Raw genomic sequence first — 53965 nt, forward strand, 5'->3', positions numbered from 1 at the left:
GGCCGCCCTGGCGGCCGGTCAGCTCGGCCATCACGCCCTTGGGGTCGAGGCCCATGACCAGCATGTGGCCATGGTCGCGGTAGCCGGTGATCTGGGCGTCCTCGCCCTTCTTCGACGCCATGGTGACGCCGGTGACCACGGCTTCCTGGCCGATATAGAGGTGGCAGAAGCCGCCGATCAGGCCCATGCCGTACATCTGGCCCGCCTTCTCCTCGAAGCGGCGGATCAGCAGCATTTCGCGGTACGCGGCGAGTTCCTGTTCCTTGCTGAGTTCGGGGACATTGGACTTGGCCGTTTTGGCCACCGCTTTACGCGCCATGGGCGAGAGCTCCGGAATATGGATAAGCCGCATCGATGTCGCACGGCACAGGAGCCGCGAACCGGCGGAGCTTAGCGCAATAATGTGACGGAGGCGAATCCGCGCGGCGTGTGAAGAAACGGAGCTATCAGTCTATACCGTCTTCGATAATTCCGCTTAACTGATCTGTGGTTGATGCAGTGTCTGAACTGGAAAGTGGTTTACCGTTGGCCGGATTGACCATCACCACGATGTCATCGGCCTGCGCCATCGAGAGTAGCGCCCGGGCCCGCTCCGAGACCAGGTCCGGATCCATCCGCGTGGTCTGGAACAGCTCGATCCGGTGGCGGAACGAGTCGATCTCGGCTTGCAGCGCTCCGGACTTGGCGCCGAGCTCATCGATCTCGGCCTCGAGCACATCCTGGCTCTCGATGCCGAACTGCCCGGTAACGACACTGTAGCCGAGATAGCCCTGGAAGGCGATGAGTCCCAGACCGAGGACGACATGGCGCCAGAAGGCTGGACGTTTCAAACGGGTGGGCATGGACGAGCTTCGCCTGGTTCTCTTGCAGGGCCTTTATAGTTCACCGCGGCTTAACGGGTGGTTGCGGGAGGCGGGCTTTAGGTGAAGGGGGGGCCGGCTAATCGAGGCTTCGAGCGCGTGGCACACCCCTCCCCAACCCTCCCCGTCAAGGGGAGGGTGCCGGCTGGTGGGTGTAACTCGATCGTGCCCCAAGCTCGATCGGCACCTCCCCCTGGACGGGGGAGGTTGGGAGGGGGTGCGCCGAGCCACGATGGCCCTGGATAGCCTCAGTCCAAAGCGACGCTTTCAATGCCAGTGGAAGGCCTACCAAGCCTCCACAACAATCTCCGGCCACACCGACCTTGCCCGCTCCGCCTTCTTCTCGTGCGTGGCGCGGTTGTTCATCCGCCGGTTCGGCACGAGACGGAAGCTGAACAGGTCGTCGAGGCCGAAGGGGACGTAAAGCTCGATCTCCCCTCTGCCATCGAGCCGCGCGCCGACGGCATGGGTGAGCGAGGCGAAGCGGTCGATGGAATCGCGCGACGAGCTCAGCGCCGGATAGGGCTCGCCGAAGCGCTCGGGGTACCACAGGTGCACCCGCGCCTGGTTGCGCAGTTGCACCGGCAGCGGCAGGCCGGCGAAGGCCTGGTCGGCGCGCTTGATGGCGCGGTCCTCGGCCTCGTAGCTCAGGTCCGAGGCGTCGAAATAGAACAGGTCGATGTCGTTGATACCGGTCAACGGCGGCCGCCCGGTCAGGTGGTTCCAGACCGTGTTGTAGATGGCGCCGGAGACCAGCCAGCTGTCGGGCAGGTGCAACGCCGGCAGCCGCTCGAGCACATCGACCAGCAGCGGCGTGGCGCGGATGATGTCGCGCAGAGCTTCGGCCTGGGTGGCGGCGGGCAAGCCCGCATATCGGAGGTGGTCGGTCATCAGGCGACGGTAGCCGATTCAGCTACCGCCGCGTGTCAGGGTTTTGGAGCGGGATTGCGTTTCGTTGAATCGCAATCCTGCTCCAAGTGCTTGTTTGTCGCGAGATCGAACCGGAAAAGTCTGCAACTTTTCCTGATCTCGCTCCAGGTCACGCCTTCAAAATGCTGCGGCCGGCATACTTGGCCGAGGTGCCGAGCTGCTCTTCGATGCGGATCAGCTGGTTGTACTTGGCCAGCCGGTCGGAGCGGCTGAGCGAGCCGGTCTTGATCTGCCCGCAGTTGCAGGCGACCGCGAGATCCGAGATCGTCGAATCCTCGGTTTCGCCCGAGCGGTGCGACATTACCGAGGTGTAGGCGGCGCGATGGGCGGTATCGACGGCGTCGAGCGTCTCGGAGAGCGAGCCGATCTGGTTCACCTTGACGAGGATCGAGTTGGCGACACCCATCTTGATGCCGGAGCGCAGGCGCTCGGTGTTGGTGACGAACAGGTCGTCGCCCACCAGTTGCACCTTCTTGCCGAGCAGGTCAGTGAGCGTCTTCCAGCCCTCCCAGTCGTCCTCGGCCATGCCGTCTTCGATGGAAATGATCGGAAACTTGTCGACGAGGCCGGCGAGGAATTTGGCGTTGTCTTCCGACGACAGCGTCTTGCCTTCGCCTTCCATGGCGTACTTGCCGGCTTTGAAGTACTCGGTCGAGGCGCAGTCGAGGCCGAGATAGACGTCCTTGCCGGCGGTGTAGCCGGCCTTTTCGATCGACTTGACGATGTACTCGAGCGCCGCTTCGGCGGACTTGAGGTTGGGCGCGAAACCGCCTTCGTCGCCGACATTGGTGTTGTGGCCGTCGGCCGCGAGACCCTTTTTCAGGGTGTGGAAGATCTCCGAGCCGATCTGCACCGCATGGGCGATGCTCTCGGCGCCGACCGGCAGGATCATGAATTCCTGCATGTCGATCGGGTTGTCGGCATGGGCGCCGCCATTGATGATGTTCATCATCGGCACCGGCAGGACATGGGCATTGGGGCCGCCGATATAGCGGTAGAGCGGCAGTTCGCTCGATTCGGCCGCCGCCTTGGCCACGGCGAGCGAGACGCCGAGGATGGCGTTGGCGCCGAGCCGCGACTTGTTCGGGGTGCCATCGAGTTCGATCAGGGCCCGATCGACCCCGATCTGGTCGAGCGCGTCGAGGCCCTGGATCTCGGCGAAGATCTCGGTATTGACGAAATCGACCGCCTTGGTGACGCCCTTGCCGAGGAACGGCTTGCCACCGTCACGAAGCTCCACCGCCTCATGCGCGCCGGTCGAGGCGCCCGAGGGCACCATGGCCCGGCCAAAACTGCCGTCATCGAGCACCACATCCACCTCGACGGTCGGATTGCCGCGGCTGTCGAAGACCTGCCGGCCGGTGATGTCGATGATGGTAGACATGTGCGTGACCCCTTGTCCGTGCAATCGATTGCTCGGCCCTTGTTAGAGAAGGGCAATGACACAGTGAAGGGGGACCGGGAGAAAATTTCGCGTCCCCTACCCTCAGCGCTCGGCCGCCCGACGGGTGGCGACGAAGGCTGGCCCGTTCGGCAGGCGGCCGGTAGTCGGGCTCGCTGCATCGAGAACGCGCCAGAACGGGGTGATCGCCTCGACCGGCACGCCGGCTGCGTAGGCCTCGAGGGCGGCTTCGGCGACGGTGCGGAGGTGGTAGCCGGTGTAGATCGGACAGGTCACCTCGGCATGGTGGCGCTCCGCCAGCTCGCGGCGCATCGCTTTGGTGTCGACGCTGTGGCCCGGCGGGATGGCCGACATGAAGTCGGCGATCATCCGCGCCGTGGGCACCAGCATGATCTGGCCGGCGCACATGCCGGCGATGCTGATCGGGGCCGGCTTCACCACCGGCTCGGCTAGAGCGTTGAGCTTTTCGGTCCAGGTCTTTCCCATCTTTCACACCAGCGGCAGGTAGAGGATGGTCAGCAGCTCGGACGGCGCGGTGTCGCGCGGGCTGTTGAGATATTCCTCCAGGACCGGCGCGTCGGCAATGTCGCGGCCGGACTGCGGCAGCCAGGTGCCGAACAGCCAATTGTACTCGGCGCGCATATCGGCATAGGGCCCCTGGTGGCGGAGCACGGCATAGTCGCCGGCGCGCGTCGTGGTGACCGGCAGACCCGCCGGCGGAGAGCTGAGCGTCGCAGCCGCCGACGAGCGGAGCTCGTCTACCGGCACGGCGCTCGGATCATCGCCATAGACGCCGAACATGCGGGTGCTCTGGTCGATCAGGCCGGCGGCGCCCAGGCGACCGAACAGCACATCGAACGCCATGCCGATATTCATGTAGTCGCCGAGATGCGGCTCGGTGGCGATGGTTATCGCCGGCAGGTGGCGGATCTCGACGGCGTAGTGTGGGGTCGGGGCGCCGTTCTGCGCCGGGTTGAATGCGGTGTGGCTGCCCTCGCGGCGATAGCGGGCCGGCGGCATGCCGTAGGCCTCGGCGAAGATGCGGGTGAAGGACTGCAGGTTGTCGTAGCCGGAACGCCTGGCGATGGCCTCAACCGACGCGTCGGAATTGGCCAGCTCATTGGCGGCCCGCATCAGGCGGAGGCGGCGGACCGCTGCTGCCGCGGTCTCGCCGCGCATCGCCGAATAAACGCGATGCCAGTGCCAGGGCGACATCGCCGCGACATCGGCAAGACGCTCGAGGTCGAGCGGCTCGTCGAGATGCTCGTAGATATAGGCGGTGACGCGGTTGATGCGGTCTTCGTAGCTGTGGGTCATTGGCTTACCTCGTGGTGAGCGATGGTGTGCCATGAGCCGATTTCACTAGTCTTGCGGACCTTGGACCTTGCCGTTGGCGACGAGCCAGCTGACCGCCTCCTGCACCGCTTCCAGCGAGGAATGGTGTGGGGCGAAGCCGAGCAGGCGCTTTGCCTTCTCCATCGAATGACTGGGGCTGCGGACGATATGCTCCCAGGTGGCGTTGGCGTCGTCGGGGTCCTGCCCAGCCTTCCACTGCTCGAACGGCAGGTAGCTGAGCTTCGGTTCATGGCCGAACCAGCGGTACATTGCTTCGGCGTAGCCGCGCAGGTTGATCGCCTGCGGCGAAACGGCGTTGAAGGCCTCGCCGATGGCCGTGGAGCGGTTGGCGATGATCGCCATGATCAGCCGCGCCAGGTCGTCGGCGTGGACGTGATGCACGGTCTCGAGCCCGAAGTTCGGCAGGACCAGTTCCTCGCCGCGGGCGATCTGCGAGAACACCTCGGCGTTGAAGTGGCCGGCCGGGTTCAGCGGCGCCCAGCCGGGACCGACAATATGGCCGGGACGGAAGACGGTGGCGGGAAAGCCGTGGCGGCGCGCCTCGTCGAGCAGGTAGCTTTCGATCGCCGCCTTCTGCGTGCCGTACTCGCCGAAGGGGTTGCGCGGCTGGTCTTCGGTGGCGGGCACGGCAGTGTTGTGGCCATAGATCCAGATGGTACCGCAGTGGATGAAATGCTGCACCTTGCCGCGCAGCGCCTCGACCAGTTGCTGGGCGCGCGGCAGCACGAAGCAGATCATGTCGATGACGATGTCGGCCTCAAGCGCCGCAATCGCAGTGCCGAAACTGCCTTCGTGCTCGGCGGCCTCGCGATCGATGAGGACCGTCTCCACCCTGCCCCACGCAGCATTGGGCGTGTACGGCTTGCGGTGGCCGCGCGTGACGTTGATGACGTGATGACCGGCTTCGACCAAGCGAGGCACGAGGTAAGTGCCGACATGGCCGCTGCCTCCGATGATGACGACCTTGGCCATGACGCTCTCCTCCAATGAACGAAAGGCGGTGCATGTGCACCGCCCTTCCCACATTGTAGCCGCAGCCAAGCCGCGGAGGAAAGTCGCTTACTTCAGCAGTTCGGCATTGGCGTCGATGGCCGCGACGGCGCAGGCCTCATCGATGGCGCCCGAGGGTGCACCGCCCACGCCGATAGCGCCGATGGTCTCGTCGCCCGACTTCACCGGCACGCCGCCGGCGAGCACCAGGAAGCCCTCGAGCGTGGTCAGCTCGGCCGCCGATGGGTTCTTGGCGATGTTCTCGACCATCACGGCCGTCGGGGTACGGGTCGAGGCCGAGGTGTAGGCCTTGCGGGTAGCGGAATCGAGGGTGTGCGGACCGGCGGCGTCGGCGCGGAGCAGCGCGCGGAGGTTGCCGGCGCGATCAACCACGGCGACCGAGACGTTGTACTTGTCGGCGGCGCAGGCCTCGACCGCCGACTGAGCGAGCCTGGTCGCAACATCGAGCGGCATGTTCTTTTCGCTGAGGGTCGCGGCATTGGCGACGCCGGTGAGCGCGAGGACGGCGGCGAGGGCGAGGGAGAGCTTGGGCATGGGATACTCCGGAAGGTGGGTGGCGCATGGCGCCGTTGACCCCGGAAATCTGACCGCTCCCGGCCTCGATCACTATCGGTGAGCCGCCCGAGGCAGGTCGGTAGCGCTACCGACGGGCGGCCGCCGCAACGATGCGGACGAACTCGGCGACCGAACTGGTGCCGAGCTTTTCAGCGATGTGGGCGCGGTGGGTATCGATGGTGCGCGGCGAGATGGCCAGCGTCTCGGCGATTTCTTTCGTCGCCCAGCCGCGGCTCACCATGTCGAGCACCTCGCGCTCGCGGTCGGTGAGCGTTGCCAGCAGCTGCCGCGCCTCGTCGTCCTCCTGCTGCGTATCCAGCCGCGCGAGTGCTGCCTGCACCGCTTCGACCAGCACCTGTTCGTCGATCGGTTTGGTCAGGAAGTCGACGGCGCCGGCTTTGAAGGCGCGTCGGCAGGCGTGGATGTCGCCGTGTCCGGTGATGACGATGAATGGCCAGTCGATGCCGCGCTCGCTGAGCCGCTCCTGCAGTTGCAGACCCGAGACAGCCGGCATCCTGAGGTCGACCAAGAGGCACCCCGGCTGCAGCGCTGCGGATGCGGCGAGGAAGCTCGTTGGGTCGGCGTAGGTGCTGACGGCATAGCCGTAGGTCCCGAGCAGCAACGACAGCGCGTCGCGCACGGCCTCATCGTCATCGACGAGATAGATCGGGGTCTTGATCATCTCGGTGCGCCCCCGCGATGGCGCGGCAGCGTCACGGTGAAGCTCGCGCCGCCCTCCGGATTGTTGGCAGCCTCGACGCTGCCGCCGAAGCGCTCGACCAGCGTTTCGCAGAGCGGCAGGCCAAGGCCCATGCCAGTGGGCTTGGTCGAGTAGAACGGCTCGAACAGGTGCGGCAGGACGTCGGCCGGTACCCCCGGTCCGTTGTCACTAACCCGGACTCGGACCTGCTCGGCATCCGCCGTGACCGTGACCACGACCCGGTTCCCCTGCCCGGAGGCCTCGATGGCGTCTGCGGCGTTGCGAACGAGGTTGTGCAGCACCTGCTCGAGCTCAATGGGGTCGGCGAGGACCATCGCCAGCTCGCTCGATGGGATGACCTCGAGCGTTACGGCCCGCTCCCGGAGGTCGGCGGCGAGCAGGCTGGCGACTTCGGCGGCGACGCGGTTGAGGTCGCTCGGCTGCGGCGTCGTGGGCGACTTGCTGACATAGGCGCGCAACCGCCCGAGAATATCGGCAGCGCGGCGGGCCTGGCGCACATTGGCCTCGAGCACGCCAGCGAGGGCGGCGCTGTCCGGAGGGCTGTGCTCGGCCAGACGCAGGCCGGCCTGGCTCTGGCTCAACAGTGCCGTCAGCGGCTGGGTCAGCTCGTGGGCGATGCCCGAGGCCAGCTCGCCCATCGAATTGACCCGGGCCGCATGTTCGAGCCGCAACTGGTGCTCCTGCGCCTGCTGGCGCTCCCGCGCCTCTGCCGTCGCCCGGCGCTGCTGCAGCAGCAGATAGGCGGCAGCAACGAGCACAAGCGTGCTCAGGGCGAACACCAGCAGCGGGCCAAGCGCCAGCACCTCTGCCACGGTGATCCGCTGCTGCAATCGAAGCGAGAGCGGCTGCGACACACTGGGGACCAGCCACGAGCCGGCGAGCGTCACCTCGCCCAAGCCGGCGGCCGACGACCGATCATCGACCAGGACTATGTCCCCCTTCGCGAGCTGCAGTGACAGCCCGGGCGGCAGATCCGGGTCATCCAGCAGCCGGGAGGCATCGATGCTCAGCGCGATGAGGAAACGCCCCGCCTCGTCCGAGGTGCGCTTCAGCAGCTGGTAGCCGCCGGCACCTGAAGGGTCGGCAATCATCGTGGAGGTGCCGCGTGGCAGCGACGGCGCGGCGCGCTCGAACTGCTGAAGCTGGCTCATAGCAGGCGGTTCGCCACTGACCGCCAGCGCTACGAGGCTGCTGTCCAATAGCGCGATCGAGGTGATGCGTGGATAGAACCGGATGATGCTGTCGGCAAGCTGGCTGAACAGCTCCAACGGTGGCGGGTCGCTGGCGATCGCGAGGGTCGCAAGGCTGGTCAGGTGCGCGTCGTGCTGCGCCGTCGCCTGACCGATGGTGCGCTGCAGCTCAGCGCCGCGCGCGTCGAGCTGCCGCTGCGCGTCGGTGATGCTGAGCCATGCCGAAATGACCACGAAGGCCACGAGGCCAAGCAGCCAGGCGGCTGCGAGGGCACTCAGGGTCTTCCGGTCGGCGGCGCGCGAAACGTCATTCATGCTGCGATCTATAGCCGCGAGACGCACGGCAGGCGATCCGCAGCATCACCGATCTGACGTCTCGCCTCGCCGGGCGGGATGCAGTATAAGCCGCGTCCCCCACGCGGGGCTTACTGAACATTGGGGGGTGAAAATGGACGTGCTGCCACTCTCGGCGCTTGGCGAACGCATCATGATCTGCGGCCCGTCGAACTCCGGCAAGTCGACGCTCGCTGTCGCGCTGGCGAACAAGATCGGGGCCGAGCCGTTCCATGTCGACCTGTTCCGGCATTTGCCCAACACCAACTGGGTACAGCGGCCTGACGAGGAGTTTCACGCGCTGCACGATGCGGCGATCCTCGGGGAGCGCTGGGTGATGGACGGCAATTATTCGAGCCTGATGCCACAACGCTTCGCCCGCGCCACCGGGCTCATCCTGCTCTACGACAACCACTGGGCGAACTTTCGCCGCTACCTGTGGCGCACCTTGTTCCAGAAGCAGCGCGTCGGGGCGCTGGCCGGCAACAGGGACAGCCTCAAGTGGGAGATGATTCGCTGGATTCTCGTCGTCCAGCCGACCCGCCGCGAGCGCGATCGGACCCGCCTGAGGGCTGTCGGACTGCCACTGGTCGAGATCGACTCGATGCGTCAGCTCAAACGGCTCTACACCGAGTGGGGCCTTGCGCGCTAAGGCGGCACCTTGCGATCGCCTCCCTTGCTCGGCTGTCGCGTCGCTAGTCTTGTCGATGCTGCTGCTCGATGCGGCTAAACAGCTATTTCTCCGCGGCAGCGCTCGTCCAGGCACTATCCTTCTGTATCGCTTACGGCTATTGTTCTTGCGAGTGACATCACTAGTTCACTCGGTTGCGTTTCTTATCTGATTTTCATTGCAGGCTGAGCTGATTCCCGAAGCATCGGCAGGGTCGCAAACACGGTGGTGCACCGTGCGGTCGGCGTTTTTGCCGATTGAGCACGGGTTGTTGCGGGGGCGACAGTCTGACTATGGTCACGGGGCTCAAGGCCGCGCAGATGATCTGCGCGCTGTTTCAGGTTTGCCGTAGAAATGCGGGCGCCAGGGAGTGGCTCGGGCGACTGGTCGCGATCCTCGGCGCCTTGTCCCTGCCCTCGCCGGCACGCGCATCAGTCAACCAGATCGGCTGGCGCGCTGAGCCGCGCTCGAAACAGTCTCTCCTCGCCGCTCGAGCGGAGGAGCTCCCCGCTCCTGGTTTGCCGTCGAACACCGTCCGGCGCAGGACGCCCATCGCGGTGCTCGCACTGTCGGCGGTTCTGACGCTTCTCGCACCGATCGCCGCTCAGGCGGCGGCGCCGGCAGTCACGGCTGTCTCGCCGAGTTCCGGCCCGGCGAGCGGCGGCACTCCCGTGGTCATCACCGGGACCGGCTTTTCGGCGGCGAATTCGACCGGCGCGGTCAAGTTCGGCGTGAGCACCGCCACGTATACCATCGACAGCGACACGCAGATTACGGCGACGGCGCCGGCGGGCTCGGGTATGGTGGACGTCACGGTTGTCACCCCGGACGGCACCAGCGCCATTTCCGCGTCCGACCGCTACACCTATATCCCGGCGCCGGCAGTCACGGCGGTCTCGCCGGACTCCGGCCCGGTTGCCGGAGGTAGCACGCTCACCCTTACGGGTACCGCCTTCACAGGCGCGACGGCGGTCTCATTCGGCGGGACCCCGGCGGCTGGCTTCAACGTCGACAGCGCGACGCGGATCACCGCGACCTCCCCCGCCGGTTTGGGCACGGTCAATGTCCGCGTCACCACTGCAAGCGGCACCAGCGCAGCGGCGGGCGCCAACCAGTTCACCTACATCGCGGCGCCGACGATCGACACAGCTTCGCCCGACAGAGGCCCCACGGCGGGAGGCACCGCGGTGACGCTGACCGGCACCAACCTGACCAGCGCGACGTTGACGGTAGACGGCGTGTCCGTAACGCCGACCAGCATCACCGCAACCACCGTGGCCTTCACAACGCCTGTGCATGCGGCCGGCTCGGTTGCTGTCGTGGTGACCACCGCGGGCGGCTCGGCATCGACCAGCTTCACCTATATCGCGCCGCCGGTCACGGCATCCCATACCGCCTCTTCGGTTGCCTATGACGTTGTGGGGATAACGTTCAGCGTCGCCGGCCGCGCAACCAACAGCCCGACCAACTATGCAGTGGGCTCGGCGACCACGGCCCAAGGTGGATCGGTCTCGGTCGATGCCGCCGGCCTCGTGACCTACAGCGCGCCCACCGGTTTCCGCGGCAATGACAGCTTCACGTTCACCGCGAGCAATGTGGGCGGAACGTCCGCTCCCGCGACTGTTACGGTGCCGGTGAGCAATCCGACGCTCTCGTCGACACTGGCGGGCAACGGTACGCGCGGCGCCACGCTCTCTGGGGTGCAGATCAGCAGCAGCGGCGGCAAGGCGCCCTATAGCTGCTCGACCACGCCGGCCTCCGGAGCGCTGCCGGCAGGCACTCAGCTTAACAGCGATTGCAGCATCAGCGGCACCCCGATGGCGAGCGGCAGTTTTACCTTCACCGTCCATGTGACGGACTCCTCGACGGGCACCGGGCCCTTCACCCAAGCCAGCGACCCACTCGAGCTCAGCATCGCGGCACCAACCATCAACCTATCGCCGGGCGCCGGTGCGCTGCCAAATGGCGCTGTCGGCACCAGCTATTCGCAAGCCTTCTCGGCAAGCGGCGGCACCGCGGACTACACCTTTGGGCGAACCAGTGGCGTTCTGCCACCGGGGCTTTCTCTGAACGGCGACATCGTTTCGGGCACGCCCACGGCAATGGGCACCTTCAACTTCAATGTCACCGCGACCGACAGCTCGACGGTGGGGAGCGGCGGGCCCTATTCCCGCACTCGGACCTACAGCATCACCGTCGCCATGGGCACGCAGACGATCAGTTTCGACGCTCTGTCAGACATCTCGCTCTCGTCGTCTCCGCCGTTGCTCTCGGCCACCGCCAGTTCCAACCTGCCGGTCAGCTTCGCTTCCACCACGCCGACCATCTGCACGGTTTCAGGCACGACCCTGACGCTGGTCGACCGCGGCCTCTGCTCGATCACTGCCAGTCAGGCGGGCGATGACGACTGGGAGGCCGCTACCGACGTCGTGCAGAGCTTCACAGTGACGCCGGCCACTCTGGCGCTGACGGCGGATGCCGCGACCGGTCTCCAGGTGGGCGAACCCTACAGCCAGACGAACACAGTCTCGGGCGGCCTTGCGCCCTTCACCTACGCGCTACAGGCCGGTGCATTCGTGCCAGGCACCACCCTCGACTCGGCGACAGGCACTGTCTCGGGCACACCGACCGTCGCGGGTACGTTCAGCTACATCGTGCAGGTTACCGACGGCCAGGCGCCGCCAATCACCGCGGCGACTCCCGTCACCACTGTCACCATTGCCAAGGGTAACCAGACCATCAGCTTCACCTCGACCGCGCCGACCGACGCGACGGCGGCTGGGACGCCCTACACGATCACCGCGGTTTCCAGCGGCTTCCTTACGGTGTCCTATTCACTCGACGCCTCCAGCACGGGCTGCGACCTTGCCGGGAGCACGGTCACCTTTACCGGCGCAGGCACCTGTGTGATCAACGGCAACCAGGCTGGCGACACAAACTGGAACGCGGCGGCGCAGATCCAGCAGAGCTTCGCCGTCGGCCTGGCCACGCCGACGCTCACTGTCTCTGCTGACGACAGTGCACCGATCCTCGGAACGTCGGTGACCTTCACCGCGACGCTTGATGGCGGCGCGTCGCCGGGCGGCACCGTCACCTTCAAGGACGGCTCGACCACGCTCGGCACCGACACGATCTCGGGCACGACGGCGACCTATTCGACGGCGGCCCTTACAGTCGGCTCGCACTCGATCACCGCCGAGTATGCCGGCGATACCAACAATGAGCCCGCGTCCTCCCCGGCCTATAGCCTCACCGTCCAGCAGGCTGTGACCTTTACCTTCTCGCCCCCCGCCGGCGCATTGGCAGACGCCATGCCCAGCGAGGACTATAGCCAGCTGATTTCCGCTGCAGGCGGAACAGGGACGACGACCTACAGTGTTGTCTCCGGCGCTTTGCCCGGGGGCATGACGCTCCTGCCGGGTGGCGAACTCACCGGCCCGCTCGACGCGGATGCCGAGGTGAAGGGCTACAGTTTCACCATCGAGGTCCGTGATGGCAACGGCGCGACCGGAACGGCAAGCTACACGCTCGAGGTGAAGGAACGTGCTGTCAGCGTCACCGACAAGAGCGTCGACGTGCCGGCGGGCTCGTCGCCCGTCAACGTCAACCTGGAAGCCGGCGCAACCGGCGGCCCGTTCACTTCGGCGGACCTGACCTTCGTGGAGCCACCCAACGCCGGCACGGCGAGCATCATTCTCGGCGAATTCGCCGCGATCGATCCCATGCCTTTCAGCTGGTATCTGAAGTTCGTCCCGAACCCCGCTTACTCCGGCTCCGTGAAGGTCGGCTTCAAGCTGACCAGTGCGCTCGGCGTTTCCAACACCGGAACCGTGACCTACGCGCTTGCCTATGATGCTCAAGAGGTGGCAGAGCAAATCGATGACCTGGTGCATGGCTTCATCGGCTCACGCCAGAGCCTGATCTCCTCGACGATCAAGGTGCCCGGCCTGATAGACCGGCGACGGATGGAAACCGCCACCGACCCGGTCAGCGCCTACATGGCACCGTCGGAAACCGGCCTGACCGGTAGCTTCGCCACCAGCCTGACGCAGCTGGCTGGAGCCAATGAAGGCGGCGACTATGCCGCGCCCTTCAACATCTGGGTCGACGGCACGTTCGCGCTGCATAACCGCGCAGAGAACGATGGCCGCTGGGGCAGCTTCGCCATGATCAACTTCGGCGCCGACTACCTCCTGTCGGAGAAGGCACTGCTCGGTCTCTCCTTCCACTACGACAACATGTCGGACCCGACCGACGAGGACGCGGAGCTGAGCGGCAATGGCTGGCTGGCCGGCCCCTATGCCTCGTTCGAGATCGCCAAGGGTCTGTTCTGGGATGCGAGCCTGCTCTATGGCGGCTCGTTCAATGAAATCGGCACGACCTTCTGGGATGGCAACTTCGAGACGCAGCGCTGGATGTTCGACACCTCGCTCACCGGACAGCTGCAACTCGATGAGGATACCGTGCTCATCCCGAAGTTCAGGGCCGTCTACTTCTCGGAAACGGTCGACGACTACGCCGTGAAGAATGCCGACGGCGACATGATCTACCTCGAGGGCTTCAACGAGGAACAGTTCCGGGTCAGCCTCGGGGCGGAAATCGCCCGGTCGTTCGCGCTGGGGGGCGACATGGTGCTTACCTCGAAGGTCGGAGTGACCGGCGGCTTCTCCGGCCTGGACGGTTCCGGCGCCTTCGGCTCGGTCTCGGCGGGCCTGTCGCTACAAACGCAGGAGGCCTGGCGGATCGAAGGCGGCATCCGGTTCAACGTCGACGGTAGCGGTCAGAACTCCGTCGGCGCAAAGGCCGGCATCACCGGCGATTTCTGAGGGTGTGGTATTCGGCGCGCCCATCGCCTGGGCCGCTGGAACCCGCATCGGCCCGGACGACCTGCAGCCCGGCGGTCCTGGAGTTGGGCTATCCGGGCTAGCCGGGGGTGGCCGATGATCGCCCGCCTACCCTCAGTGGGCGTGGTCATGGTGGAGATCGTCGTCGGCATAGTGCCGGTGCTTGGAGTCGTCGCCGATACCGGGGTTGAAGCTGTTGGTCGGGTCGAGCGCCCGGAAGAAGGCCTGCTGCTCTGGTTTTGACGCGTAGACGTGGCCGACATTGTGCTCGGCCGGATATTGCGCCCCGCGCTGGTCGAGCACGGCCAGCATGGCATCCTTCACCTGGTGCGGATCGGCGCCCTTCGCCAGCACGTAATCCTGGTGGAAGACGTGGCAGAGGAAGTGACCATAGTAGAGCTTCAGTTTGAGCTGGCTGTCGATCGCCGCAGGCAGTTGCTCGTACCAGTCGTGATCGTTGCGGCGGAGCGCGATATCGAGCGCCAGCAGGCCGCCCGAGGTCTTCTCATGCATCAGCGCATAACGGATGGCGGCGCCCGCTGCGGCGAAGCGATGGAGGAAAGCCTGGGATCCCTCCTTGGGCGTGCACCTGAAATACCCGCCATTGGCCCCGTCGGCGAACACCCGGTCCAGCAGCGCCTCGGCTTCGACGATGCCGTCGCCCGACATGCGCAGCATCAGGTGGTGCTCGTAGCGATCGCGATACGCGAGCAGGCGCTGCGGCAGGTGCTCGGGGAACAGGTGGCTCAGTCCTTGCAGGATGCGGTCGGAGAGCTGCTTGGGCAGCAGCGGCAGCTTGTTGAGGGTGGCGTCCACCCTGCCCTTCAGGTTGAAGAAGGTCGGCATTACCTCGGTGCCGAAGCGCTGGATGACGAGGAAGGTATCCTTGCCGTGGCTACGGGCGACATCGAACATGTCGCGATGCATGTATTCACCGGCCACCGGTAACGCGTTCAAGCTGAGCAGTTCGCGGCGGAGCCGGGTCAGCACTGCGACATCGTTGGTGCCGATGTAGAACACCTGCTCGGCGCCCTGCTTCTCGAACGTATCGAGCCGGACGGCGAACACGGCGAGCTTGCCGGCGCTGCCAGAGGCCTCGTGCAGGCGTCGCGGGTCGGCGTTGAAGCGCGCGGCGGTCGGCTCATCGATCTGGCGCACCCGCTCGGCATACTCCCGGTCCGAGGCGAGGCCGACATTGTGCTGCACGTCCTCGGCCGAGTAGCCGCCCGACTGCAGGCGACCGAGGATCTCCTCGGGACTATTGCCGAGCTCGATGCCGAGGTGATTGACCAGTTCCAACCGACCGTCGGCGCCAAGCTGGGCGAACAGCGACAGCTCGGTGTAGGCGGGACCGCGATGCACCAGCGAGCCGCCGGAGTTATTGCAGACGCCACCAACGATCGAGGCGCCGAGACAGGACGAGCCGATCACCGAGTGCGGCAGCCGGCCGATCGGCTTCAGCAGCTTCTCGAGCTTGTCGAGCGTGCTGCCGGGGAAGCTGACGATCTGCTTGCCGCCGTCGAGCAGCTGGATATCGGCAAGCCGCAGCGTGTTCACCACGACCACCGGACGATCATAGTGGCCGCTGGGCGTCGAACCCTCGGTGAGGCCGGTATTGGCGGCCTGCATGATGACGATGGCGTCGTGTCGGACCGTCGCCTCGAGCACCCGCCACAGCTCCAGCAGTGTGCCGGGCTTGGCCACGGCGATGGCATCCCCCTCGCCCGAGCGGAAGCCGCGGCGATAGCGCTCGGTCTGCCGATCGCCGGTGATGAGGTAGCGGCGCCCGACGGCGGCGCGGAGATCGTCGATCAGCTCTGTGGTGGGCACGTCAGGAGGTCTTCTGTTTCACCAGTCCGAGGCGGATGACGCTGTCTGCGGTGGCGAGGATCGAATCCTTGGCGGAAATGAACTTGCGGCCGAGCAGCTTCTCACCTTTCGAGCCGTCGAACACCTTCTCATTGCCGATGTCGTTGATGATCTGGCGCGCCGGCCCACCGAACGAGGCGATCAGCTTGATGATCCAGTCCGGCACGGTCTTGCTGGTGACGTTCCATGCCGGGTGGGCGGCGCGCAGGATATTGCCGACCTCGGGGAATGGCACATACTCGGCCGTGGCGAGATAGCGCTGGCCGGCAGTCTCGGGCTTGTCGAGGGCGGCGAGATGCAGCGCCGCCACGTCGCGCACATCGATGATCGAGAAGCCGTTCGAGGGCATGGCCGGTGTCGAGCCATTGAGCAGGCCTGACACCATCTGCAGCGAGATGCTCGCATCCTTATCGAGCGCCGGCCCGATAATGGCACCCGGATGGACGGTGGTGAGGCTGATGCCGTGTTGCTTCACGAAATCCCAGGCGAACTGCTCCGCCTTGGTCTTGCCGATGCAATAGGCCCAGGTCCAGCGCATGTTGTCGAGATTGGTGAAGTAGGTCTCGTCGTAGACGCGACGACCGCTGGTCTGGCCGTGGCCGTAGCCGACCGTGGCGATCGACGAGGTCATGATGATGCGCTTGATGCCGGCGTCGCTGGCGAAGCGGAACACCCGCTGGGTGCCCTCGAGCGCCGGGCGGATCACGAGGCTCTGGTCCTTCGGTTCATCGGCGCGGATGGCAGTGGCGATATGCATGACGGTGGCGACGCCCTGCATCGCCTCGGCCCACCCCTTGTCGTCGAGCAGATCCGCTTCCACCAGTTCCAGGCGGTCAAGCGGCTCCTGCCCCAGTTCGCCCAGCAGTGTCGCCCGGACCTCTTCGGAGCGCCCCAGCGAGCGCACCGTGCCGCGCACGCGGTGGCCGGCCTTCAGCAGCTCCAGCACCGTCCATTTGCCGACGAAACCGGTCGCGCCGGTGACGAGGATGAGGCCCTGATCCGACATTCCACTCTCCCCAATCGAGTACTTGCGCCATTACGGCGTGGATAACGTTCCGTGGTCAAACGAAAAGGCGGCCCGGAGAACCGGACCGCCTTTGATCTCTACCGAATACCTCGGGCTTACGCCGCGGCGGCTTCGTCGTCGGTCTCGCGCGCCTCGACCGGACCCGAGTCGAGGCCCTTGGCGTCCACGTCGCGATCGACCAGCTCGATGACCGCCAGAGCGGCATTGTCGCCATAGCGGAAGCCGGCCTTGAGGATGCGGATATAGCCGCCGTTACGATCCTTGTAGCGCGGACCGATAGTGGCGAAGAGCTTCTGCACCTGGGTCTCATCGCGCATCTGGGCGATGGCCTGGCGGCGGGCATGCAGGTCGCCGCGCTTGCCCAGCGTGATCAGCTTCTCGACGATCGGACGCAGTTCCTTGGCCTTGGGCAAGGTGGTCACGATCTGCTCGTGCTTGATCAGCGAAGCCGACATGTTGGCGAACATGGCCTTGCGATGTGCAGAGGTCCGGTTGAGCTTACGGTTCGAATTACCGTGGCGCATTTTGTTACTCCCTAAGGCCCGGGCGTCTCACGACGGGCGGTTAGTGCTGTGGATCACTTCGCTGAAGTGATCCACGTATTGGGTTGTCGCGCTTTCGAGATGGAAAAGTCTGCAACTTTTCCTGAAAACGCTCCGGTTGGCCTGCTTAATAATGGTCTTCGTAGCGCTTGGCCAGATCGTCGATGTTCTCAGGCGGCCAGTTCGGCACGTCCATCCCGAGGTGCAGGCCCATCTGTGCCAGCACTTCCTTGATTTCGTTGAGCGACTTGCGGCCGAAGTTCGGCGTGCGCAGCATCTCGGCTTCGGTCTTCTGGATCAGATCGCCGATATAGACGATGTTGTCGTTCTTCAGGCAGTTCGCCGAACGGACGCTGAGCTCGAGCTCGTCGACCTTCTTGAGCAGCGCCGGGTTGAAGGCCAGTTCCGGGACGGTGTCCTGGGTCTTTTCCTTGGTCGGCTCTTCGAAGTTGACGAACACCGACAGCTGGTCCTGCAGGATACGCGCGGCGTAAGCCACCGCGTCTTCCGGCGAGATGGCGCCATTGGTTTCGACCGTCAGGGTCAGCTTGTCCTTGTCGAGGCTCTCGCCGGCACGGGTCGCATCCACCTTGTAGGAGACACGGCGAACCGGGGAGAACAGCGCGTCGACCGGGATGTAGCCGATCGGAGCGTCGTCGGGACGGTTCTTGTCGGCCGGGACGTACCCCTTGCCGGTGTTGACGGTGAACTCGATGTTGATCTCGGCGCCGTCGTCGAGGTGGCAGATCACCAGGTCGGGGTTCAGCACTTCGATATCGCCGGTAACCTTGATGTCGCCGGCAACGACGGCACCCGGGCCCTGCTTGGTCAGGGTCAGACGCTTCGGACCTTCGCCGCCCATCTTGAGGGCGATTTCCTTGACGTTGAGCACGAGGTCGGTAATGTCTTCACGCACGCCGGGAAGCGACGAGAATTCGTGCAGGATGCCGTCAATCTGGATCGCGGTAACGGCCGCGCCCTGGAGCGATGAGAGCAGCACGCGACGCAGAGCGTTGCCGAGCGTCAGGCCGTAGCCGCGCTCAAGCGGCTCCGCAACGACCGAGGCCGTCCGCACGCTATCGCTGCCCGAAACGATGTCCAGTTTGGTCGGCTTGATGAGTTCCTGCCAGTTCCGCTGGATGGTCACGGTGGTGTCCTTTCAAATGGGCGGTCCGCCTAACCGCCTGTCCGCTATGCAATGTACCTATCCCGGCGCGAGGGGCGCGCCGGGAGATCTACCGTAACGGAGGTTAGACGCGGCGACGCTTGCGCGGCCGGCAACCGTTGTGCGGGATCGAGGTGACATCGCGAATGCTGGTGACGTTGAAGCCAGCAGCCTGCAGCGCACGAAGCGCCGACTCACGGCCCGAGCCAGGACCGCGCACTTCGACCTCGAGGGTCTTCATGCCGTGTTCCTGGGCCTTCTTGGCCGCGTCTTCAGCCGCAACCTGGGCGGCATACGGGGTCGACTTGCGCGAACCCTTGAAACCCATCACGCCCGAGGACGACCAGGAGATGGTGTTGCCCTGCACATCGGTGATGGTGACCATGGTGTTGTTGAACGACGCATTCACGTGCGCAACGCCATTGGTGATATTCTTGCGCTCTTTACGACGAACGCGTGCGGCTTCAGCTTTTGCCAATTTGTTTCCTCAGTTCGATATCGACGCTGCCGTAGTTCCAGCAGCTACATCAGGACGGCGGAGAGGTGCTCCGCGACCCGGATTACTTCTTCTTGCCGGCGATCGGCTTGGCCGGACCCTTGCGGGTACGGGCATTGGTGTGGGTACGCTGACCACGGACCGGCAGGCCCTTGCGGTGACGCAGACCACGGTAGTTGCCGAGGTCCATGAGCCGCTTGATGTTCATCGCCACGTTACGGCGCAGATCGCCCTCGACGACGTAGTCGCGATCGATCGCTTCACGGATCTGGATCACTTCAGCGTCGGTCAGGTCGTTCACACGACGCTCGGCCGGGATACCAACCTTCTCGGTGATCTCCTGGGCGAACTTCGCGCCGATCCCATGGATGTACTGAAGCGCGATAACCACGCGCTTGTTGGTCGGAATATTGACGCCAGCAATACGGGCCACGTCCGCTCTCCTATAGTCGGCAGCTCAGGCTGCCCGTTTGATAACGACAAGGGACCGGAATTCCGCTCCCCACTCTTTGAGGAACCGAATCCAGCCCGATAATCCATGAGACTGGCGCGGTTCATAAGGGCAAGGTCCCGCAGAGTCAACTGCAGAGCCCCTGCCCCGAGGTATACTAGTTATGCACGGCCCGGCGGATGGCCGCCGTGACATCGTCGACCGGCTGCATGCCGTCGACCGACTTCAGAAGGCCTTTGCCGCGGTAGAACTCGACCAGCGGCGCGGTCTGCTCGCGATAGACGCTGAGGCGGTTGCGAAGCACCTCCTCGTTGTCGTCGCCACGAGCAACACCAGATTCCTTGGCTCGCTTGGCGATCCGCCCAACGAGCACATCGGCGTCGGCGGTGATCTCGATCACCGCGTCCAGCTGCATGCCCTTGTCGCCCAGCATCTGGTCGAGCGCCTCGGCCTGCGGGATGGTCCGCGGGAAGCCGTCGAGCACGAAGCCGGCCTTGCAGTCATCCTGGTCGAGCCGCTCCGAGACGATGCCGTTGACGATCTCGTCCGAGACGAGGTCACCGCGATCCATGATCTCCTTGGCGGCCAGACCCATCGGGGTCTTGGCGGCGATGGCCGAGCGCAGGATGTCGCCGGTCGAAAGCTGCGGGATCCCGTAGCTATCGATCAGCACCTTTGCCTGCGTGCCCTTACCGGCGCCCGGAGGTCCCAGAAGGATCAGCCTCATTTACGCTTGCCCCCAAGGCGCGACCGCTTCACCAGGCCTTCGTACTGCTGGGCGATCAGGTGGCTCTGCACCTGGGTCACCGTATCCAGCGTCACCGTCACGATAATCAGCAGCGAGGTACCGCCGATGAACTGGCTGACATTGAGCTGGCTGTGGATCATCTCGGGGATGAGCGCCACGACGGTCAGATAGAGGGCACCGATCACCGTGATGCGGGTCAGCACGTAGTCGATATAGGTCGCCGTCCGCTCGCCCGGACGAATGCCGGGGATGAAGCCGCCGGAGCGCTTCAGGTTGTCCGCGGTGTCGGTCGGGTTGAAGACGATCGAGGTGTAGAAGAAGGCGAAGAAGATGATCAGGACTGCGAACAGCACCAGATAGAGGGGCTGACCGCGACCGAGCAGCGCCGCCGTCACCGACAGCCACTGCGGTGCATCACCCTGCGCCGCGAACGACGCAATGGTGGCCGGCAGCAGCAGCAGGGACGAGCCGAAGATCACCGGGATAACGCCCGCGGTGTTGAGCTTCAGCGGCAGGTGCGAGGTATCGCCCTGGAACATCTTGTTGCCGACCTGGCGCTTCGGATACTGGATCAGCAGCCGGCGCTGGGCGCGTTCGAAGAACACGATCACGCCGATGACGACGACCGCGATGACCAGGAGGCCGACGACCCAGGGGGTCGGCAGAGCGCCGGTACGGCTCAGTTCGAGCGTCTGCACCACCGTCGCCGGCAGGTTCGCCACGATACCGGCGAAGATGATCAGCGAGATGCCGTTGCCGATGCCGCGCGAGGTGATCTGCTCACCCAGCCACATCAGGAACATGGTGCCGCCGACCAGCGTGATGACGGTCGAAAGACGGAAGAACCAACCCGGATCGATCACGACGCCCTGGCTGCCCTCGAGACCGATGGCGATGCCATAGGCCTGCACGGTGCAGAACAGCACGGCGAGATAGCGCGTGTACTGGTTGATCTTGCGACGGCCGCTCTCACCTTCCTTGCGGAGGGCTTCGAGGCGCGGCGACGCCGTGGTGATGACCTGCACCACGATGGACGCGGTGATGTAGGGAATGAGGTTCAGCGCGAAGATCGCCATGCGCTGCACGGCACCGCCGGCAAACATGTCGAACATGCCGAAAATGCCCTGCTGCGCCTGCTGGAAGGTCGCGGCATAGGCATCAGGGTCGATACCGGGCACCGGAATGTAAGTCCCGAGCCGATAAACGAGAAGCGCACCCAGTGTGAACCAGATGCGCTGCTGAAGGGCCTTCGCTTTCGCGAAGGTCCCGAAGTTCAGATTCTTGGCCAGCTGTTCGGCTGCGGACGCCATAGTCGCTCCCTTTAGAATGGGGCCAGGCGCTCTTAGGCGTCAGCCTTCACTTCTGCCTGAGGCATATCGACCTTGCCACCGGCTGCTTCAATAGCAGCGAGCGCGCCCTTGGTCGCGTGAGCAACCTTGAAGGTCACCTTCTTGGCAGTGAAACCGGAGCTGCCGATCAGCCGCACGCCATCGAGCTCGCGACGGATCACGCCGGCCTTCACGAGAGCGGCCGCATCGACCACGCCCTTGATGTCCAGCTTGCCGCTGTCGATGTAGTTCTGGATGCGGTCGATACGCAGCTGGTTCCACTTCTTGGGATTCAGAGCGTTGAAGCCGCGCTTCGGCATACGCATGTGCAGCGGCATCTGGCCGCCTTCGAAGCCGTTGATGGCGACGCCGGAGCGAGCCGTCTGGCCCTTACCGCCGCGACCACCGGTCTTGCCGACGCCCGAGCCGATACCACGACCGACGCGCACGCGCTTCTTATTGGCGCCCGGGTTGTCCCGGAGTTCGTTCAAACGAGTCATTGTTCTCGTCCCTTATTTGGCGTCGACGACGCGCACGAGGTGCGGGATCTTACGGATCATGCCGCGGACCTCGGGGGTGTCCTTGAGGGTCGACTGCTTGCGGATCTTGTTCAGCCCCAAACCGATAAGGGTGGCGCGCTGATCCTGCGGACGGCGCGTCGGGCTGGCGATCTGCTCGATGGTGACGGTCTTGTCGGCCATAGTTCTAACTCCCAAGCCCTAATCAGGCTTCGACGGTCTCGCCACGGCGAGCCTGGAGGTCCGAGACCTTCAGGCCGCGACGGGCGGCGACCGAACGCGGGCTATCAACACGCTTCAGCGCATCGAAGGTGGCCCGCACCATGTTGTAGGGATTGGCGGTGCCCTGCGACTTCGCCACGATGTCGTTGACCCCAAGGGTCTCGAACACCGCGCGCATCGGGCCGCCGGCGATGATGCCGGTGCCGGGAACGGCGGCACGCAGGATGACCTTGCCGGCGCCGTGGTGGCCGACCACATCGTGGTGCAGCGTACGGGCTTCCCGCAGCGGAACGCGGATCATCTGGCGCTTGGCCTGCTCGGTCGCCTTGCGGATGGCCTCAGGCACTTCACGCGCCTTGCCGTGACCAAAGCCAACGCGGCCTTTCTGATCACCAACCACAACCAGGGCGGCGAAGCCGAAACGACGGCCACCCTTCACAACCTTGGCGACGCGGTTGATGTGAACCAGCCGGTCGACGAATTCGCTATCGCGCTCTTGAACGTCTCTCATCGAATTTTCCTTTGTCGCCGGATCAGAACTGCAGGCCGCCTTCGCGGGCCGCATCACCAAGGGCCTTGACGCGGCCATGGTAGAGGTAGGCACCACGATCGAACACGACCGTCGACACCTTGGCAGCGAGACCACGCTCGGCAATCAGCTTGCCGACAGTGGCTGCGGCCTCGGCTGTCGAGCCGTTCTTGACCTTGGCCTTGACGTCCTTATCGACGGTCGAAGCGGCAGCAAGCGTGCGGCCGGATGCGTCGTCGATGATCTGGGCGTAAATATTCTTGTCCGAACGGTGCACGGACAGACGCGGGCGGCCATTGGCGTTAGCCTTGAGCGCCTTGCGAACTCGGGCCTTGCGGCGGTCCGCACCTTTGAGGCTGATGGGCATCTCGTGCGCTCCTTACTTCTTCTTGCCTTCTTTGCGGGCGATGTACTCGCCCACATAACGCACACCCTTGCCCTTGTAGGGCTCCGGCGGACGCCAACCGCGAATGTCGGCGGCCACCTGGCCAACCAGTTGCTTGTCCGAGCCGGTCACGACCACTTCGGTCTGCGTCGGCGCCGCGAGGGTAATGCCAGCCGGAGTGTTGAACACCACTTCGTGGCTGAAGCCGAGCGACAGCTTCAGATCCTTGCCCTGCATGGCGGCGCGATAACCAACGCCCTGGATCTGCAGCTTCTTCTCGAAGCCAGCGCTGACGCCGATCACCATGTTGTTGATCAGCGCGCGGGTGGTCCCCCAGGCAGCCCGAGCTTCCTTGCTCTCGTTAGCGGGCTCGATGACGATGCCGTCATCGGTCTGCTTGGCGTTCACGATATCCATGAGCGTCAGCGACTGCTCGCCCTTCGGCCCCTTTGCGGTGACCTGGCGATCGCTGATCGTGACGGTGACGCCACTGACCGGAGCAATCGGCTTTTTGCCTGTACGGGACATTCTTTTCTACTTCCTTCGGAGTAATCGTCACACCGACGCCTTCAAGGCAACGAGCCTTAGAAGACGCGGCAGAGTACCTCGCCACCCAGGTTCTGGGCTTTAGCTTCATGATCGGCCATCACGCCCTTGGGGGTCGACAGGATCGACACACCGAGGCCATTGGCAACCGAGGGGATGTTCTTGACCGACGCATAGACGCGACGGCCAGGACGCGAGACGCGCTCGATGGTGCGGATCACCGGAGCGTTGTCGGAATACTTCAGCTCGATGTCGAACTGGGCAACGCCGTTGTCCATCTTGCTTTCCGAGTAGCCGCGGATGAAGCCTTCCGACTTCAGCACGTCGAGCACACGGCCACGCAGGGTGGACGCCGGGGTCTGGACGACATCGCGACGGCGCATCTGCGCGTTGCGGATGCGGGTCAGCATATCGCCGATCGGATCAGTAAGGCTCATTGTCTTCGTCTCCTTACCAGCTCGACTTCACAAGGCCCGGGATCAGCCCGAGGTTGCCGAGCTGACGCAGGGCAATACGGCTGAGCTTGAGCTTGCGATAGTAGCCACGCGGACGACCGGTGAGCTCGCAGCGGTTATGCACGCGGTTCTCGGCCGAGTTACGCGGCAGCGCGGCAAGCTTGAGCTGCGCCGCGAAGCGCTCCTCGAGCGAGACGCTCTGGTTCATCACCACTGCCTTGAGCTTGGCCCGCTTGGGACCCAGCTGCTTGGCAAGGCGCTTGCGCTTGTTGTTCTTTTCGATGGAGCTGGTCTTTGCCATGTCTCGTCCTTCTCTCTTCCGTTACTGCCGGAAGGGGAAATTGAAAGCCTTGAGCAGCGCCCGGGCTTCGTCGTCGGTGCGCGCGGTCGTGCACACGATGATGTCCATGCCCCAGGTCTGATCGATCTGATCGAAATTGATCTCGGGGAAGATGATGTGTTCCTTGATGCCCAGGGCGTAGTTGCCACGACCATCAAAGGAATTCGGGTTCAGGCCGCGGAAGTCGCGAACCCGCGGCAGAGCGATGTTCACCAGGCGGTCGAGAAACTCGTACATGCGCGCCTTGCGGAGCGTCACCTTCACGCCCAGCGGCATCTCTTCGCGGACCTTGAAGCCTGCGATCGACTTGCGAGCGTGGGTGATGACGGGTTTCTGGCCGGCGATCTTCTCGAGATCGGCAGCTGCCGACTTCACCTTCTTGGTGTCGTTCACCGCCTCGCCGACACCCATGTTCAGCACGATCTTGTCGAGCTTGGGGGCCTGCATGACGTTCTTGTAGCCGAACTCTTTGATCAGGTTCGCCTTGATGGTCTCGTCGTACTGAGCACGGAGACGCGGGATATAGACGGTATCAGCCATCGATCGTGTCCCCGGTCGACTTGGCGACGCGCACCTTGGTGCCGTCGGCGTTGATCTTGAACCCGACGCGCGACGGCTTGCCGTTCGCATCGGCGATCGCGAGGTTCGACAGGTGAATCGGGGCTTCTTTGGTGAAGATGCCCGCATCCTGGCTCGCGGTCTGCTTGGTGTGGCGACGCACAAGGTTCAGACCCTGCACGGTGGCCTTGGTCGCATCGGGGAACACCTGGGTGACCTGACCGGTCTTGCCCTTGTCCTTGCCGGCGAGAATGACGACCTTGTCGCCCTTCTTAATCTTGGCCGCCATCACAACACCTCCGGCGCAAGCGAAATGATCTTCATGTGGTTCTTGGAACGCAGCTCGCGCGGCACCGGCCCGAAGATACGGGTACCGATCGGCTCGGCCTGGTTGTTGATCAGCACGGCCGCGTTGCGGTCGAAGCGGATGACGGTGCCATCGGCGCGGCGAACCGGGAATGCGGTGCGCACAACGACGGCCTTCATCACCTGGCCCTTCTTGACGCGGCCACGCGGGATCGCGTCCTTGACCGAGACAACAATGATATCGCCCACCGAGGCGTACTTGCGGTGCGAACCGCCGAGTACCTTGATGCACATGACACGACGCGCGCCGGAATTATCGGCAACGTCGAGATTGGACTGCATCTGGATCATGGCTTGATGCCTTTTTCAGTTTCGGGGTCTGCCTACTCGGCGAGCCCTAAATTCCGGTTTACGCGGAGGGTTTCAGGACCCAGCGCTTGTTCTTCGAAATCGGCGCCGACTCTTCGATCCAGACGACGTCCCCGACCTTGGCCACATTGGCTTCGTCGTGAGCGTGGTACTTCTTGGACCGGCGCACGGTCTTCTTCATCACCGGGTGGGTGAACGCACGGTCGACCCGCACCACCACGGTCTTGTCATTGGTGTCGGAGACCACAGTCCCCTGCAAAACGCGCTTGGGCATCGGTTGCTCCTTACTTCGCTGCGGCTTTTTCGCCGAGGATGGTCTTCACCCGCGCGATTTCGCGGCGGACTTTCTTGACCTCGGTCGGCTTTTCCAGCTGCTGGGTAGCGCGCTGGAACCGCAGGTTGAACTGCTCTTTCTTCAGGCCGAGCAGCTGATCCTTCAGCTCATCGGGGGTCTTGGCGCGGAGGTCGGCGGCGCCGTTGGCGCTCTTGGCCTCAACTTTTTTCTTGGGTGCACGTGCCATGGCGATCAATCCGCAATGCGGGTGACGACCCGCGTGATGATCGGAAGCTTCATCGCGCCGAGGCGCAGGGCTTCCTTGGCGACGTCCTCGGGGACGCCGTCGATTTCGAACAGGATGCGACCGGGCTTGACGCGAGCCGCCCAGAATTCCACCGAACCCTTGCCCTTACCCATGCGGACTTCGGTCGGCTTCTTGGAAACCGGCAGGTCCGGGAAGATACGGATCCAGACGCGGCCGGCGCGCTTCATCTCGCGGGTGATCGCGCGGCGAGCCGCCTCGATCTGGCGAGCCGTAACGCGCTCGGGCTCCTGGGACTTCAGGCCGAACTGACCGAAAGCCAACTCCGTGCCACCCTTGGCATTGCCATGGATGCGGCCCTTATGCGCCTTGCGGAACTTGGTACGTTTTGGTTGCAGCATTTTTGTCTATGCCTTCTCAGTTCGCCGGCGCGCGATCGCGGCGATCGCCGCGCTCACCACGATCGTCCCGATCGGAACGCTCGCGACGCTGACCACCCTCGTTCGAACCGCCGCCTTCAGTGGCGCGACGCTCGTGAGCGGACGGATCGTGCTCAAGGACTTCGCCCTTGAAGACCCACACCTTGATGCCGATGATGCCGTAGGTGGTCTTCGCCTCGGCCGTGCCGTAGTCGATGTCGGCGCGCAGCGTGTGCAGCGGCACGCGACCTTCGCGGTACCACTCGGTGCGAGCGATGTCGGCGCCGCCGAGACGGCCGCCCACGTTCACCCGGATGCCGCCGGCGCCCATGCGGATCGCCGTCTGCACTGCACGCTTCATCGCACGGCGGAACGCCACGCGACGCTCGAGCTGCTGGGCAATGCCCTGAGCCACGAGGTTGGCATCGGTCTCCGGCTTGCGCACTTCAACGATGTTGATGTGCACTTCGCTGTCGGTGAACTTCTTCACCTTGGCGCGGATCTTGTCGATGTCAGCGCCCTTCTTGCCGATCACGATGCCCGGGCGGGCAGTGTGGATCGACACGCGGCACTTGCGGTGCGGACGCTCGATGACGATCTTCGAGACCGCAGCCTGCTTCAGGTCTTCAAGCAGCGTCTCACGGATCTTCAGGTCTTCCTGGAGCAGCGAACCGTACTCACCCTTGTTCGCGTACCAACGCGAGTCCCAGGTGCGGTTGATGCCGAGGCGCAGACCGATCGGGTTGATCTTCTGACCCATTATGCGGTCTCCTCAACTTGGCGAACCACAATGGTGAGGTTCGAGAACGGGCGCTCCATGCGGGCAGCGTGACCACGGCCACGGGCCATGAAGCGCTTCATCACCAGGGAGTCACCGACATAGCACTCGGCAACGACCAGGCTGTCCGGGTCGAGGCCGTGGTTGTTCTCGGCGTTCGCGATGGCGCTCTCGAGCGTCTTCTTGACCGAGCCGGCAATGCGCTTGCGCGAGAAGGTCAGCTCGGCGAGAGCCTTGTCGACCTTCTTGCCGCGGATCATCGCAGCCACGAGGTTGAGCTTGATGCCCGAGGTACGAAGCATGCGGAGAACCGCCTTGGCCTCGTTGTCCTTGAGCGACCGCTGAGTTTTCGGCTTGCCCATGTTACTTCCTCTTGGCCTTCTTGTCGGCCGCGTGACCGTAGTACGTACGGGTCGGAGCGAACTCGCCAAACTTGTGGCCGATCATCTCTTCCTGGACGTTCACCGGCACATGCTTGTGGCCGTTGTGCACGCCGAAGGTGAGACCGACGAACTGCGGCAGGATCGTGGAACGACGGCTCCAGATCTTGATGACTTCGTTGCGGCCGCTCGCACGGCTGGTCTCTGCCTTCTTGAGCAGATAGCCGTCGACGAACGGGCCTTTCCAGACTGAACGCGACATGGCTTAGCGGCCCTTCTTCACGTGACGCGAGCGGACGATAAACTTGTCCGTCGACTTGTTGCTGCGGGTCTTCTTACCCTTGGTCGGCTTGCCCCACGGGGTCACCGGGTGACGGCCACCAGAGGTACGGCCTTCACCACCACCATGCGGGTGATCGACCGGGTTCATGGTCACACCGCGGTTGACCGGCTTGCGGCCGAGCCAGCGATTACGACCGGCCTTGCCGATCGACGTGTTCGAGTGATCCTGGTTCGACACCGCGCCGACAGTGGCGAGGCACGAACCGTGGACCCGGCGCTGCTCGCCAGAGTTGAGGCGAAGGATCGCCCAACCGGCGTCGCGGCCGACATACTGCGCATAGGCACCGGCCGAACGGGCGATCTGACCGCCCTTGCGGGGCTTCATCTCGACGTTGTGGACGATGGTGCCGACCGGCATGCGCTCGAGCGGCATGGCGTTGCCCGGCTTCACGTCGGCGGTGCCGAGCGTCGAGATCACCTTGTCGCCGGCAGACAGACGCTGCGGCGCGATGATGTAGGCGAGCTCGCCGTCCGCGTACTTGATCAGTGCGATCCAGGCGGTGCGGTTGGGATCATACTCCAGCCGCTCGACGGTCGCCGTCTCTTCGAAGCGCACGCGACGGAAGTCGACGATACGGTACGAACGCTTGTGACCGCCGCCGCGATGGTACGCGGTGATACGGCCGGCGTTGTTACGACCGCCAGACTGGTTCAGACCTTCGGTCAGCGACTTGACCGGCTTGCCCTTCCACAGCTCCGACCGATCGGTCGTGATGAGCTGGCGGCGGCCCGGGGAGGTCGGATTGTAAGTTTTTAGACCCATTCTTCTCTCTCCCCTCAGATGCCGGTCGAAATATCGATCGACTGGCCATCGGCCAGGGTGACAATGGCCTTCTTGACATCCTTGCGAGTGCCAAGTTCCTGCCGGAAACGCTTCACCTTGCCCTTGCGGACCAGGGTGTTGACCGCCTTGACCTTGACCGAAAAGAGCGCCTCGACGGCGGCTTTGATGTCGGCCTTGGTGGCATCGATCGCGACGTCGAAGACGACCTGGCTGTGCTCGGACGCCATCGTCGACTTTTCGGTGACGACCGGGTTACGGATCACGTCGTAGTTGCTGAACTTGCTCATGCGAACCGGGCCTCGAGCGCTTCGAGCGCTGCTTTGGTCAGAACGAGCTTATGGCGACGGAGAATGTCAGCGACATTGATCCCCTGCACCGGCAGCACGTCGATCTGCGGAATGTTGCGGGCCGCGTTGGCGAAATTCTTGTCCACCTCGGCGCCGTCGATGATCAGAGCACTCGACCATTCCAGCTTGCCGAACTTGGCAACCAGCTGGGCAGTCTTGGGCTCCTTGGTGGCGACGGTCGGAACGATGACCAGTTCGCCAGCCTTGGCCTTGGCCGAAAGCGCATGCTTCAGCGCCAGGGCGCGGACCTTCTTGGGCAGCTCGATCGCATGGCTGCGGGGCTCGGGGCCAAAGGCCCGGCCACCGCCGCGGAACTGCGGAGCAGACTTGGCGCCGTGACGAGCGCCGCCCGAGCCCTTCTGCTTGATCGACTTCTTCGAAGTGTAAGCGATCTCGGAGCGGTGCTTCACCTTGTGGGTGCCGGCCATCGCCTTGAGCTGCTGGTACCGGACCATGCGGTGCAGGATGTCCTGGCGGACTTCAAGACCGAAGATCTCGTCCTTCAGGGTGACCGAACCGTCGGCCTTGCCGTCCAGAGTAGTGACCTGGAGTTCCATTATTTCGCCTCCTCGGCCACGGCTGCGACAGCCGCCTTGAACGAACCGGGCACAGCAGCGCCCTTCGGAGCGGCCTTCTTGACCGCGTCCTTGATCTGGATCCAGGCGCCCTTGGCACCCGGAACAGCGCCCTCGACCATGATCAGCCCGCGCTCCACATCGGTGCGCACGACCTTCAGGTTCTGGGTAGTGACGCGACGGTCGCCCATGTGGCCGGCCATCTTCTTGCCCTTGAACACCTTACCGGGGTCCTGGCGCTGACCGGTCGAACCGTGCGAACGGTGCGACACGGACACACCGTGCGTGGCACGCAGGCCGCCGAAGTTCCAGCGCTTCATGCCGCCGGCGAAACCCTTACCGATCGAGGTACCGGTCACGTCGACCAGCTGACCTTCGACAAAGTGGTCCGCCTGCATGGTGGCGCCAACTTCGATGAGGTTCGCAGGATCGACACGAAACTCAGTTACCTGACGCTTGGGCTCGACCTTGGCGACGGCGAACTGGCCGCGCTCCGCCTTGGTGACATTCTTTGCCTTGACAGTGCCCGCGCCGAGCTGGAGGGCGGTGTAACCGTCCTTCTCCTGCGTGCGCTGGCCAACCACCTGGCAGTTCTTGAGGTCGAGCACGGTCACGGGGACGTGTGTGCCATCATCCAAGAACAGGCGGGTCATGCCCAGCTTCTGTGCGATCAAACCAGAACGCATCGGTTGTTACCTTCTCTCTTTGGCGCTTGACCGGGTCATTGTGTCCAAGAGGACCCTTTGGATGGTCAGCGCGAAAACTCAGTCACTCAGAGCTTGATTTCGACGTCGACGCCGGCGGCGAGATCGAGCTTCATCAGAGCATCGACGGTCTGCGGGGTCGGATCCACGATGTCCAGAAGACGCTTGTGGGTCCGGATCTCGAACTGCTCGCGCGACTTCTTGTCGATGTGCGGCGAGCGGTTGACCGTAAACTTCTCAATCTGTGTGGGCAGCGGGATCGGCCCGCGCACCTGCGCACCCGTACGCTTGGCCGTGTTGACGATCTCCCGAGTGGAGGTGTCGAGCACACGGTGGTCAAAGGCTTTGAGCCGGATGCGAATGTTTTGACCGTTCATCTTGCTTTCCCAGCGAAAAATGGAACGCGGCGCGCTGTTTGTAGCGGCGCGCCGCGCCCTGGATTACCAGGTCTTATTTCAGGATCTTGGCGACGACGCCCGAACCGACGGTACGGCCACCCTCACGGATAGCGAAGCGGAGCTTCTCTTCCATGGCGATCGGCACGATCAGCTGGACCGAAATATTCACGTTGTCGCCCGGCATCACCATCTCGGTGCCTTCCGGCAGCGTAACGACGCCGGTCACATCGGTGGTGCGGAAGTAGAACTGCGGACGGTAGTTGGCGAAGAACGGCGTGTGACGGCCACCCTCTTCCTTGGTGAGGATATAAGCCTCAGCCACGAAATCGGTGTGCGGGGTCACGGAACCGGGCTTGCAGAGCACCTGGCCGCGCTCGACCTGCGTGCGGTCGATACCACGGATCAGTGCGCCGATGTTGTCGCCAGCCTGGCCCTGATCGAGCAGCTTGCGGAACATTTCAACGCCGGTCACGGTCGTCTTCTGCGTCGCCTTGATGCCGACGATCTCGACTTCCTCACCCACCTTCACGATGCCGCGCTCGACACGGCCGGTCACCACGGTGCCACGGCCGGAGATCGAGAACACGTCTTCGATCGGCATCAGGAACGGCTGGTCGATCGGACGAGCCGGCTGCGGGATGTACTCGTCAACGGCGGCCATCAGCTTGAGCACGGCGTCATGGCCGAGCTCCTTGTTGCCGTCGTTCAGAGCTTCGGTGGCCGAGCCCTTGATGATCGGAACGTCGTCGCCCGGGAATTCGTAGGACGACAGCAGCTCGCGAACTTCGAGTTCCACGAGCTCGAGGAGCTCCGGATCATCGACCATGTCGCACTTGTTCAGGAACACGACGAGCGCCGGCACACCGACCTGACGGGCGAGCAGGATGTGCTCGCGGGTCTGCGGCATCGGGCCGTCGGCAGCCGACACGACCAGGATCGCGCCGTCCATCTGGGCAGCGCCGGTGATCATGTTCTTCACATAGTCGGCGTGGCCCGGGCAGTCGACGTGAGCGTAGTGACGGTTGGTCGTCTCGTACTCGACGTGGGCGGTGTTGATCGTGATGCCGCGCGCCTTCTCTTCCGGCGCTGCGTCGATCTGGTCGTACGCCTTGAAGGTCGCGCCACCGGTCTCAGCCAAAACCTTGGTGATCGCTGCGGTCAGCGAGGTCTTGCCATGGTCGACGTGACCGATGGTGCCGATGTTGCAGTGAGGCTTATTGCGGGAAAACTTTTCCTTGCCCATCGCTTCTCTCCGTATGCGTCAGCCAACAGCCGACGTGAGTTTTCAGTTTTAATTCAAGCGCTTGCTTAGCGGGTAAACGTTAAGCGTACTTTGCCTGGACTTCGGTGGCGACCGCCTGCGGAACCTGCTCATAGTGGTCGAAAGTCATGGTGTACTGAGCGCGCCCCTGGCTCATCGAGCGGAGCGAGTTCACGTAGCCAAACATGTTGGCAAGAGGCACCATGGCGTCGATCACCTGCGCGATACCGCGGGCTTCAGTGCCGCGGATCTGGCCGCGACGTGAATTCAGATCACCGATGACGTCGCCCACATAGTCTTCCGGGGTCAGAACTTCAACCCGCATGATCGGCTCGAGGATCTTCGGTGCGGCCTTCTCGATGGCTTCACGGAAACCCGCGCGGCCGGCGATTTCGAAGGCGAGGACCGAGGAGTCGACATCGTGGTAGGCGCCGTCGGTCAGTGCGAACTTCACGTCGACGATCGGGAAGCCGATGATCGGACCCGAACCCATGACGGAAGCCACGCCCTTCTGCACGCCCGGCACGTATTCCTTCGGCACATTGCCGCCAACGACTTCCGAGACGAACTCGAAACCCTTGCCCGGCTCATTCGGCTCGATGCGGAACTTGATGCGCGCGAACTGGCCCGAACCACCCGACTGCTTCTTGTGGGTGTAGTCGTGCTCGACCGTGCGGGTGATCGCCTCGCGGTACGCCACCTGCGGCGCGCCGATATTGGCTTCCACCTTGAACTCGCGGCGCATGCGATCGACGAGAATGTCGAGGTGCAGTTCGCCCATGCCCGAGATGATGGTCTGGCCGGATTCTTCGTCGGTCTTGACGCGGAACGACGGATCCTCGGCAGCCAGGCGAGCGAGCGCGAGGCCCATCTTTTCCTGGTCGGCCTTGGACTTCGGCTCGACGGCGATGTCGATAACCGGCTCCGGGAATTCCATACGCTCGAGAATGACGCGGTTGTTCGGATCAGACAGCGTGTCGCCGGTCGTGGTGTCCTTGAGGCCAACGATGGCGACGATGTCGCCGGCATAGGCTTCGTTGATCTGCTCACGGCTGTTGGCGTGCATCTGGAACATGCGGCCAACGCGCTCGCGCTTTTCCTTGACCGTGTTTTCCAGCATGGCGCCGGCCTCGAGGTGACCCGAGTAGATACGGCAGAAGGTCAGCGAGCCCATGTGCGGGTCGTTGGCGATCTTGAAGGCCAGCATCGACAGCGGCTCGGCGTCAGAGGCGTGGCGCTCGATCGGAGCCTCGGTCTTGACGTCGATGCCCTGGATCGCAGGAATGTCGGTCGGGGCCGGCAGGAAGTCGATAACGCCATCCAGCAGCGGCTGCACGCCCTTGTTCTTGAAGGCCGAGCCACAGAACACCGGATACAGCTTCACTTCGCAGGTGCCCTTGCGGATCAGCCGGCGCAGCGTGTCGTTATCCGGCATTTCGCCGTTCAGGTAAGCTTCGGTGGCCGCATCGTCCATCTCGACGGCGGTCTCGATCATCTTCTCGCGGTACTCAGCGGCCTTGGCCTTGAGGTCCTCGGGAATCTCGACGACGTCCCACTGGGCGCCCAGCTCTTCGTTGCGCCAGACGAGCGCATTCATTTCGATCAGGTCGACAACGCCACGGAAGTCGCTTTCGGCACCGATCGGCAGCTGCATGACGACCGGCTTGATGCCGAGGCGCTTGTCCAGCGTATCGAGGCAGAAATAGAAATCGGCACCGATCTTGTCCATCTTGTTGACGAAGATCAGACGCGGAACGTTGTACTTGTCGGCCTGGCGCCAGACGGTTTCCGTCTGCGGCTCGACGCCCTGGTTGCCATCGAGCAGCGCGATGGCGCCGTCGAGCACGCGGAGCGAACGCTCGACTTCAATGGTGAAGTCAACGTGGCCGGGGGTGTCGATGATGTTGAAGCGGTACTGGGTGCCGTCACGGCCCTTCCAGAACGTGGTGGTCGCGGCGGACGTGATGGTGATGCCGCGCTCCTGCTCCTGCTCCATCCAGTCCATGGTCGCGGCGCCGTCGTGGACTTCGCCGATCTTATGGGACTTGCCGGTGTAGTAGAGAACACGCTCGGTCGTGGTCGTCTTGCCAGCATCAATGTGAGCCATGATGCCGAAGTTACGATAGTGATTGATCGGGTATTCGCGGGCCATCTGAGCGAGCCTTCCGTTACCAGCGGTAATGCGAGAAGGCACGGTTGGCGTCAGCCATACGGTGCGTGTCTTCGCGTTTCTTGACGGCCTGGCCGCGGCCGTTGACGGCATCCATGAGCTCGCCCGACAGGCGCTCCTTCATGGTGTGCTCGCCACGCTTGCGGGCCGACTCGATGAGCCAACGAATGGCCAGGGCCTGCTGACGGTCCGTACGAACCTCGACCGGAACCTGGTAGGTCGCACCACCAACGCGGCGCGAGCGGACTTCGACGGCCGGGCGGATGTTGTCGAGGGCGGTGTGGAACACGCCGATCGGATCCTGCTTCAGCTTGGTCTGCACGATGTCAAAGGCGCCATAGACGATCGACTCGGCAGCCGACTTCTTGCCGTCCTTCATGAGCGAGTTCATGAACTTGGAGACAACGAGATCGCCGAACTTCGGATCGGGATTGACGACGCGCTTTTCAGCGGAGTGACGACGGGACATCTGGAATGCTCCTTACTTCGGCCGCTTCGCGCCGTACTTCGAACGGCGCTGCTTGCGATCCTTCACCGACTGGGTGTCGAGGACGCCGCGCAGCACGTGGTAGCGAACGCCCGGCAGATCGCGAACACGACCGCCGCGGATCAGCACCACGGAGTGTTCCTGCAGGTTGTGGCCTTCGCCGGGGATATAGGAAATGACTTCACGCGAAGTGGTCAGACGGACCTTCGCAACCTTGCGGAGAGCCGAGTTCGGCTTCTTCGGGGTCGTCGTATAAACGCGAGAGCACACGCCGCGCTTCTGCGGGTTTGCTTCCATCGCCGGTACTTTGTTCCGCTTGGGCTTGGATACCCGAGGCTTGCGGATCAACTGATTAATGGTCGGCATTGCGCTCTTTCCATCGGTCCGAAGTTCGTTGCGAAAGACGATGACAAACCAATAGGGCGCCAATTCCACCCCTAACGGGGCAGCAGCGCCTCTCATTGCAGCGGACCGCCCGGCGTTGGCCAGGCGTTCATGCGCACGAAGATTTGTCGTCGTCTCTTGCCTTTGGCGATGTGTTTGAAGTTCCTGGATGCCCGCACAAGGTGGCAGATACCCGCGTGAACTTCACGACCGACCGCTAAGGTTGCGCCTCTATATGGTCAGTGAGTCCCCCCGTCAAGGATTCTTTGCAGCGGAACGTGATGCTCACGCTGCCGGAAATCCGGGGAATTTCCATCCACGGGCAGGATGGGGTCGGAGGGCAGAGCTAATCTGCCGCGAGCGCATGGCTGGCGCCAGATCGTCGATGCAGTTTTCCTCGATTTTCGGGAATCGGGGGGCAGCGCCCCCTGCCCTGCATTGGCCCATTCGGGACAAAGGTGTAACAGTCGGCGCGACACCGGAGCCAAGTGGGGAGCAATCGATGAAGCTGGGACGCCTCTTGGCCACCGTTACGCTGGGGCCCCTCGCCGCGACATCGGCGCTCGGGCAAAGCGTTGTCGATGGCTCCAAGGTCGACGAGATCGTGACGATCGCCCGCGGCTACGGCGCGGCGACGCTCGAGAACCAGGGGGACGGCAACCCGCGCATCGCTGGCAACATCAAGGGCGTGCCGTATTACGTGTTCTTCATGAACTGCACCGACCAGGCGGCGTGCGAGGACATCAACTTCTACGCGGGCTTTGCCAACATCAAGCCGACCATGGACGCGCTCAACGCCTGGAATCGCGACAAGCGCTTCGGCAACGCCTATCTCGATGCCGATCTCGACGCGGCGATCGAGTATGACGTGAACCTCGAGTACGGAGTGACCCGCGAGAACCTCGACGCCGCGTTCGGGGTGTGGTCGGTGCTGCTCGAGCAGTACACCGAGTATGTCGGCTACAAGCCGGCTCCCTGAGCTCCGCCTGTTCCTCGGGCTTCAGTCGAGGATCATCACCGCGAAGCCGTCATAGCCCTTGGCGCCGACCGTCTGCAGCGCCGTGGCCGAGAGCCGGGGGTTGGCGGCGATCAACTCGAACGCACCGCGGCTGCCCAGCACGTTGGGGTCGCGGCTCTCCGCATTGGCCACCTGGCCATCCCGCACCACATTGTCGAGCACGATCACCGTACCCGGCCGGCCGAGCTTGATGGCCCAGTCGAGGTAGACGGTGTTGCTCGGCTTGTCGGCATCGATGAAGACGAAATCGAACGGCTCGAGCTGCTCGGCGGCCAGCAGTGGCAGTGTCTCCGCGGCGGCGCCGACGCGAACCTCGATCCGCTCGGCATACCCCGCGCGCGCAATGTTCCGGCGGGCCACCTCGGCATGGTGCGGCTCGTATTCCAGTGTGACGATCGAACCGCCCGCCGGCAGCGCCTTGGCCATCCAGATGGTCGAGTAGGCACCGAGCGTGCCGACCTCGAGGATGCGCCTCGCCCCGCTCATCCGCACCAGCAGGTGCAGGAACTTGCCTTGCGCCGCCGACACATCGATCGGCCGCAGCCCGCCCGCCGCGTTGGCCTGCAGCGCATCGGCTAGCGCCGCGTCCTCATCGACCAGCCGGTCGACGATATAGTCATCCACCCTGCCCCACAGTTCGGCACTCATCGGCGGTCTCCGCTTGTCCGGTCGGCTTCTACGGTGCGACGTATGACGATTGCATGACACCTGGACCAGGCAAAAGGAAGGGGCCGGTATCGGCCCCTTCCGGTTCTGGCTGGGCCTTACTCGGCCTTCAGGAAGTCGGCGACGTCGAGCAGCATGAACTCGTTGTCGTCGGCCCGGCCCTGCTGACGGCCCACCGAGTAAGGATAGTTGTTATCGTTGGCGACGACGATGGTGGTCGGATCGACCAGGTCGACATCCTCGATGGTCTCGAACGGGAAGGTGAAGACGCCGCTCTCGGTGCCGCGCGGCGCGACGCCGTTCGGGTCCTTGATGGCGAGCAGGTCGATATAGGCGAGCTTGTGCAGCACGCCATCGGCATCGGTCTTGTTGAGATCGACCAGATAGATGCGCTTCAGCTTGGCCGGCTTGTCGGCCCAGGCGCCGCCCGAGCCCTGGTCGCGCTCGATGATCAGTGCGCGGTGATCGTCGATCATGTTGAAGTCGCCGATCGAGTTCGCAGCGTCCTCCAGCGGGTAGTAGCGGAGCTGCTCGCCCCAGCTGTTGCTGTCGAGGTGGAACTCCAGCATGCGGATCGCCGGCTTGCCGTCGACCAGTTCCGCCGCGCCGGCCGTCTCGTCGAAGAAGGTCTTTTCGAGCAGCGGGTAGAGCGTCTTGCCGTCGGCCGACTGGGCCATGCCCTCGTAGCCACCGGAACGCTGGGTGTTGACGCCGGCGAGCGGGGTGCCCGGATTGGGGGTGACGACCGTCTGGTTGTCCGGCGACTTGTAGTCGACATCGCCGATCTTGGTGGCAACGACCTTGAGCACTGTGCCGTCGGCGGCGACGTTGATCAGCCAGGGGCCGAACTCGTCGCCGAGCCAATAGGTGTCGCCGACCGGCTGGATCGACTCGATGTCGAAGTCGGAGCCCGTGAGATAGCGCTCCTTGGTGGCTTCGTTGACGATGCGGAACGGCACAACGCCGTTCGGGTCCTTGAGGAAGGTGGTGTTCGTCACCCCTACCCGGCCGTTGGCCCAGTCGAGCTTCAGCTCGTGGAACATCAGCAGCGAGTCGGTCGACGTGAGCTTGGAGCCGAAGCCATTGTCGGTCAGCACCAGGAAGCGGTCGCCGCCGAGCGAGCGAATGCCCGAGAAACCCTGGATCGCCTGCCCGGCATAGGGGCGGGACAGCCCGGTCTTCGGGTCGTAGACCGAGTAGAGCGCCTCGGTCTTCGGACCATTGGTGAAGCGGCCGGACAGGTTGAAGTAGGCCGGGGCATCTGCCGGCGCCGGAATGAAGGACTGGGCCGGCAGCTGGGCATGCGCCTTAAGCACCGCGTCGAACTGCTTGGGCGCGACGTCCTGGGCAATGGCGGCGCTGGCGAGCGCGGCAAGGCTGACGCCGGCGATAAAGGCTTTGCGCAACATGAGATGCTCCTTTGGGTTGCGCGCCTCAGGTACTGATGCCGTGTGTCGCTTGCCTCACAGAGCGGTTGCAGATTTGCGTCGGAGCGACGACGGAAATGCGAAAGGGCCCCGGAGGGCCCTTTCATACGGTGCCGAGCACGCAGGCTCAGGGTATCGTGGGCGTGGGCGTCAGGTTGAGGAACGGCACCGTACCGCCGGGCGGCATCACCGATGGCAGGACGCCGTCCCACTTTTCGGCCTGCACGAGCGCCACGACACCCGGGTTGTCCTTCAGCGCCTGCCCACGCTGGTCGATCGCCGTCGCTTCGGCCCGGCCCTTGATCTCGATCGAGTAGGCCTCGGCTTCCGCGGCAAGTCGCACAGCCTGAGCGTTGGCGGTGGCCGTGGCGACGACCGAGTCCGCTTCCGCCTGAGCCTGGGTGACGGTGATCTTGGCCTGCACTTCCTGCTGGGCCAGTTCCTGCTGCCGCTTCTGCACTTCGACGGTGGCGAGCTGCTTCTGCTCGATGGAGTTCTCGTAGGCAGCGGAGAACTTGATGTCCTCAACCTGCACGCTCTCCACCATGATCGGGTCGCCGATGCCGGCCTGCAGGGCGGCCAGCGCATCGAGGTTGAGTTTGGCGCGCTGCTGGATGACACCCAGTGCGTCATACTGGCCGAAGACGTTCTTGAACAATGCCGGCACGCGCGGCTCGACCAGCCGGGCAATCATGTTGTCGACGCCACCATACTCGGCATAGACCTCAGCGCCGCTACCCGGAATGACGTGATAGCTCACCGACAGCCGGATCTGCGCCGGCTGCTGGTCGCGGCTGTAGGACTCCATCGACTCGAAGGTCTTGGTGTGGGACTGCAGCGACACCTCCTTCACCTCGTCGACGATCGGCAACTTGAAGTGGAGGCCCGGTCCAACCGTGCCGGTGACCGCCCCGTTGCGGAGCACGACGCCCTCTTCACCCTGGTCGATCTGGTACCAGGAGCCGAACAGGATGACAGCGACGACGGCGATCACGGCAACGGCGATGGCAAGCGGCGGAATACGCATTGTATCTCCTGGTGCTCAAGTCGCCGCCCGGCTGACACGCTGAATCGCGGACGAACGACGATGGCCGCAGCATGTCATGCAGCGATCGGAGTTTGTCCACGTCGCCGGCGCGGTTGTCGGCAGTTTCCTGCTGCCAGAAAAAAGAAAGGGCCCCGGAGGGCCCTTTCGAAGTTCTGCGATGTCCTGCCGATTACTCGGCCGGCTCCACCGGGGTCGGGGTCGGCGCCGGGATGGCGGCGGTCTCGGCCTGGCGGCGACGCTCGTCGAGGATCATGTCGTCGCGACGAGTGGCGATCGCCTTGGCCTTGCTGATACCCGCACCGGTGCCGGCCGGGATCAGGCGGCCGACGATGACGTTCTCCTTGAGACCTTCGAGCAGGTCGGCCTTGCCGGAAACTGCCGCCTCGGTGAGGACGCGGGTGGTTTCCTGGAAGGACGCGGCCGACACGAACGAGCGGGTCTGCAGCGACGCCTTGGTGATGCCAAGCAGCACCGGGTTGGCCGTCGCCGGCTTCTTGCCGTCGGCAACCAGCTGGTCGTTGAGCTCGTCGAAGTCCAGCTTGTCGAGCTGCTCGTCCTTGAGCATGCCGCTGTCGCCCGGGTTCACGATCTCGACCTTCTGCAGCATCTGGCGAACGATCACCTCGATGTGCTTGTCGTTGATCAGCACGCCCTGCAGCCGGTAGACTTCCTGGATCTCGTTGACGAGGTAACGAGCAAGCTCTTCCACGCCCTTGATCGCCAGGATGTCGTGCGGTGCCGGGTTGCCGTCGAGGATGTACTCACCCTTCTCGATGGTGTCGCCTTCCTGGAGGTGGAACGGCTTGCCCTTCGGGATCAGGTACTCGACGGGCTCGGCGCCCTCTTCCGAGGCCTCGATGATGATCCGGCGCTTGTTCTTGTAGTCGCGACCGAATTTGATCGTGCCGGTGATCTCCGCGATGATCGCGTGATCCTTGGGACGACGGGCCTCGAACAGCTCGGCCACACGCGGCAGACCGCCGGTGATGTCCTTGGTCTTGGCGCTTTCCAGCGGAATACGGGCCAGAACGTCACCCGGCGACACCTTCTCGCCCGGCTCGACCGCGATGACCGCGTCGACCGAGAGCAGGTACCGGGCTTCACCGCCGCGATCCAGTTTGACGACGGCGTTGCCACGCTTGATCGTGATCGCCGGCTTCAGGCCGTCGCTGCGCTGGCTGGTCCGCCAGTCAGCCACGACGCGCTTGGTGAAGCCGGTGGTCTCGTCGGTGTTTTCCGTCACCGATGCACCGTCGACCAGATCCTCGAAGCCGACTTCGCCATCGACTTCGGCCAGCACCGGACGGGTGTAGGGATCCCATTCGGCGATACGCTGGCCGCGCTTGACCTCGGCGCCGTCATCGACACGGAGCTTGGCGCCGTACGTCACGCGGTGCGTGGCGCGGTCCTTGCCCTCGGGATCGAGGATGGCGATGGTCACGTTACGGCCCATGGCGACCAGCTGGCCGCCCTCGACCTTGGCGACGTTGCGGTTGCGGATCTCGACCTTACCCTCGGCGCCAGCCTCGAGATAGGACGAGTCAACCACCTGCGCGGTGCCACCGATGTGGAACGTACGCATGGTCAGCTGGGTGCCCGGCTCACCGATCGACTGAGCGGCGATAACGCCGACAGCTTCACCGATGTTGACCGGCGTACCGCGAGCGAGGTCGCGACCATAGCACGCGGCGCAGCAGCCCTGGCGGAGATCGCAGGTCAGCGGCGAACGGATGCGCATCGACTGGACCTTGTAGCTCTCGATGAGCTCCACGTCCTTTTCGGTGAGCAGCGTGCCCTTGGGAACGATGACGTCGCCGTTCTCCGGGTTCACCACATCGTCAGCCGCGGTGCGGCCGAGAATGCGCTGGCCCAGCGAAGCCACGACCTGGCCGGCATCGACGATCGGCTCCATGGTGAGGCCGCGTTCGGTACCGCAATCGAGCTCGGTGATGATCGAGTCCTGCGCCACGTCGACGAGACGACGGGTCAGGTAACCCGAGTTCGCGGTCTTCAGCGCGGTGTCCGCGAGGCCCTTACGAGCACCGTGGGTCGAGTTGAAGTACTCGAGAACGTTCAGGCCTTCCTTGAAGTTGGCCGTGATCGGGGTCTCGATGATCGAGCCATCCGGACGCGCCATCAGGCCGCGCATACCGGCGAGCTGCTTCATCTGCGCCGGCGAACCGCGCGCACCGGAGTGGCTCATCATGTAAACCGAGTTGATCGGCTTCTGACGACCCGTCTCCTTGTCGAACTGAACGGCAGCAATGCCCTTCATCATCTCTTCGGCGACCTTGTCACCGCACTTGGCCCAGGCGTCGACCACCTTGTTGTACTTCTCGCCCTGAGTGATCAGGCCGTCATTGTACTGCTGCTCGAACTCTTCGACCTGCTTACGCGTGTCCTCGACGATTTTGTACTTCGAGGCCGGGATAACCATGTCGTCCTTGCCGAACGAGATGCCGGCGCGGGCAGCGTGCTTGAACCCCATATCCATGATGCGGTCGCAGAAGATGACCGTCTCCTTCTGACCGCAACCGCGATACACGGTGTCGATCATCTTGGAGATCATCTTCTTGGTCATCAGCTGGTTCGCCGTCGCATACGGCACCGCCGGATGCTTGGGCAGGAGCTTGCCCAGCAACATGCGGCCCGGCGTGGTCTCGACGATCTCGGTCGTGCGGTTGCCTTCCAGATCATAGACGTCGACGCGCCCCTTGATCTTGGTGTGCATGGTGACGACGCCGGAAGCCAGCGCGTGCTCCAGCTCGCCCATGTCCGAGAACGCCATGCCCTGCCCCGGCTCACCCTCGTTCATCAGGGAGAGGTGGTAGAGGCCCAGCACGATGTCCTGGCTCGGCACGATGATCGGCTGGCCGTTGGCCGGGTGCAGGATGTTGTTGGTCGACATCATCAGCACACGGGCTTCGAGCTGCGCCTCGAGCGAGAGCGGCACGTGCACGGCCATCTGGTCGCCGTCGAAGTCGGCGTTGAACGCCGCGCAGACGAGCGGGTGCAGCTGGATAGCCTTACCTTCGATCAGGTGCGGCTCGAACGCCTGGATGCCCAGACGGTGAAGGGTCGGAGCGCGGTTCAGCAGAACCGGGTGCTCGCGGATCACTTCATCGAGGATATCCCAGACCTCGGGCTTTTCCTTTTCGACCAGCTTCTTGGCCTGCTTCACCGTCGACGAGAGGCCCTTGGCCTCAAGGCGCGAGTAGATGAAGGGCTTGAACAGCTCGAGCGCCATCTTCTTGGGCAGGCCGCACTGGTGGAGCTTGAGCTCCGGACCCACGGTGATCACCGAACGGCCGGAATAGTCCACGCGCTTGCCGAGCAGGTTCTGGCGGAACCGGCCCTGCTTGCCCTTGAGCATATCGGAGAGCGACTTCAGCGGACGCTTGTTCGCACCGGTGATGGTGCGGCCACGGCGGCCGTTGTCGAACAGCGCATCGACCGCTTCCTGAAGCATGCGCTTCTCGTTGCGGATGATGATGTCCGGAGCGCGCAGTTCAATCAGACGCTTCAGGCGGTTGTTGCGGTTGATCACACGACGGTAGAGATCGTTCAGATCGGACGTGGCGAAGCGGCCGCCGTCCAGCGGGACCAGCGGGCGGAGCTCGGGCGGAATGACCGGGATGACGGTCATGATCATCCACTCGGGCTTGTTGCCCGAGACGATGAACTGCTCGACGATCTTCAGACGCTTGGCCAGCTTCTTGGGCTTGAGCTCAGTGGTCGCCTCGGCGATCTCGACGCGGAGGTCCGCAGCGATCTTCTCGAGGTCGAGCGAGAGCAGCAGGTCGCGGATGGCCTCGGCGCCGATCTTGGCGGTGAAGCTGTCAGCACCGTACTGGTCCTGGGCGTCGATATACTGCTCCTCGGTGACCAGCTCGTTCACGCCGAACGGGGTCAGGCCGGGGTCCAGCACAACGTACTGCTCGAAGTACAGGATGCGCTCGATATCCTTCAGCGTCATGTCGAGCAGCAGCGCGATACGCGACGGCAGCGACTTGAGGAACCAGATATGGGCTACCGGGGCGGCGAGCTCGATGTGGCCCATGCGCTCGCGACGGACGCGGCTCAGGGTGACTTCGACACCGCACTTCTCGCAGATGACGCCCTTGAACTTCATGCGCTTGTACTTGCCGCACAGGCACTCGTAGTCCTTCACAGGCCCGAAGATGCGCGCGCAGAACAGGCCGTCGCGCTCAGGCTTGAAGGTACGATAGTTGATGGTCTCGGGCTTTTTGATCTCGCCGTAGGACCAGCTCAGGATCTTTTCCGGGCTCGCGATGCTGATCTTCATCTGATCGAACATCTGAACCGGGACCTGCGGGTTGAACGGGTCCATGACGTGGTGATGAGTGTTCATCGGTAGACTCCTCTTATCGGAGCTCCCCGGCGGCTCGGGCCGGGAAGCGTCCGAAGTGAATGTGGGTTGAACTCGGCAGCCTTATTCCGCCGCGTTCTGAGGAGGTGCGAGCTGGTTGTCGGCAGGGCCGCCCTGGGGCAGCGCATCGCCTTCAAACGTATCCAGCTCGACATTGAGGCCGAGAGAGCGGATTTCCTTGACGAGAACGTTGAAGCTCTCGGGGATGCCCGCCTCGAAGGTGTCGTCGCCTCTGACGATCGCCTCGTAGACCTTGGTGCGACCAGCAACGTCGTCCGACTTGATGGTCAGCATTTCCTGCAGCGTGTAGGCGGCGCCGTACGCTTCGAGCGCCCACACCTCCATTTCGCCGAAGCGCTGGCCACCGAACTGCGCCTTGCCGCCCAGCGGCTGCTGGGTAACGAGCGAGTACGGGCCGATCGAGCGGGCGTGGATCTTGTCGTCCACGAGGTGGTGGAGCTTCAGCATATAGATGTAGCCCACGGTCACCCGGCGATCGAACTGCTCACCGGTACGGCCATCGAAGACGATGGACTGGCCGGTGGAGTTCAGCCCTGCCCGCGTCAGCAGCTCGACGATATCGCTCTCCTTGGCGCCGTCGAACACCGGCGTGGCGATCGGCACGCCCTTGGAGAGATGCTCGCCGAGGCGGAGCAGGCTGTCGTCGTCAAGCTGGGAGACGTACTCGTCGCCTTCGTAGAGGGCGCTGATCTCCTTCTTGAGCGGCGTCATGTCGCCCTTCTGCTGGTAGGTCTTCATGATCTCGTCGATCTTCTTACCCAGGCCGCGCGCGGCCCAGCCAAGATGCGTCTCGAGAATCTGGCCCACGTTCATGCGCGACGGCACGCCGAGCGGGTTCAGCACGATGTCGACGTGCGTACCGTCTTCGAGGTACGGCATGTCTTCGATCGGGGTGATACGCGAAACCACACCCTTGTTGCCGTGCCGGCCGGCCATCTTGTCGCCCGGCTGGATCTTGCGCTTGGTCGCCACGAAGACCTTGACCATCTTCATCACGCCCGGCGGAAGTTCGTCACCGCGCTGCAGCTTGTCGACCTTGTCGATGAAGCGCTGCTCGAGCAGCTTGCGGCTCTCCTCGTACTGAGCGTGGAGGGCCTCCATCTCGGCCATCACCTTGTCGTCCTCGAGGGCGAACTGCCACCACTTGGACCGCGGCTGGGCGTCGAAGGTCGCGTCGTTCAGCTTGGTGCCGTTGACATAGCCCTTGGGGCCAGCGGTCGCGGTCTTGCCGAACAGCATTTCCTTCAGGCGCGCATAGACGTTGCGGTCGAGGATCGACTGCTCGTCGTCACGGTCCTTGGCCAGGCGCTCGATTTCCTCGCGCTCGATGGCCATGGCGCGCTCGTCCTTGTCGATGCCGTGGCGGTTGAACACGCGCACTTCAACGACGGTACCAGCATCGCCCGGCGGAACGCGGAGCGAGGTGTCACGGACGTCCGAGGCCTTCTCGCCGAAGATGGCGCGGAGGAGCTTTTCTTCCGGCGTCATCGGGCTTTCGCCCTTCGGGGTGATCTTGCCAACGAGGATATCGCCGGCTGCGACTTCCGCACCGATGTGGACGATACCGGCTTCGTCGAGGTTCTTCAGCGCTTCTTCCGAAACGTTCGGAATGTCGCGGGTGATTTCCTCGGGACCAAGCTTGGTGTCGCGGGCCATCACTTCGTATTCCTCGATGTGGATCGAGGTGAACACGTCCTGCATGGCGATCTTTTCGCTGAGCAGGATCGAGTCTTCGAAGTTGTAGCCGTTCCACGGCATGAACGCGACGAGCACGTTGCGGCCGAGAGCCAGATCGCCCAGGTCGGTCGAGGGACCATCGGCAACGATGTCGCCGGCGTCGACATGGTCGCCCACCACCACCAGCGGGCGCTGGTTGATGCAGGTCGACTGGTTCGAACGCTGGAACTTCATCAGGTTGTAGATATCGACGCCGGACTTCGACGCATCGGTCTCTTCGGTGGCGCGGATAACGATACGGGTCGCATCCACCTGGTCGACGATGCCCTTGCGCTTGGCGACGATCGCGGCGCCCGAGTCACGGGCGACGATCTTTTCCATGCCGGTGCCGACGAACGGCGCCTCGGCACGCAGCAGCGGCACGGCCTGCTTCTGCATGTTCGAGCCCATCAGGGCGCGGTTGGCGTCGTCGTTCTCGAGGAACGGGATCAAGGAAGCCGCGACCGAGATGACCTGCTTGGGCGAAACGTCCATCAGGTCGATGGTTTCTTTGGGCGTCAGGCCGTTGTCGCCGGCGTGGCGAGCCACGACCAGGTCGTCGGCGAACTCACCCTTGGCGGTGAGCTTGGCGTTGGCCTGGGCGACGTAGTGCTTGGCCTCTTCCATTGCCGACAAGTAGACGACGTCGTCCGTCACCTTGCCGTCCACGATCTTGCGGTACGGGGTCTCAATGAAGCCGTACTTGTTGACGTGGGCGTAGGTCGCGAGGTTGTTGATCAGGCCGATGTTCGGGCCTTCCGGCGTCTCGATCGGGCAGATACGGCCATAGTGGGTCGGATGCACGTCACGGACTTCGAAGCCGGCGCGCTCACGGGTGAGACCGCCAGGCCCGAGCGCCGACAGGCGACGCTTGTGCGAAACTTCCGACAGCGGATTGGTCTGGTCCATGAACTGGCTGAGCTGCGACGAGCCGAAGAACTCGCGCACTGCGGCAGCCGCGGGCTTCGCATTGATCAGGTCCTGCGGCATGACGGTGTCGATCTCGACCGACGACATACGCTCCTTGATCGCGCGCTCCATGCGGAGCAGCCCGAGACGGTAGTGGTTCTCCATCAGCTCGCCGACCGAACGCACCCGGCGGTTGCCGAGGTTGTCGATGTCGTCGATCTCGCCCTTGCCGTCGCGCAGGTCGACGAGGGTGCGAACCACCTCGACGATGTCGTCCTTGCGCAGGATACGGACGGTGTCCTCGACGTCGAGGTCGAGACGCATGTTCATCTTGACGCGGCCGACGGCGCTCAGGTCATAGCGCTCGCTGTCGAAGAACAGCGACTTGAACATGGCTTCGGCGGTCTCGACGGTCGGGGGCTCGCCCGGACGCATCACGCGGTAGATGTCGAACAGCGCGTCTTCGCGCGACTCGTTCTTGTCGACGGCCAGCGTGTTGCGCAGATATGCGCCCACGGTGACATGGTCGATGTCGAGGATCGGCAGCGCGTCGAAGCCGGCGTCCTTGAGCTTGTTGAGCAGCTTCTCGTCGATCTCGTCGCCGGCTTCGGCGAAGATCTCACCGGTCTTGAGGTTGACCAGGTCCTGCGCGATGAACTGACCGTAAAGGTCCTCTTCCACCACGGCGAGATGGGTCAGGCCGTTCTCGGCGAGTTTCTTGGCCTGGCGCGGCGAGAGCTTCTTGCCGCCTTCGTGCACGACGTCGCCGGTCTTGGCGTCGATGAGGTCGAACGTCGGCTTGGCGTTCTTCATCTTGTCGGCGTCGAACGGCTTCTGCCAGCCGGTCTTGGTCTTTTCGAACTGCAGCGTCGTGTAATAGGTGTCGAGGATCTCCTCGGCATCCATGCCGAGCGCCTTGAGCAGCGAGGTCACCGGAATCTTGCGGCGACGATCGATACGGGCGAACACGATGTCCTTGGCGTCGAACTCGATGTCGAGCCAGGAACCGCGATACGGGATGATGCGGGCGGCGAACAGGAGCTTGCCCGAAGAGTGGGTCTTGCCCTTGTCGTGATCGAAGAACACGCCCGGCGAACGGTGCATCTGCGAAACGATGACGCGCTCGGTGCCATTGACGATGAAAGTACCGTTCATGGTCATGAACGGCATGTCGCCCATATAGACGTCCTGCTCCTTAATGTCCTTGACGGAGCGAGCGCCGGTCTCTTCATCAACTTCGAACACGATCAGGCGAAGCGTGACCTTGAGCGGCGCTGCGAACGTCATGTCGCGCTGACGGCACTCGTCGACGTCATACTTGGGCTGCTCGAACTCGTATTTCACGAACTCGAGGGAGGCAGTGTTGGAAAAGTCGGTGATCGGGAAAACCGACCGGAAAACGGACTGAAGCCCCTCATCGTTACGACCGCCCTTGGGCTCGTCGACGATGAGGAACTGATCATAGGAGGCCTTCTGAACCTCGATCAGATTGGGCATCTCCGTGACTTCGCGAATGCTGCCGAAAGATTTGCGTACCTTGCGGCGGCCGTTGAAAGTGGTAGCCATACCAGCTCCTCAAATTTCTCGATGTCTCGGAGGCAGATGTCCAAAGGCCCGACTATCAGCCGTCGGGCATCAGGACATCAGCCTTGTTATTTTCATCGGGGCCCGGTGAGAGGGAGAGAGCCCCGGTCATTACGCACTCGTTTGCGCGGGGCCACTTCTGCCCCCGTCGCAACTGCACTCGAATTCATCTGCGCTCGATGAGCGCCATCCGAACTCCGAAATTTTGATTATCCTGCCCGGCCATCCAATCGCGCGGGTGGAACGCGTCCCAAACACTATAAATGCGACGCAAATAAGGCAGCGCGGCAATTCTGCCGCGCTGCCCGAGATCGTTGTCCGGAGACGAGCTTACTTGAGCTCGACCTTGGCGCCGGCGGCTTCCAGCTTCTTCTTGATGTCTTCGGCTTCGGCCTTGTTGGCGCCTTCCTTGACGGCCTTCGGAGCCGCTTCGACCAGCGCCTTGGCTTCGCCGAGGCCCAGACCAGTGATGGCGCGGACTTCCTTGATGACGTTGATCTTGTTCTCGCCGAACGAAGCGAGGATCACGTCGAATTCAGTCTTCTCTTCCACCGGAGCGGCAGCAGCAGCGGCCGGGCCGGCAGCGACGGCGACCGGAGCGGCAGCCGAAACGCCCCACTTCTCTTCGAGAAGCTTCGACAGCTCGGAAGCTTCCAGAACGGTCAGGGCAGACAGGTCGTCTACGAGTTTGGCGAGATCAGCCATTTGAGTTCACTCTCTTTGATGTTTCAGTTCGAACCGTGGAGGGCCGGATCGGCCCCACGTGGGTAGTTTGCCTATGCTGCATTGCTCTTCTCGGCGTGCGCCGAGATGACCCGTGCAACCGCGCCACCAGGGGCCTGGAGGACCGACGCGATACGCGTGCCGGGCTGCTTGAGCATCCCTGCGAGCGTGGCGCGAAGCTGGTCCAGCGACGGCATGGTGGCGAGCGCCTTGACGTTGTTGGCGTCGAGCCCGGTCTTCCCCATTGCGCCACCGAGAACCACGAACTTCTGGTTCTTGTCAGCGAAAGCGGCCGCGACTTTCGGCGCGATCATGGGATCCTTGGCGAAGGCGACGACGGTCGGACCTGAGAACAGGGCCGACATATCGGCGTTGTCGGTTTCCTTCAGAGCAAGCTTGGCAAGGCGGTTCTTGGCCACCTTGATCGTCCCGCCGGCCTGCTTCATCTGCCTGCGCAGATTTTCCAGGTCGGCAACGGTCAAGCCGGCATTCTGGGCAACAACGATCGATCCGGCCGTCGCGAACGACGACTGGAGCGAGGCGATGAGCTCAGCCTTTTCCGCTCTTTCCACTGCTAGTCTCCACATTTGGTCCGGAGATAGGCCCCGGACCGTTTGCCAATTGCTGCCCTCCGTTTGGGAGTGCAGCGGTTGATGCCTGTCAACCGGCTGACCGTCGGAGGGCGAAATGCCCCTTGGCGGCAACTGGCCTGGTTCGAACCGGACACGAATTCCGGTTGTCACCCCATCTATGCGGGCCCCTTGTTCCCTTGATCGCGCTAGCGCGTCGCTGGGTTCCTTTGATGCGCGCGAGCGCGTCGCAGGCTCGGGATTAGCGCCCTTTCGGGCAGACCCGCAGTCTCGGACAGGACTTCACCGATCCGAAGATCGGCATCCTGGCGGCATCGCTGCCGCCAGGAATTGGTAGTCGGTCTTAAGCGTTGACCGACGAGGGATCGACGTGCACGCCCGGGCCCATGGTCGAAGACACGGCGACGCGCTTGACGTAGGTGCCCTTGGCGCCAGCAGGCTTAGCCTTCTGGATCGCGTCGGCGAACGCCTTGATGTTCTGCAACAGGGCCTCTTCCGAGAACGAGGCCTTGCCGACGCCGGCGTGCAGGATGCCTGCCTTCTCGACGCGGAACTCGACAGCACCGCCCTTGGCGGACTTGACCGCACCGGCGACATCGGGGGTCACGGTCCCGACCTTCGGGTTCGGCATCAGGTTGCGCGGCCCGAGGATCTTACCGAGACGGCCGACCAGCGGCATCATGTCCGGGGTGGCGATCACGCGATCGAACTCGATCTTGCCACCCTGGATGATTTCCACCAGATCTTCGGCGCCAACGATATCGGCGCCGGCCTTGCGGGCCTCATCGGCCTTGGCATCCTTGGCGAACACGGCGACGCGAACGGTCTTGCCGGTGCCGTTGGGCAGGTTCACCACGCCGCGTACCATCTGGTCGGCGTGACGCGGGTCAACACCCAGGTTGAACGCAACTTCGACGGTCTCGTCGAACTTCGCCTTGGCGCGTTCCTTGACCATCTTCACGGCGTCGCTGAGCGCGTAGAGCTTCTTGCGATCGATGCCCACGCGGGCGGCGTCAGTACGCTTACCGAGCTTGGTCATGATCAGCCTTCCACCTGGATGCCCATGGAGCGGGCGGAGCCGGCGATCATGGTCGCGGCCTGGTCGACGTCATAGGCGTTGAGATCGGCCATCTTCTTTTCGGCGATCTCACGGATTTGCTTCTGCGTGATCGTGCCAGCAGATTCCTTGCCCGGGAGCTTGGAGCCGGACTTCAGGTTCACGGCCTTCTTGATCAGGTAGGTAACCGGCGGGAGCTTGGTCTCGAAAGTGAAGCTCTTGTCGGCATAGATGGTGATCACGACCGGGGTCGGGGCACCCTTTTCCTGCTCGGCGGTCTTCGCATTGAAGGCCTTGCAGAATTCCATGATGTTGAGGCCGCGCTGACCCAGCGCGGGGCCGATCGGGGGCGACGGGGTCGCCGAGCCGGCCGGGACCTGAAGCTTCAGGTACCCAGTGATTTTCTTTGCCATGGTTCAATCTCCATATGTGCCCAGGATCGGGCGGGTGATCCGCGTCACCGGATCTGTGAGACGCCGTGGTCCGGGCTTTACGAGCGGTTGGCGACCGCCCTGCCCTCCCACGGTTTTCTCGCAACACTCAGGCTGCGAGTATCCGGCTTGCGCCGGAATCTGGATCAGACCTTCTCGACCTGACCGTATTCCAGTTCGACGGGCGTCGGACGCCCGAAGATCGAAACTTCCACCTTGAGGCGCGAACGCTCCTCGTCGACTTCTTCCACCACGCCGTTGAAGCTGGCGAAGGGACCGTCGGAGACACGCACCTGCTCGCCGACCTCGAACGAGACCGATGGCTTCGGATGCTCGACGCCTTCCTGCACCTGCTGCAGGATGGCCATGGCTTCCTTCTCCGAGATCGGCATGGGCTTGTCGCCCGAACCGAGGAAGCCGGTAACTTTCGGCGTGTTCTTGATCAGATGGAATGCCTCGTTGGTCATATCCATCTTCACCAGCACGTAGCCCGGGAAGAACTTGCGCTCGGCGTCAACCTTGCGGCCGCGACGCATCTCGACCACCTTCTCGGTTGGCACGATCACGTCGTCGAACAGGTCTTCAAGCTTCTTCTGCGCAACCTTCTGGCGGATGTCTTCCGCCACCTTGCGCTCGAAGTTCGAGTACGCCTGAACGATATACCAGCGCTTGGCCATGCCGCGTCGAAGCTCCTAAAAGTTCAGTTTACCGTTCAGCGGATCGACAGGACGAACTGCACGGCCATCGCAATGAGCTGATCCGCAAGCAGGAAGAAGACGCTCGCGATGACCACCATCACCAGCACCATCACCGTCGAGACCAGGGTCTCGTTGCGGGTCGGCCAGGTGACCTTGCCGACTTCCTGACGAACCTCTTGCAGGAACTTCAGCGGGTTCAGTGCAGCCATCAGCTCTACTTCCGGTCGGGCCATCAGGCCAAAAACGAAGAACCGCGCGAGTCACCCCGGGCGGCTTGGGAAGGGGTATCTAATGGCTTGCCTCGGCTATTGCAAGTCCCAATGACACCGTGATGTCGGCGCTCCGGCGCCCGTGCACGAGGGCTGTCAGCCATCCGTCAGGTTGCCTCCGTTACCACAAGCCTACGGACCCGCGGCGTGATTCTGGGGCGATGGGGATGGGGGCGTTGCTGCAAGCGATGACGCGAGCCCAGTTCGGGCACTGGCTGCCAGTGGCGATCATGGCCGCCGCCGCTGTCGTCGCTTTCCTCGCCGCCCTTGATCTCAGCTTCACCCTGCCGGTCGACATGGAATAGCGCGAGGCCTCGATGCTCAACGCCTACAACCTCCATCCCGATCGAGCCGCGACGCTGCAACTGGTCGGCCTGCAGGCCGCGGATGTCGAGCGCGAACTGATCCTTGCAACGCTGCGCGCCACCCACGGCAACCGCACGCACGCGGCCGCCATCCTTGCCATCAGCATCCGAACGCTGCGCAACAAGCTGCACGAGTATCTCGAAGACGGCATCGACGTACCGCCGCCTCACGACGCCGGAAAATCCGACGAAGCATAGAGCCGGCGCATCGCGACGCTGTCGTAGCGCTCGCCATCGACCTCCAGCGTCGCCGAGTTCAGCTTGCCCGGAAGCAGCGATTCCATCGCATAGCGCAGCGCCAGGGTGGCCGAAGGAAAGCGACGGTAGTCGAGACCCGCCTTCCGCCCCACCTGCACCGGAAAGTAGAGATCGGCCGGTTCGGTATAGTCGAACGGTCCGGACGGCTCCTCGGCGCCGACGCTGGGATCGGCATCGGACCCGGAAAGAGGGCTGCGCGGCATGGACGCGGTCTCCGTCAGCCGAAACTGGTGCCGAAGCGCAGCAGCGGCGCCAACACGAACAGTGCGCCGAGCGTGATGAAGAAGCTCAGCGCCACCGTCAGCGTGCGACTGGGCATGCGACGAACCGCGACGGGCGCGGTGTCGGGATGATCCACGGGCATATAGGGGGGTCGCTTTCGCTGGCGGCGCGTTGGTGCGCCCAGGCACTGTACGCCCCCATTCGACAGCCACCTATCGAATTCGGCGCGCCGCACCGGGGCGATCAGGCCGCGCCGCCCGGACCGACAATGGAATCGGGGATGGTCACGTCAGATTCCGACGGCGCCTTTGCGTGCTGCGTGCGGTTGAACCACCTGATGGCAAAGCCAAAGCCGACCAGCAGCAGCCCGCCGCCGACGATGGAGAGCGGCGACGGCCCCAGCGTTGCGAACCACTGGATGAAGAAGTGGATCGCTCCGAACACGGCGGCGGCATTGACCACCCAACGGCGGTTGGCGCGGATCGCCCAAAGGCCCGTGACGATGAGCACCAGGGCCCAGGCGACGCTGAAGGCCAGCGGCGGAAGCTTCAGTGCATCGTCGCCGAACAGCGAACCGATGAGGAAGCCGAAGTTCAGCATCAGGATAGCGACGCGCGCCGCGATGATCGCCAACCGCTCATAGTCCGCGGACAGCCGCAGCGAGAGCAGATAGAGCCCGAGCGTCAGCGCCGCGAGAATGCCGATGGTCAGGGCCGGCTGCCAGAAGAAGCTGCCATTGTAGGCCGTTGCTCCGCCCACTGTTGCCGTCAGCATGATCACCGACAATGCCGCCAGGAGGCCCGAGCGCGCCGCCACCGCCGCCACTGCCAGCCCTCCTCCGATGGCCAGATTGATCGGCACCGAACCCTCAGCGAGGATCGAGATGCCGCCCGAGAGGGCAAGGGCACCGATGGTGACGCAGATCTGGCCGAACAAGGTCCAGCGCTCGATGCCGTTGAACCTGAGCACCAGCCCGAGCGCCAGAAGCAGCCCGCCGAGCCCGATGGCGGTCTCGGCGGTGGGAAACAGCGCGCCCAGCCCGATGACGATGGCGGCAGCGCCGAACGAGAGCAGAATATTGGTGCCAAGCGCGCCGGTATCGGCCTTGGCAAAGCCCTTCAGCCGATTGGCCTCCGCCTGCGTGAGATCCCCGCGCTGGACGAGATCGTCGAGGTCGAGCGTCACTTTCATGTCGTCAAATCCCCAAGCCCCACGCCTTCTTGGGATAGATCGGCAGCGCTCGCAAGGGATGGTCATGCAGCAGGCCGCCGCATTGGCG

Annotated in this window: 61 protein-coding genes (1 of these 61 cut by a window edge); 5 read left to right on the top strand and 56 right to left on the bottom strand. The window is 63.8% G+C overall.

Annotation, left to right across the window (positions count from 1 at the left end; genetic code table 11):
- The 10 genes from pdhA to ACSQ23_RS10700 form a co-directional block, all read right to left on the bottom strand.
- Positions 1–319 carry the beginning of a pyruvate dehydrogenase (acetyl-transferring) E1 component subunit alpha gene (gene pdhA / locus ACSQ23_RS10655; RefSeq protein WP_055877824.1) on the bottom strand. Its footprint begins 692 nt before the window's first position, so 319 of the gene's 1011 nt are visible here — the first part of the coding sequence; the start codon lies at positions 317–319; its stop codon lies beyond the left edge, outside the window.
- A gap of 127 nt (positions 320–446) precedes the next feature.
- The gene (locus ACSQ23_RS10660; RefSeq protein ID WP_055877826.1) at positions 447–842 is read right to left on the bottom strand and encodes an FtsB family cell division protein; all 396 of its coding nucleotides are present in this window, start codon (positions 840–842) and stop codon (positions 447–449) included.
- A gap of 303 nt (positions 843–1145) precedes the next feature.
- Positions 1146–1751: a nucleotidyltransferase family protein gene (locus ACSQ23_RS10665; protein ID WP_436090609.1), complete on the bottom strand. Its 606-nt coding sequence runs from the start codon at positions 1749–1751 to the stop codon at positions 1146–1148.
- Positions 1752–1899: 148 nt separating this feature from the next.
- Positions 1900–3174 (bottom strand): phosphopyruvate hydratase, encoded by a 1275-nt coding sequence (gene eno, locus ACSQ23_RS10670; RefSeq protein ID WP_436090610.1) that lies wholly within the window; start codon positions 3172–3174, stop codon positions 1900–1902.
- 102 nt (positions 3175–3276) lie between these two features.
- Positions 3277–3678 carry a hypothetical protein gene (locus ACSQ23_RS10675; protein WP_436090611.1) on the bottom strand — a complete coding sequence of 134 codons (402 nt, stop codon included), beginning with the start codon at positions 3676–3678 and terminating at the stop codon, positions 3277–3279.
- A 3-nt stretch (positions 3679–3681) separates the two neighbouring features.
- Entirely contained in the window at positions 3682–4509 is an 828-nt protein-coding gene (locus ACSQ23_RS10680; RefSeq protein ID WP_436090612.1) for an AraC family transcriptional regulator, read from the bottom strand.
- Positions 4510–4554: 45 nt separating this feature from the next.
- The gene (locus tag ACSQ23_RS10685) at positions 4555–5520 is read right to left on the bottom strand and encodes an NAD-dependent epimerase/dehydratase family protein (protein ID WP_436090613.1); all 966 of its coding nucleotides are present in this window, start codon (positions 5518–5520) and stop codon (positions 4555–4557) included.
- An 87-nt stretch (positions 5521–5607) separates the two neighbouring features.
- Positions 5608–6093 carry a GlcG/HbpS family heme-binding protein gene (locus ACSQ23_RS10690; protein ID WP_436090614.1) on the bottom strand — a complete coding sequence of 162 codons (486 nt, stop codon included), beginning with the start codon at positions 6091–6093 and terminating at the stop codon, positions 5608–5610.
- 106 nt (positions 6094–6199) lie between these two features.
- A complete protein-coding gene (locus ACSQ23_RS10695) occupies positions 6200–6793 on the bottom strand; it encodes a response regulator transcription factor (protein WP_200940427.1) in 594 nt (197 codons plus the stop codon).
- A complete protein-coding gene (locus ACSQ23_RS10700) occupies positions 6793–8340 on the bottom strand; it encodes a sensor histidine kinase (RefSeq protein ID WP_436090615.1) in 1548 nt (515 codons plus the stop codon). The genes ACSQ23_RS10695 and ACSQ23_RS10700 overlap by 1 nt, the downstream gene beginning before the upstream one ends.
- Positions 8341–8473: 133 nt before the next feature.
- Between ACSQ23_RS10700 and ACSQ23_RS10705 the strand changes: the two genes are divergently transcribed.
- Both ACSQ23_RS10705 and ACSQ23_RS10710 read left to right on the top strand, forming a co-directional pair.
- A complete protein-coding gene (locus ACSQ23_RS10705) occupies positions 8474–9010 on the top strand; it encodes an AAA family ATPase (RefSeq protein WP_248310514.1) in 537 nt (178 codons plus the stop codon).
- A gap of 311 nt (positions 9011–9321) precedes the next feature.
- Positions 9322–13854, top strand: a complete 4533-nt coding sequence (locus ACSQ23_RS10710) for an IPT/TIG domain-containing protein (protein ID WP_436090616.1) — start codon at positions 9322–9324, stop codon at positions 13852–13854.
- Positions 13855–13986: 132 nt separating this feature from the next.
- Here ACSQ23_RS10710 and dld read toward each other — a convergent pair whose 3' ends face one another.
- The 33 genes from dld to rpsL all read right to left on the bottom strand — a co-directional run bounded on the left by dld (position 13987) and on the right by rpsL (position 35276).
- Positions 13987–15702 carry a D-lactate dehydrogenase gene (gene dld, locus ACSQ23_RS10715; RefSeq protein WP_436090617.1) on the bottom strand — a complete coding sequence of 572 codons (1716 nt, stop codon included), beginning with the start codon at positions 15700–15702 and terminating at the stop codon, positions 13987–13989.
- 1 nt (position 15703) lies between these two features.
- The gene (locus ACSQ23_RS10720) at positions 15704–16747 is read right to left on the bottom strand and encodes an NAD-dependent epimerase/dehydratase family protein (protein ID WP_436090618.1); all 1044 of its coding nucleotides are present in this window, start codon (positions 16745–16747) and stop codon (positions 15704–15706) included.
- A gap of 116 nt (positions 16748–16863) precedes the next feature.
- Complete coding sequence (gene rplQ, locus ACSQ23_RS10725) at positions 16864–17292, bottom strand: 50S ribosomal protein L17 (protein ID WP_055996351.1); 429 nt, start codon at positions 17290–17292, stop codon at positions 16864–16866.
- Between the two features lie 145 nt (positions 17293–17437).
- Positions 17438–18457, bottom strand: coding sequence for a DNA-directed RNA polymerase subunit alpha (locus tag ACSQ23_RS10730; RefSeq protein WP_055877867.1), 1020 nt, complete (start codon positions 18455–18457; stop codon positions 17438–17440).
- 103 nt (positions 18458–18560) lie between these two features.
- Positions 18561–18953 carry a 30S ribosomal protein S11 gene (gene rpsK, locus ACSQ23_RS10735; RefSeq protein ID WP_055877870.1) on the bottom strand — a complete coding sequence of 131 codons (393 nt, stop codon included), beginning with the start codon at positions 18951–18953 and terminating at the stop codon, positions 18561–18563.
- Between the two features lie 82 nt (positions 18954–19035).
- The gene (gene rpsM, locus ACSQ23_RS10740; RefSeq protein ID WP_055877873.1) at positions 19036–19404 is read right to left on the bottom strand and encodes a 30S ribosomal protein S13; all 369 of its coding nucleotides are present in this window, start codon (positions 19402–19404) and stop codon (positions 19036–19038) included.
- A 175-nt stretch (positions 19405–19579) separates the two neighbouring features.
- On the bottom strand, positions 19580–20149 hold the full coding sequence (locus tag ACSQ23_RS10745) for an adenylate kinase (protein ID WP_055877877.1): 570 nt from the start codon (positions 20147–20149) through the stop codon (positions 19580–19582).
- A complete protein-coding gene (gene secY / locus ACSQ23_RS10750; protein WP_055877880.1) occupies positions 20146–21480 on the bottom strand; it encodes a preprotein translocase subunit SecY in 1335 nt (444 codons plus the stop codon). The genes ACSQ23_RS10745 and secY overlap by 4 nt, the downstream gene beginning before the upstream one ends.
- Before the next feature lie 32 nt (positions 21481–21512).
- The gene (gene rplO, locus ACSQ23_RS10755; protein ID WP_055877882.1) at positions 21513–21998 is read right to left on the bottom strand and encodes a 50S ribosomal protein L15; all 486 of its coding nucleotides are present in this window, start codon (positions 21996–21998) and stop codon (positions 21513–21515) included.
- Between the two features lie 12 nt (positions 21999–22010).
- A complete protein-coding gene (gene rpmD, locus ACSQ23_RS10760; RefSeq protein ID WP_055877885.1) occupies positions 22011–22199 on the bottom strand; it encodes a 50S ribosomal protein L30 in 189 nt (62 codons plus the stop codon).
- 22 nt (positions 22200–22221) lie between these two features.
- Positions 22222–22749: a 30S ribosomal protein S5 gene (rpsE, locus tag ACSQ23_RS10765; RefSeq protein WP_055877888.1), complete on the bottom strand. Its 528-nt coding sequence runs from the start codon at positions 22747–22749 to the stop codon at positions 22222–22224.
- Between the two features lie 22 nt (positions 22750–22771).
- A complete protein-coding gene (gene rplR, locus ACSQ23_RS10770) occupies positions 22772–23134 on the bottom strand; it encodes a 50S ribosomal protein L18 (protein ID WP_055877891.1) in 363 nt (120 codons plus the stop codon).
- 12 nt (positions 23135–23146) lie between these two features.
- Positions 23147–23680 (bottom strand): 50S ribosomal protein L6, encoded by a 534-nt coding sequence (gene rplF / locus ACSQ23_RS10775; RefSeq protein WP_055877892.1) that lies wholly within the window; start codon positions 23678–23680, stop codon positions 23147–23149.
- Positions 23681–23736: 56 nt separating this feature from the next.
- Positions 23737–24135 carry a 30S ribosomal protein S8 gene (gene rpsH, locus ACSQ23_RS10780; protein WP_055877895.1) on the bottom strand — a complete coding sequence of 133 codons (399 nt, stop codon included), beginning with the start codon at positions 24133–24135 and terminating at the stop codon, positions 23737–23739.
- A gap of 13 nt (positions 24136–24148) precedes the next feature.
- Positions 24149–24454: a 30S ribosomal protein S14 gene (gene rpsN, locus ACSQ23_RS10785; protein WP_055877897.1), complete on the bottom strand. Its 306-nt coding sequence runs from the start codon at positions 24452–24454 to the stop codon at positions 24149–24151.
- A 21-nt stretch (positions 24455–24475) separates the two neighbouring features.
- On the bottom strand, positions 24476–25033 hold the full coding sequence (rplE, locus tag ACSQ23_RS10790) for a 50S ribosomal protein L5 (RefSeq protein WP_055877900.1): 558 nt from the start codon (positions 25031–25033) through the stop codon (positions 24476–24478).
- Positions 25026–25340 carry a 50S ribosomal protein L24 gene (rplX, locus tag ACSQ23_RS10795; protein ID WP_055877903.1) on the bottom strand — a complete coding sequence of 105 codons (315 nt, stop codon included), beginning with the start codon at positions 25338–25340 and terminating at the stop codon, positions 25026–25028. Before rplX ends, rplE begins: the two co-directional genes overlap by 8 nt.
- The gene (gene rplN, locus ACSQ23_RS10800; RefSeq protein WP_055877905.1) at positions 25340–25708 is read right to left on the bottom strand and encodes a 50S ribosomal protein L14; all 369 of its coding nucleotides are present in this window, start codon (positions 25706–25708) and stop codon (positions 25340–25342) included. The genes rplX and rplN overlap by 1 nt, the downstream gene beginning before the upstream one ends.
- A 58-nt stretch (positions 25709–25766) precedes the next feature.
- A complete protein-coding gene (gene rpsQ / locus ACSQ23_RS10805; RefSeq protein WP_055877908.1) occupies positions 25767–26000 on the bottom strand; it encodes a 30S ribosomal protein S17 in 234 nt (77 codons plus the stop codon).
- A gap of 10 nt (positions 26001–26010) precedes the next feature.
- Complete coding sequence (gene rpmC, locus ACSQ23_RS10810; RefSeq protein ID WP_055877910.1) at positions 26011–26247, bottom strand: 50S ribosomal protein L29; 237 nt, start codon at positions 26245–26247, stop codon at positions 26011–26013.
- 5 nt (positions 26248–26252) lie between these two features.
- Positions 26253–26666 carry a 50S ribosomal protein L16 gene (gene rplP, locus ACSQ23_RS10815; protein ID WP_055877912.1) on the bottom strand — a complete coding sequence of 138 codons (414 nt, stop codon included), beginning with the start codon at positions 26664–26666 and terminating at the stop codon, positions 26253–26255.
- 16 nt (positions 26667–26682) lie between these two features.
- Complete coding sequence (gene rpsC / locus ACSQ23_RS10820) at positions 26683–27444, bottom strand: 30S ribosomal protein S3 (protein ID WP_055877916.1); 762 nt, start codon at positions 27442–27444, stop codon at positions 26683–26685.
- Positions 27444–27824 (bottom strand): 50S ribosomal protein L22, encoded by a 381-nt coding sequence (gene rplV, locus ACSQ23_RS10825; RefSeq protein WP_055877918.1) that lies wholly within the window; start codon positions 27822–27824, stop codon positions 27444–27446. The genes rpsC and rplV overlap by 1 nt, the downstream gene beginning before the upstream one ends.
- A 1-nt stretch (position 27825) precedes the next feature.
- Positions 27826–28104, bottom strand: coding sequence for a 30S ribosomal protein S19 (rpsS, locus tag ACSQ23_RS10830; RefSeq protein ID WP_055049075.1), 279 nt, complete (start codon positions 28102–28104; stop codon positions 27826–27828).
- 3 nt (positions 28105–28107) lie between these two features.
- Complete coding sequence (gene rplB / locus ACSQ23_RS10835) at positions 28108–28947, bottom strand: 50S ribosomal protein L2 (RefSeq protein WP_055877921.1); 840 nt, start codon at positions 28945–28947, stop codon at positions 28108–28110.
- Between the two features lie 14 nt (positions 28948–28961).
- Positions 28962–29255, bottom strand: coding sequence for a 50S ribosomal protein L23 (locus tag ACSQ23_RS10840; RefSeq protein WP_055877922.1), 294 nt, complete (start codon positions 29253–29255; stop codon positions 28962–28964).
- A complete protein-coding gene (gene rplD, locus ACSQ23_RS10845) occupies positions 29252–29872 on the bottom strand; it encodes a 50S ribosomal protein L4 (RefSeq protein WP_055877925.1) in 621 nt (206 codons plus the stop codon). Before rplD ends, ACSQ23_RS10840 begins: the two co-directional genes overlap by 4 nt.
- Entirely contained in the window at positions 29872–30576 is a 705-nt protein-coding gene (rplC, locus tag ACSQ23_RS10850) for a 50S ribosomal protein L3 (RefSeq protein WP_055877928.1), read from the bottom strand. The genes rplD and rplC overlap by 1 nt, the downstream gene beginning before the upstream one ends.
- A gap of 86 nt (positions 30577–30662) precedes the next feature.
- A complete protein-coding gene (gene rpsJ / locus ACSQ23_RS10855) occupies positions 30663–30971 on the bottom strand; it encodes a 30S ribosomal protein S10 (protein ID WP_055049780.1) in 309 nt (102 codons plus the stop codon).
- A 73-nt stretch (positions 30972–31044) separates the two neighbouring features.
- A complete protein-coding gene (gene tuf / locus ACSQ23_RS10860; RefSeq protein WP_055877931.1) occupies positions 31045–32235 on the bottom strand; it encodes an elongation factor Tu in 1191 nt (396 codons plus the stop codon).
- 79 nt (positions 32236–32314) lie between these two features.
- Positions 32315–34405 carry an elongation factor G gene (gene fusA, locus ACSQ23_RS10865; protein ID WP_055877934.1) on the bottom strand — a complete coding sequence of 697 codons (2091 nt, stop codon included), beginning with the start codon at positions 34403–34405 and terminating at the stop codon, positions 32315–32317.
- A 16-nt stretch (positions 34406–34421) separates the two neighbouring features.
- Positions 34422–34892: a 30S ribosomal protein S7 gene (gene rpsG, locus ACSQ23_RS10870; protein ID WP_055877935.1), complete on the bottom strand. Its 471-nt coding sequence runs from the start codon at positions 34890–34892 to the stop codon at positions 34422–34424.
- A 12-nt stretch (positions 34893–34904) separates the two neighbouring features.
- Positions 34905–35276, bottom strand: coding sequence for a 30S ribosomal protein S12 (gene rpsL / locus ACSQ23_RS10875; protein ID WP_055049779.1), 372 nt, complete (start codon positions 35274–35276; stop codon positions 34905–34907).
- A gap of 520 nt (positions 35277–35796) precedes the next feature.
- Here rpsL and ACSQ23_RS10880 point away from each other — a divergent pair.
- The gene (locus ACSQ23_RS10880; protein WP_436090619.1) at positions 35797–36273 is read left to right on the top strand and encodes a YbjN domain-containing protein; all 477 of its coding nucleotides are present in this window, start codon (positions 35797–35799) and stop codon (positions 36271–36273) included.
- 21 nt (positions 36274–36294) lie between these two features.
- Here ACSQ23_RS10880 and ACSQ23_RS10885 read toward each other — a convergent pair whose 3' ends face one another.
- From ACSQ23_RS10885 to secE, 11 genes are all read right to left on the bottom strand, one after another.
- Positions 36295–36960: an O-methyltransferase gene (locus ACSQ23_RS10885; protein ID WP_436090620.1), complete on the bottom strand. Its 666-nt coding sequence runs from the start codon at positions 36958–36960 to the stop codon at positions 36295–36297.
- Between the two features lie 116 nt (positions 36961–37076).
- Positions 37077–38387 carry an esterase-like activity of phytase family protein gene (locus ACSQ23_RS10890; protein ID WP_436090621.1) on the bottom strand — a complete coding sequence of 437 codons (1311 nt, stop codon included), beginning with the start codon at positions 38385–38387 and terminating at the stop codon, positions 37077–37079.
- Positions 38388–38532: 145 nt separating this feature from the next.
- Positions 38533–39432, bottom strand: a complete 900-nt coding sequence (locus ACSQ23_RS10895; RefSeq protein ID WP_055877945.1) for an SPFH domain-containing protein — start codon at positions 39430–39432, stop codon at positions 38533–38535.
- A 190-nt stretch (positions 39433–39622) separates the two neighbouring features.
- Positions 39623–43825, bottom strand: coding sequence for a DNA-directed RNA polymerase subunit beta' (gene rpoC / locus ACSQ23_RS10900; protein ID WP_436090622.1), 4203 nt, complete (start codon positions 43823–43825; stop codon positions 39623–39625).
- 81 nt (positions 43826–43906) lie between these two features.
- Positions 43907–48055, bottom strand: coding sequence for a DNA-directed RNA polymerase subunit beta (rpoB, locus tag ACSQ23_RS10905; RefSeq protein ID WP_055877950.1), 4149 nt, complete (start codon positions 48053–48055; stop codon positions 43907–43909).
- Positions 48056–48403: 348 nt separating this feature from the next.
- Positions 48404–48778: a 50S ribosomal protein L7/L12 gene (gene rplL, locus ACSQ23_RS10910; protein WP_055877952.1), complete on the bottom strand. Its 375-nt coding sequence runs from the start codon at positions 48776–48778 to the stop codon at positions 48404–48406.
- 71 nt (positions 48779–48849) lie between these two features.
- Positions 48850–49368, bottom strand: coding sequence for a 50S ribosomal protein L10 (rplJ, locus tag ACSQ23_RS10915; RefSeq protein ID WP_055877957.1), 519 nt, complete (start codon positions 49366–49368; stop codon positions 48850–48852).
- 361 nt (positions 49369–49729) lie between these two features.
- Positions 49730–50425 carry a 50S ribosomal protein L1 gene (rplA, locus tag ACSQ23_RS10920; RefSeq protein ID WP_436090623.1) on the bottom strand — a complete coding sequence of 232 codons (696 nt, stop codon included), beginning with the start codon at positions 50423–50425 and terminating at the stop codon, positions 49730–49732.
- Positions 50426–50427: 2 nt separating this feature from the next.
- Positions 50428–50856 (bottom strand): 50S ribosomal protein L11, encoded by a 429-nt coding sequence (gene rplK, locus ACSQ23_RS10925; protein ID WP_055877963.1) that lies wholly within the window; start codon positions 50854–50856, stop codon positions 50428–50430.
- Between the two features lie 164 nt (positions 50857–51020).
- A complete protein-coding gene (gene nusG / locus ACSQ23_RS10930; protein ID WP_055877965.1) occupies positions 51021–51551 on the bottom strand; it encodes a transcription termination/antitermination protein NusG in 531 nt (176 codons plus the stop codon).
- 35 nt (positions 51552–51586) lie between these two features.
- Positions 51587–51781, bottom strand: coding sequence for a preprotein translocase subunit SecE (secE, locus tag ACSQ23_RS10935; RefSeq protein WP_055877966.1), 195 nt, complete (start codon positions 51779–51781; stop codon positions 51587–51589).
- 236 nt (positions 51782–52017) lie between these two features.
- Between secE and ACSQ23_RS10940 the strand changes: the two genes are divergently transcribed.
- Both ACSQ23_RS10940 and ACSQ23_RS10945 read left to right on the top strand, forming a co-directional pair.
- Positions 52018–52146 carry a hypothetical protein gene (locus ACSQ23_RS10940; protein WP_436090624.1) on the top strand — a complete coding sequence of 43 codons (129 nt, stop codon included), beginning with the start codon at positions 52018–52020 and terminating at the stop codon, positions 52144–52146.
- Positions 52147–52158: 12 nt separating this feature from the next.
- The gene (locus ACSQ23_RS10945) at positions 52159–52404 is read left to right on the top strand and encodes a helix-turn-helix domain-containing protein (protein ID WP_436090625.1); all 246 of its coding nucleotides are present in this window, start codon (positions 52159–52161) and stop codon (positions 52402–52404) included.
- Here ACSQ23_RS10945 and ACSQ23_RS10950 read toward each other — a convergent pair.
- Together ACSQ23_RS10950 and ACSQ23_RS10955 are read right to left on the bottom strand one after the other, a co-directional pair.
- Positions 52374–52667 (bottom strand): hypothetical protein, encoded by a 294-nt coding sequence (locus ACSQ23_RS10950; protein WP_055996333.1) that lies wholly within the window; start codon positions 52665–52667, stop codon positions 52374–52376. The genes ACSQ23_RS10945 and ACSQ23_RS10950 overlap by 31 nt on opposite strands.
- 262 nt (positions 52668–52929) lie before the next feature.
- Complete coding sequence (locus ACSQ23_RS10955; RefSeq protein WP_436090626.1) at positions 52930–53877, bottom strand: hypothetical protein; 948 nt, start codon at positions 53875–53877, stop codon at positions 52930–52932.
- Positions 53878–53965 lie beyond the last annotated feature (88 nt).

The organism is Devosia sp. LjRoot16, assembly GCF_964252795.1.
GTDB lineage: Bacteria > Pseudomonadota > Alphaproteobacteria > Rhizobiales > Devosiaceae > Devosia_A.

Excerpts from the sequence above, each read along its gene's own strand:
- ACSQ23_RS10660 (WP_055877826.1), bottom strand. The coding sequence starts at position 842 with ATGCCCACCCGTTTGAAACGTCCAGCCTTCTGGCGCCATGTCGTCCTC.
- ACSQ23_RS10665 (WP_436090609.1), bottom strand. The coding sequence starts at position 1,751 with ATGACCGACCACCTCCGATATGCGGGCTTGCCCGCCGCCACCCAGGCC.
- eno (WP_436090610.1), bottom strand. The coding sequence starts at position 3,174 with ATGTCTACCATCATCGACATCACCGGCCGGCAGGTCTTCGACAGCCGC.
- ACSQ23_RS10675 (WP_436090611.1), bottom strand. The coding sequence starts at position 3,678 with ATGGGAAAGACCTGGACCGAAAAGCTCAACGCTCTAGCCGAGCCGGTG.
- ACSQ23_RS10680 (WP_436090612.1), bottom strand. The coding sequence starts at position 4,509 with ATGACCCACAGCTACGAAGACCGCATCAACCGCGTCACCGCCTATATC.
- ACSQ23_RS10685 (WP_436090613.1), bottom strand. The coding sequence starts at position 5,520 with ATGGCCAAGGTCGTCATCATCGGAGGCAGCGGCCATGTCGGCACTTAC.
- ACSQ23_RS10690 (WP_436090614.1), bottom strand. The coding sequence starts at position 6,093 with ATGCCCAAGCTCTCCCTCGCCCTCGCCGCCGTCCTCGCGCTCACCGGC.
- ACSQ23_RS10700 (WP_436090615.1), bottom strand. The coding sequence starts at position 8,340 with ATGAATGACGTTTCGCGCGCCGCCGACCGGAAGACCCTGAGTGCCCTC.
- ACSQ23_RS10705 (WP_248310514.1), top strand. The coding sequence starts at position 8,474 with ATGGACGTGCTGCCACTCTCGGCGCTTGGCGAACGCATCATGATCTGC.
- ACSQ23_RS10710 (WP_436090616.1), top strand. The coding sequence starts at position 9,322 with ATGGTCACGGGGCTCAAGGCCGCGCAGATGATCTGCGCGCTGTTTCAG.
- ACSQ23_RS10720 (WP_436090618.1), bottom strand. The coding sequence starts at position 16,747 with ATGTCGGATCAGGGCCTCATCCTCGTCACCGGCGCGACCGGTTTCGTC.
- rplQ (WP_055996351.1), bottom strand. The coding sequence starts at position 17,292 with ATGCGCCACGGTAATTCGAACCGTAAGCTCAACCGGACCTCTGCACAT.
- ACSQ23_RS10745 (WP_055877877.1), bottom strand. The coding sequence starts at position 20,149 with ATGAGGCTGATCCTTCTGGGACCTCCGGGCGCCGGTAAGGGCACGCAG.
- secY (WP_055877880.1), bottom strand. The coding sequence starts at position 21,480 with ATGGCGTCCGCAGCCGAACAGCTGGCCAAGAATCTGAACTTCGGGACC.
- rplO (WP_055877882.1), bottom strand. The coding sequence starts at position 21,998 with ATGACTCGTTTGAACGAACTCCGGGACAACCCGGGCGCCAATAAGAAG.
- rpmD (WP_055877885.1), bottom strand. The coding sequence starts at position 22,199 with ATGGCCGACAAGACCGTCACCATCGAGCAGATCGCCAGCCCGACGCGC.
- rpsE (WP_055877888.1), bottom strand. The coding sequence starts at position 22,749 with ATGAGAGACGTTCAAGAGCGCGATAGCGAATTCGTCGACCGGCTGGTT.
- rplR (WP_055877891.1), bottom strand. The coding sequence starts at position 23,134 with ATGCCCATCAGCCTCAAAGGTGCGGACCGCCGCAAGGCCCGAGTTCGC.
- rplF (WP_055877892.1), bottom strand. The coding sequence starts at position 23,680 with ATGTCCCGTACAGGCAAAAAGCCGATTGCTCCGGTCAGTGGCGTCACC.
- rpsH (WP_055877895.1), bottom strand. The coding sequence starts at position 24,135 with ATGAGCCTTACTGATCCGATCGGCGATATGCTGACCCGCATCCGCAAC.
- rpsN (WP_055877897.1), bottom strand. The coding sequence starts at position 24,454 with ATGGCAAAGACCAGCTCCATCGAAAAGAACAACAAGCGCAAGCGCCTT.
- rplE (WP_055877900.1), bottom strand. The coding sequence starts at position 25,033 with ATGGCTGATACCGTCTATATCCCGCGTCTCCGTGCTCAGTACGACGAG.
- rplX (WP_055877903.1), bottom strand. The coding sequence starts at position 25,340 with ATGGCGGCCAAGATTAAGAAGGGCGACAAGGTCGTCATTCTCGCCGGC.
- rplN (WP_055877905.1), bottom strand. The coding sequence starts at position 25,708 with ATGATCCAGATGCAGTCCAATCTCGACGTTGCCGATAATTCCGGCGCG.
- rpsQ (WP_055877908.1), bottom strand. The coding sequence starts at position 26,000 with ATGCCCAAGCGCGTTTTGCAGGGGACTGTGGTCTCCGACACCAATGAC.
- rpmC (WP_055877910.1), bottom strand. The coding sequence starts at position 26,247 with ATGGCACGTGCACCCAAGAAAAAAGTTGAGGCCAAGAGCGCCAACGGC.
- rplP (WP_055877912.1), bottom strand. The coding sequence starts at position 26,666 with ATGCTGCAACCAAAACGTACCAAGTTCCGCAAGGCGCATAAGGGCCGC.
- rpsC (WP_055877916.1), bottom strand. The coding sequence starts at position 27,444 with ATGGGTCAGAAGATCAACCCGATCGGTCTGCGCCTCGGCATCAACCGC.
- rplV (WP_055877918.1), bottom strand. The coding sequence starts at position 27,824 with ATGGGCAAGCCGAAAACTCAGCGGTCGCTCAAGGACAACGAGGCCAAG.
- rpsS (WP_055049075.1), bottom strand. The coding sequence starts at position 28,104 with ATGTCGCGTTCAGTCTGGAAAGGCCCGTTCGTCGACGGCTATCTGCTC.
- rplB (WP_055877921.1), bottom strand. The coding sequence starts at position 28,947 with ATGGGTCTAAAAACTTACAATCCGACCTCCCCGGGCCGCCGCCAGCTC.
- ACSQ23_RS10840 (WP_055877922.1), bottom strand. The coding sequence starts at position 29,255 with ATGAGCAAGTTCAGCAACTACGACGTGATCCGTAACCCGGTCGTCACC.
- rplD (WP_055877925.1), bottom strand. The coding sequence starts at position 29,872 with ATGGAACTCCAGGTCACTACTCTGGACGGCAAGGCCGACGGTTCGGTC.
- rplC (WP_055877928.1), bottom strand. The coding sequence starts at position 30,576 with ATGCGTTCTGGTTTGATCGCACAGAAGCTGGGCATGACCCGCCTGTTC.
- rpsJ (WP_055049780.1), bottom strand. The coding sequence starts at position 30,971 with ATGAACGGTCAAAACATTCGCATCCGGCTCAAAGCCTTTGACCACCGT.
- tuf (WP_055877931.1), bottom strand. The coding sequence starts at position 32,235 with ATGGGCAAGGAAAAGTTTTCCCGCAATAAGCCTCACTGCAACATCGGC.
- fusA (WP_055877934.1), bottom strand. The coding sequence starts at position 34,405 with ATGGCCCGCGAATACCCGATCAATCACTATCGTAACTTCGGCATCATG.
- rpsG (WP_055877935.1), bottom strand. The coding sequence starts at position 34,892 with ATGTCCCGTCGTCACTCCGCTGAAAAGCGCGTCGTCAATCCCGATCCG.
- rpsL (WP_055049779.1), bottom strand. The coding sequence starts at position 35,276 with ATGCCGACCATTAATCAGTTGATCCGCAAGCCTCGGGTATCCAAGCCC.
- ACSQ23_RS10880 (WP_436090619.1), top strand. The coding sequence starts at position 35,797 with ATGAAGCTGGGACGCCTCTTGGCCACCGTTACGCTGGGGCCCCTCGCC.
- ACSQ23_RS10885 (WP_436090620.1), bottom strand. The coding sequence starts at position 36,960 with ATGAGTGCCGAACTGTGGGGCAGGGTGGATGACTATATCGTCGACCGG.
- ACSQ23_RS10890 (WP_436090621.1), bottom strand. The coding sequence starts at position 38,387 with ATGTTGCGCAAAGCCTTTATCGCCGGCGTCAGCCTTGCCGCGCTCGCC.
- ACSQ23_RS10895 (WP_055877945.1), bottom strand. The coding sequence starts at position 39,432 with ATGCGTATTCCGCCGCTTGCCATCGCCGTTGCCGTGATCGCCGTCGTC.
- rpoC (WP_436090622.1), bottom strand. The coding sequence starts at position 43,825 with ATGAACACTCATCACCACGTCATGGACCCGTTCAACCCGCAGGTCCCG.
- rpoB (WP_055877950.1), bottom strand. The coding sequence starts at position 48,055 with ATGGCTACCACTTTCAACGGCCGCCGCAAGGTACGCAAATCTTTCGGC.
- rplL (WP_055877952.1), bottom strand. The coding sequence starts at position 48,778 with ATGGCTGATCTCGCCAAACTCGTAGACGACCTGTCTGCCCTGACCGTT.
- rplA (WP_436090623.1), bottom strand. The coding sequence starts at position 50,425 with ATGACCAAGCTCGGTAAGCGTACTGACGCCGCCCGCGTGGGCATCGAT.
- rplK (WP_055877963.1), bottom strand. The coding sequence starts at position 50,856 with ATGGCAAAGAAAATCACTGGGTACCTGAAGCTTCAGGTCCCGGCCGGC.
- nusG (WP_055877965.1), bottom strand. The coding sequence starts at position 51,551 with ATGGCCAAGCGCTGGTATATCGTTCAGGCGTACTCGAACTTCGAGCGC.
- secE (WP_055877966.1), bottom strand. The coding sequence starts at position 51,781 with ATGGCTGCACTGAACCCGCTGAAGTTCCTGCAAGAGGTTCGTCAGGAA.
- ACSQ23_RS10945 (WP_436090625.1), top strand. The coding sequence starts at position 52,159 with ATGCTCAACGCCTACAACCTCCATCCCGATCGAGCCGCGACGCTGCAA.
- ACSQ23_RS10950 (WP_055996333.1), bottom strand. The coding sequence starts at position 52,667 with ATGCCGCGCAGCCCTCTTTCCGGGTCCGATGCCGATCCCAGCGTCGGC.
- ACSQ23_RS10955 (WP_436090626.1), bottom strand. The coding sequence starts at position 53,877 with ATGAAAGTGACGCTCGACCTCGACGATCTCGTCCAGCGCGGGGATCTC.